56 protein-coding genes and 1 pseudogene (1 of these 57 running past the window's edge) are annotated in these 56,510 nt (G+C 67.0%); 32 read left to right on the top strand and 25 right to left on the bottom strand.

All coding sequences use genetic code 11. The features are described from left to right. Positions 1-892: the 5' portion of an acyl-CoA carboxylase subunit beta gene (locus NA11_RS28165; RefSeq protein ID WP_069165039.1), read on the bottom strand. It extends 749 nt beyond the left edge of the window; only the first 892 of its 1,641 coding nucleotides appear in the window; it begins with the start codon at positions 890-892; the stop codon falls past the left edge of the window. Between the two features lie 196 nt (positions 893-1,088). Here NA11_RS28165 and NA11_RS28160 point away from each other — a divergent pair, with 196 nt between their 5' ends. After that, complete coding sequence (locus NA11_RS28160) at positions 1,089-1,271, top strand: hypothetical protein (protein WP_069165038.1); 183 nt, start codon at positions 1,089-1,091, stop codon at positions 1,269-1,271. 29 nt (positions 1,272-1,300) lie between these two features. Beyond that, positions 1,301-2,101: a biotin--[acetyl-CoA-carboxylase] ligase gene (locus NA11_RS28155; RefSeq protein WP_167837751.1), complete on the top strand. Its 801-nt coding sequence runs from the start codon at positions 1,301-1,303 to the stop codon at positions 2,099-2,101. Positions 2,102-2,181: 80 nt separating this feature from the next. On the opposite strand, the gene NA11_RS28150 is transcribed toward NA11_RS28155, so the two are convergent. Then, the gene (locus NA11_RS28150) at positions 2,182-3,135 is read right to left on the bottom strand and encodes an acyl-ACP desaturase (RefSeq protein ID WP_069165036.1); all 954 of its coding nucleotides are present in this window, start codon (positions 3,133-3,135) and stop codon (positions 2,182-2,184) included. A gap of 185 nt (positions 3,136-3,320) precedes the next feature. Between NA11_RS28150 and NA11_RS28145 the strand changes: the two genes are divergently transcribed. The 3 genes from NA11_RS28145 to NA11_RS28135 all read left to right on the top strand — a co-directional run bounded on the left by NA11_RS28145 (position 3,321) and on the right by NA11_RS28135 (position 5,926). After that, positions 3,321-3,869, top strand: coding sequence for a PH domain-containing protein (locus NA11_RS28145; RefSeq protein ID WP_069165035.1), 549 nt, complete (start codon positions 3,321-3,323; stop codon positions 3,867-3,869). A gap of 70 nt (positions 3,870-3,939) precedes the next feature. Continuing rightward, a complete protein-coding gene (locus NA11_RS28140; protein ID WP_069165034.1) occupies positions 3,940-4,617 on the top strand; it encodes a response regulator transcription factor in 678 nt (225 codons plus the stop codon). Position 4,618: 1 nt separating this feature from the next. After that, positions 4,619-5,926 (top strand): sensor histidine kinase, encoded by a 1,308-nt coding sequence (locus NA11_RS28135; protein WP_069165033.1) that lies wholly within the window; start codon positions 4,619-4,621, stop codon positions 5,924-5,926. A 40-nt stretch (positions 5,927-5,966) separates the two neighbouring features. Here NA11_RS28135 and NA11_RS28130 read toward each other — a convergent pair. After that, positions 5,967-6,491, bottom strand: a pseudogene (locus tag NA11_RS28130) (GtrA family protein); the annotation flags it as partial. A gap of 68 nt (positions 6,492-6,559) precedes the next feature. Here NA11_RS28130 and NA11_RS28125 point away from each other — a divergent pair. Beyond that, positions 6,560-7,786: a 5-(carboxyamino)imidazole ribonucleotide synthase gene (locus NA11_RS28125; RefSeq protein ID WP_069165032.1), complete on the top strand. Its 1,227-nt coding sequence runs from the start codon at positions 6,560-6,562 to the stop codon at positions 7,784-7,786. Continuing rightward, positions 7,779-8,291 carry a 5-(carboxyamino)imidazole ribonucleotide mutase gene (gene purE, locus NA11_RS28120; RefSeq protein WP_069165031.1) on the top strand — a complete coding sequence of 171 codons (513 nt, stop codon included), beginning with the start codon at positions 7,779-7,781 and terminating at the stop codon, positions 8,289-8,291. Before NA11_RS28125 ends, purE begins: the two co-directional genes overlap by 8 nt. Here purE and NA11_RS28115 read toward each other — a convergent pair whose 3' ends face one another. Next, positions 8,292-8,858, bottom strand: coding sequence for a PIN domain-containing protein (locus NA11_RS28115; protein ID WP_069165030.1), 567 nt, complete (start codon positions 8,856-8,858; stop codon positions 8,292-8,294). A 2-nt stretch (positions 8,859-8,860) separates the two neighbouring features. After that, entirely contained in the window at positions 8,861-9,319 is a 459-nt protein-coding gene (locus NA11_RS28110; protein WP_069165064.1) for a helix-turn-helix domain-containing protein, read from the bottom strand. A 96-nt stretch (positions 9,320-9,415) separates the two neighbouring features. Here NA11_RS28110 and NA11_RS28105 point away from each other — a divergent pair, with 96 nt between their 5' ends. From NA11_RS28105 to NA11_RS28095, 3 genes are all read left to right on the top strand, one after another. Then, positions 9,416-10,102, top strand: coding sequence for a TetR family transcriptional regulator (locus NA11_RS28105; protein ID WP_439957104.1), 687 nt, complete (start codon positions 9,416-9,418; stop codon positions 10,100-10,102). A gap of 133 nt (positions 10,103-10,235) precedes the next feature. Then, positions 10,236-11,393: an acyl-CoA dehydrogenase gene (locus NA11_RS28100; protein ID WP_069165028.1), complete on the top strand. Its 1,158-nt coding sequence runs from the start codon at positions 10,236-10,238 to the stop codon at positions 11,391-11,393. Positions 11,394-11,638: 245 nt separating this feature from the next. Continuing rightward, positions 11,639-11,872 carry a hypothetical protein gene (locus NA11_RS28095; RefSeq protein ID WP_069165027.1) on the top strand — a complete coding sequence of 78 codons (234 nt, stop codon included), beginning with the start codon at positions 11,639-11,641 and terminating at the stop codon, positions 11,870-11,872. A gap of 113 nt (positions 11,873-11,985) precedes the next feature. On the opposite strand, the gene NA11_RS28090 is transcribed toward NA11_RS28095, so the two are convergent. Then, positions 11,986-12,993 carry a glycoside hydrolase family 113 protein gene (locus tag NA11_RS28090; protein WP_069165026.1) on the bottom strand — a complete coding sequence of 336 codons (1,008 nt, stop codon included), beginning with the start codon at positions 12,991-12,993 and terminating at the stop codon, positions 11,986-11,988. Between the two features lie 121 nt (positions 12,994-13,114). On the opposite strand from NA11_RS28090, the gene NA11_RS28085 reads away from it, so the two are divergent. After that, positions 13,115-13,723 (top strand): TetR/AcrR family transcriptional regulator, encoded by a 609-nt coding sequence (locus NA11_RS28085; protein WP_069165025.1) that lies wholly within the window; start codon positions 13,115-13,117, stop codon positions 13,721-13,723. Between the two features lie 73 nt (positions 13,724-13,796). Here the strand turns inward: NA11_RS28085 and NA11_RS28080 are convergent, their stop codons facing one another. The 5 genes from NA11_RS28080 to NA11_RS28060 form a co-directional block, all read right to left on the bottom strand. Further along, a complete protein-coding gene (locus tag NA11_RS28080) occupies positions 13,797-14,660 on the bottom strand; it encodes an SCO6745 family protein (RefSeq protein ID WP_069165024.1) in 864 nt (287 codons plus the stop codon). Positions 14,661-14,669: 9 nt separating this feature from the next. Further along, positions 14,670-16,247 (bottom strand): flavin-containing monooxygenase, encoded by a 1,578-nt coding sequence (locus NA11_RS28075; protein WP_069165023.1) that lies wholly within the window; start codon positions 16,245-16,247, stop codon positions 14,670-14,672. Positions 16,248-16,434: 187 nt separating this feature from the next. Beyond that, entirely contained in the window at positions 16,435-17,055 is a 621-nt protein-coding gene (locus NA11_RS28070) for a TetR/AcrR family transcriptional regulator (protein ID WP_084655137.1), read from the bottom strand. Between the two features lie 118 nt (positions 17,056-17,173). Then, positions 17,174-17,461 (bottom strand): GNAT family N-acetyltransferase, encoded by a 288-nt coding sequence (locus tag NA11_RS28065; protein WP_069165021.1) that lies wholly within the window; start codon positions 17,459-17,461, stop codon positions 17,174-17,176. A 56-nt stretch (positions 17,462-17,517) separates the two neighbouring features. After that, positions 17,518-18,876 carry an FAD-binding oxidoreductase gene (locus NA11_RS28060; protein ID WP_069165020.1) on the bottom strand — a complete coding sequence of 453 codons (1,359 nt, stop codon included), beginning with the start codon at positions 18,874-18,876 and terminating at the stop codon, positions 17,518-17,520. A 214-nt stretch (positions 18,877-19,090) separates the two neighbouring features. Here NA11_RS28060 and NA11_RS28055 point away from each other — a divergent pair, with 214 nt between their 5' ends. Together NA11_RS28055 and NA11_RS28050 are read left to right on the top strand one after the other, a co-directional pair. Beyond that, positions 19,091-19,411, top strand: a complete 321-nt coding sequence (locus NA11_RS28055; RefSeq protein ID WP_069165019.1) for a hypothetical protein — start codon at positions 19,091-19,093, stop codon at positions 19,409-19,411. A gap of 9 nt (positions 19,412-19,420) precedes the next feature. Then, a complete protein-coding gene (locus NA11_RS28050) occupies positions 19,421-19,972 on the top strand; it encodes a GtrA family protein (RefSeq protein ID WP_174567744.1) in 552 nt (183 codons plus the stop codon). Positions 19,973-20,042: 70 nt separating this feature from the next. Here NA11_RS28050 and NA11_RS28045 read toward each other — a convergent pair whose 3' ends face one another. The 3 genes from NA11_RS28045 to NA11_RS28035 are packed head-to-tail and all read right to left on the bottom strand — an operon-like array spanning position 20,043 to position 22,021. Next, positions 20,043-20,696 (bottom strand): Type 1 glutamine amidotransferase-like domain-containing protein, encoded by a 654-nt coding sequence (locus NA11_RS28045; protein ID WP_069165018.1) that lies wholly within the window; start codon positions 20,694-20,696, stop codon positions 20,043-20,045. Positions 20,697-20,702: 6 nt separating this feature from the next. Then, positions 20,703-21,542, bottom strand: coding sequence for a maleylpyruvate isomerase family mycothiol-dependent enzyme (locus NA11_RS28040; protein WP_069165017.1), 840 nt, complete (start codon positions 21,540-21,542; stop codon positions 20,703-20,705). Beyond that, positions 21,539-22,021, bottom strand: coding sequence for an HIT family protein (locus NA11_RS28035; RefSeq protein ID WP_069165016.1), 483 nt, complete (start codon positions 22,019-22,021; stop codon positions 21,539-21,541). Before NA11_RS28035 ends, NA11_RS28040 begins: the two co-directional genes overlap by 4 nt. Positions 22,022-22,472: 451 nt before the next feature. On the opposite strand from NA11_RS28035, the gene NA11_RS28030 reads away from it, so the two are divergent. The 6 genes from NA11_RS28030 to NA11_RS28005 all read left to right on the top strand — a co-directional run bounded on the left by NA11_RS28030 (position 22,473) and on the right by NA11_RS28005 (position 28,286). Continuing rightward, positions 22,473-23,591, top strand: a complete 1,119-nt coding sequence (locus tag NA11_RS28030; protein ID WP_069165015.1) for a Re/Si-specific NAD(P)(+) transhydrogenase subunit alpha — start codon at positions 22,473-22,475, stop codon at positions 23,589-23,591. Beyond that, a complete protein-coding gene (locus tag NA11_RS28025) occupies positions 23,591-23,905 on the top strand; it encodes an NAD(P) transhydrogenase subunit alpha part 2 (RefSeq protein WP_069165014.1) in 315 nt (104 codons plus the stop codon). Before NA11_RS28030 ends, NA11_RS28025 begins: the two co-directional genes overlap by 1 nt. Next, a complete protein-coding gene (locus NA11_RS28020; protein WP_218023390.1) occupies positions 23,905-25,338 on the top strand; it encodes an NAD(P)(+) transhydrogenase (Re/Si-specific) subunit beta in 1,434 nt (477 codons plus the stop codon). Before NA11_RS28025 ends, NA11_RS28020 begins: the two co-directional genes overlap by 1 nt. A gap of 142 nt (positions 25,339-25,480) precedes the next feature. Next, on the top strand, positions 25,481-26,644 hold the full coding sequence (locus NA11_RS28015; RefSeq protein ID WP_069165013.1) for a DUF5925 domain-containing protein: 1,164 nt from the start codon (positions 25,481-25,483) through the stop codon (positions 26,642-26,644). Between the two features lie 113 nt (positions 26,645-26,757). Continuing rightward, positions 26,758-27,549 (top strand): LppU/SCO3897 family protein, encoded by a 792-nt coding sequence (locus NA11_RS45880; RefSeq protein ID WP_167837750.1) that lies wholly within the window; start codon positions 26,758-26,760, stop codon positions 27,547-27,549. A gap of 143 nt (positions 27,550-27,692) precedes the next feature. Beyond that, positions 27,693-28,286 (top strand): LppU/SCO3897 family protein, encoded by a 594-nt coding sequence (locus tag NA11_RS28005; protein WP_069165011.1) that lies wholly within the window; start codon positions 27,693-27,695, stop codon positions 28,284-28,286. On the opposite strand, the gene NA11_RS28000 is transcribed toward NA11_RS28005, so the two are convergent. Together NA11_RS28000 and NA11_RS27995 are read right to left on the bottom strand one after the other, a co-directional pair. After that, positions 28,283-29,485: an MFS transporter gene (locus NA11_RS28000; RefSeq protein WP_069165010.1), complete on the bottom strand. Its 1,203-nt coding sequence runs from the start codon at positions 29,483-29,485 to the stop codon at positions 28,283-28,285. The genes NA11_RS28005 and NA11_RS28000 overlap by 4 nt on opposite strands. Positions 29,486-29,512: 27 nt before the next feature. Next, positions 29,513-30,352 carry an SDR family oxidoreductase gene (locus NA11_RS27995; protein ID WP_069165009.1) on the bottom strand — a complete coding sequence of 280 codons (840 nt, stop codon included), beginning with the start codon at positions 30,350-30,352 and terminating at the stop codon, positions 29,513-29,515. 81 nt (positions 30,353-30,433) lie between these two features. On the opposite strand from NA11_RS27995, the gene NA11_RS27990 reads away from it, so the two are divergent. From NA11_RS27990 to NA11_RS27980, 3 genes are all read left to right on the top strand, one after another. After that, entirely contained in the window at positions 30,434-31,387 is a 954-nt protein-coding gene (locus tag NA11_RS27990; protein WP_069165008.1) for an AraC family transcriptional regulator, read from the top strand. A 26-nt stretch (positions 31,388-31,413) separates the two neighbouring features. Next, a complete protein-coding gene (locus NA11_RS27985; protein ID WP_069165061.1) occupies positions 31,414-31,806 on the top strand; it encodes an acyl-CoA thioesterase in 393 nt (130 codons plus the stop codon). A gap of 97 nt (positions 31,807-31,903) precedes the next feature. Further along, positions 31,904-33,052 carry an alpha/beta hydrolase family protein gene (locus NA11_RS27980; protein ID WP_167837749.1) on the top strand — a complete coding sequence of 383 codons (1,149 nt, stop codon included), beginning with the start codon at positions 31,904-31,906 and terminating at the stop codon, positions 33,050-33,052. Positions 33,053-33,054: 2 nt separating this feature from the next. Here NA11_RS27980 and NA11_RS27975 read toward each other — a convergent pair whose 3' ends face one another. Then, positions 33,055-33,861, bottom strand: a complete 807-nt coding sequence (locus tag NA11_RS27975) for an SDR family oxidoreductase (protein WP_069165006.1) — start codon at positions 33,859-33,861, stop codon at positions 33,055-33,057. A gap of 91 nt (positions 33,862-33,952) precedes the next feature. Beyond that, positions 33,953-34,444 (bottom strand): Lrp/AsnC family transcriptional regulator, encoded by a 492-nt coding sequence (locus NA11_RS27970; protein WP_069165005.1) that lies wholly within the window; start codon positions 34,442-34,444, stop codon positions 33,953-33,955. 171 nt (positions 34,445-34,615) lie between these two features. Here NA11_RS27970 and pdhA point away from each other — a divergent pair, with 171 nt between their 5' ends. The 4 genes from pdhA (at position 34,616) to NA11_RS27950 (ending at position 39,822) form a co-directional block, all read left to right on the top strand. After that, positions 34,616-35,728, top strand: a complete 1,113-nt coding sequence (pdhA, locus tag NA11_RS27965; RefSeq protein WP_069165004.1) for a pyruvate dehydrogenase (acetyl-transferring) E1 component subunit alpha — start codon at positions 34,616-34,618, stop codon at positions 35,726-35,728. Beyond that, the gene (locus NA11_RS27960; RefSeq protein ID WP_069165003.1) at positions 35,725-36,708 is read left to right on the top strand and encodes an alpha-ketoacid dehydrogenase subunit beta; all 984 of its coding nucleotides are present in this window, start codon (positions 35,725-35,727) and stop codon (positions 36,706-36,708) included. The genes pdhA and NA11_RS27960 overlap by 4 nt, the downstream gene beginning before the upstream one ends. A gap of 30 nt (positions 36,709-36,738) precedes the next feature. Further along, positions 36,739-38,217 (top strand): dihydrolipoamide acetyltransferase family protein, encoded by a 1,479-nt coding sequence (locus tag NA11_RS27955; RefSeq protein WP_069165060.1) that lies wholly within the window; start codon positions 36,739-36,741, stop codon positions 38,215-38,217. Between the two features lie 186 nt (positions 38,218-38,403). Continuing rightward, entirely contained in the window at positions 38,404-39,822 is a 1,419-nt protein-coding gene (locus tag NA11_RS27950) for a uracil-xanthine permease family protein (protein ID WP_084655133.1), read from the top strand. Positions 39,823-39,980: 158 nt separating this feature from the next. On the opposite strand, the gene NA11_RS27945 is transcribed toward NA11_RS27950, so the two are convergent. Beyond that, entirely contained in the window at positions 39,981-41,210 is a 1,230-nt protein-coding gene (locus tag NA11_RS27945) for a benzoate/H(+) symporter BenE family transporter (RefSeq protein ID WP_069165002.1), read from the bottom strand. A gap of 338 nt (positions 41,211-41,548) precedes the next feature. Here NA11_RS27945 and NA11_RS27940 point away from each other — a divergent pair, with 338 nt between their 5' ends. Next, entirely contained in the window at positions 41,549-42,355 is an 807-nt protein-coding gene (locus NA11_RS27940; RefSeq protein ID WP_069165059.1) for a sulfurtransferase, read from the top strand. On the opposite strand, the gene NA11_RS27935 is transcribed toward NA11_RS27940, so the two are convergent. Next, entirely contained in the window at positions 42,356-43,066 is a 711-nt protein-coding gene (locus NA11_RS27935) for an HNH endonuclease family protein (protein WP_069165001.1), read from the bottom strand. A gap of 80 nt (positions 43,067-43,146) precedes the next feature. Then, a complete protein-coding gene (locus NA11_RS27930; protein WP_069165000.1) occupies positions 43,147-43,509 on the bottom strand; it encodes a hypothetical protein in 363 nt (120 codons plus the stop codon). A gap of 192 nt (positions 43,510-43,701) precedes the next feature. Here NA11_RS27930 and NA11_RS44180 point away from each other — a divergent pair, with 192 nt between their 5' ends. The 4 genes from NA11_RS44180 to NA11_RS27905 all read left to right on the top strand — a co-directional run bounded on the left by NA11_RS44180 (position 43,702) and on the right by NA11_RS27905 (position 49,079). Further along, positions 43,702-46,647: a DEAD/DEAH box helicase gene (locus tag NA11_RS44180; RefSeq protein WP_084655132.1), complete on the top strand. Its 2,946-nt coding sequence runs from the start codon at positions 43,702-43,704 to the stop codon at positions 46,645-46,647. Further along, on the top strand, positions 46,644-47,411 hold the full coding sequence (locus tag NA11_RS27915) for an SWIM zinc finger family protein (protein ID WP_069164999.1): 768 nt from the start codon (positions 46,644-46,646) through the stop codon (positions 47,409-47,411). The genes NA11_RS44180 and NA11_RS27915 overlap by 4 nt, the downstream gene beginning before the upstream one ends. 343 nt (positions 47,412-47,754) lie before the next feature. Further along, positions 47,755-48,282, top strand: coding sequence for a TetR/AcrR family transcriptional regulator (locus NA11_RS27910; RefSeq protein ID WP_069164998.1), 528 nt, complete (start codon positions 47,755-47,757; stop codon positions 48,280-48,282). Next, complete coding sequence (locus NA11_RS27905) at positions 48,279-49,079, top strand: helical backbone metal receptor (RefSeq protein WP_069164997.1); 801 nt, start codon at positions 48,279-48,281, stop codon at positions 49,077-49,079. The genes NA11_RS27910 and NA11_RS27905 overlap by 4 nt, the downstream gene beginning before the upstream one ends. Before the next feature lies 1 nt (position 49,080). On the opposite strand, the gene NA11_RS27900 is transcribed toward NA11_RS27905, so the two are convergent. From NA11_RS27900 to icmF, 4 genes are all read right to left on the bottom strand, one after another. Beyond that, complete coding sequence (locus NA11_RS27900) at positions 49,081-49,488, bottom strand: DUF3224 domain-containing protein (protein ID WP_069164996.1); 408 nt, start codon at positions 49,486-49,488, stop codon at positions 49,081-49,083. A 41-nt stretch (positions 49,489-49,529) separates the two neighbouring features. Further along, positions 49,530-51,026 carry a flavin-containing monooxygenase gene (locus tag NA11_RS27895; RefSeq protein ID WP_069164995.1) on the bottom strand — a complete coding sequence of 499 codons (1,497 nt, stop codon included), beginning with the start codon at positions 51,024-51,026 and terminating at the stop codon, positions 49,530-49,532. Positions 51,027-51,181: 155 nt separating this feature from the next. Then, the gene (locus tag NA11_RS27890) at positions 51,182-52,264 is read right to left on the bottom strand and encodes an amidohydrolase family protein (RefSeq protein WP_069164994.1); all 1,083 of its coding nucleotides are present in this window, start codon (positions 52,262-52,264) and stop codon (positions 51,182-51,184) included. A 53-nt stretch (positions 52,265-52,317) separates the two neighbouring features. Beyond that, positions 52,318-55,536: a fused isobutyryl-CoA mutase/GTPase IcmF gene (gene icmF / locus NA11_RS27885; protein WP_069164993.1), complete on the bottom strand. Its 3,219-nt coding sequence runs from the start codon at positions 55,534-55,536 to the stop codon at positions 52,318-52,320. 243 nt (positions 55,537-55,779) lie between these two features. On the opposite strand from icmF, the gene NA11_RS27880 reads away from it, so the two are divergent. Next, positions 55,780-56,510: hypothetical protein (locus tag NA11_RS27880; protein ID WP_069164992.1), on the top strand; the 731-nt coding region annotated here is incomplete at its 3' end.

The raw sequence follows: 56,510 nt of genomic DNA, 5'->3' as shown, positions 1-56,510 counted from the left end.
CCAGCTCGAGGTCTTCCTCGGTGAGCGAGTCCTCGATGGCGCCGTCGATCGGGTCGGTGGCCGGGAAGCGCGGCGCCTCGGCGCGGTTGTTGCTCGGCAGGTAGGACAGCAGATCCTTGACGTAGTCGAGCGCGTCCTGCTCGCCGGACGCAACGTAGTGCGCCACACCGGATTTCGTCATGTGGGTGTGCGCGCCACCGAGGTCCTCCATGGTGACGTCCTCGCCGGTGACCGTCTTGATGACGTCGGGTCCGGTGACGAACATCTGGCTGGTCCCGTCGACCATCACCACGAAGTCGGTGAGCGCGGGGGAGTACACGTGGCCGCCCGCGGCCGGTCCCATGATCAGCGAGATCTGCGGGATCACCCCGGAGGCCTGGATGTTGCGGTGGAAGATCTCGCCGTAGAGGCCGAGCGAGACGACACCCTCCTGGATGCGTGCGCCTGCGCCCTCGTTGATGCCGATCAGCGGACGGCCCGTCTTGAGCGCCAGGTCCATCACCTTGACGATCTTCTCGCCGTAGACCTCGCCGAGGCTGCCGCCGAACACGGTGACGTCCTGGCTGAAGATGCAGACGTCGCGGCCGTCGATGGTGCCGTAACCGGTGACGACGCCGTCGCCGAGCGGCCGGTTGGCCTCCAGTCCGAAGTTGACGCTGCGGTGCCGCGCCAGCGCGTCGAGCTCGACGAACGAGCCCTCGTCCAGCAGCGCGAGGATCCGCTCGCGGGCAGTCATCTTGCCCTTCGCGTGCACCTTGTCGACCGCGGCCTCACCCATCGGGTGCTTGGCCTCATCCAGCCGATTCCGCAGGTCAGCCAGCTTCCCGGCGGTGGTGTGGATATCGGGGGCACCCGCCGGGTCTTGCGCGGACTGCTGCTGGACACTCGTCATGGCTCCGGAGTGTAACCAGTGACAGTGCTTCGTTGTAACCCAGTGTCGCCTACCGGTCGGTAGAAAAGCGCAGCTAGATCACGCTGTTTTCGCTCGTCAAGCGAGTTTGCACCGATAGAAAATCGGTATCGTCGCGGGTGGTGGTCCAGATACCCTCGGAGAGTCTTGTTTTCGTGCTCAGGGGAGGAGCCCAATCATGTGGGAATGGAGCAAAGCCGTCGCCGAACACGCGGCCGCGGCAGCGTGGACGAGCTGGCAACCCATCGAGACCGAGCCGAAGTTCCTCGACCCGGAATCGTGGACCGAGGCCGACCAGGGGGATGACGACGCCGCCGACCGCACGTCCGTGCTGATCATGGGGTATGTCCTCGTCGGATAGTCCGATCGGCACCGAGTAGCCTGCCCGGTGTGCACAGGACCCCCTTGGCTGCAGACCAGTTGCGGCGCAGTCTCATCGAGTCACCCGAGCTGTCGTTCTTCACCCACATCGACGTGGTGGAGTCGACCGGGTCCACCAATGCGGACCTGATCACCCGTGCCGACGATCCGGACGTCGATCGGGTGGTACTCCTTGCAGAGGCGCAGGAGCAAGGGCGCGGGAGACACGCACGCACCTGGGTGAGCCCGCCTCGGGCGCAGATTTCGATGTCGGTGCTGGTGCGCCTGCACGGGATCGCGCCGGAGGCGCTCGGTTGGCTGCCGCTGCTCACTGGTGTCGCGGTGGTAGACGCACTGCGCGCGACGGCCGGTGTCGCCGCGAACCTCAAGTGGCCCAATGATGTGCTGGTCGATGGCCGCAAAGTGGCTGGCATTCTGGCAGAGGTCGCGGCAAGCAACGGGGAGACCGTCGTTGTCGTCGGGATGGGTGTCAATGTGAGCCTCACCGAGGCGGAACTGCCAGTGCCCCATGCCACTTCGCTGGTGCTTGCTGGCGCCGAGAGCGTCGACCGGACGGCGATCGTGCAGTCGATGTTGACCGAATTCGCACGCCGGTTCACCGCGTGGCGCGAGGCAGGCTGGCAGACGGCGGACCTGGCCGCCGCCTATCGCGAGCGGTGCGCGACGCTCGGTGTCCAAGTGCGGGCCGAACTTCCGGGTGGGCAGACGCTGACCGGTATCGCGACCGACGTCGACGACGCGGGTCGGCTGCTGGTCGGCAATCGGCCGTTGTCCGCGGCCGACGTCACCCACTTGCGCGCCGAATACTGAGCAGCCACCGGCGCGCCGAATACTGAAAAGCCGCCCACATCGCGAAACTCCGGACGTGGGCGGCTTTTTCGCGCTCAGGCTCAGGCAGGCTGCAGTGCGGCCTTCGCCGCCTCCCTGGCGAACATGCGGTCGCGCTGCTCCTCGAACTTCAGCACGTCCTGTTCCAGCTTCTCGATGAACACGCCGAGCTCCTCCCGCGCTTGTTCGCCGCGCGGCCCGAAGTCGTTGCGCTCGAAGATGTTCCACTGCTTGAGCACCGGCGCCACCACTTCCTCCAGGTGCTGGCGCAGGTCGTAGATGCCGTGCTTGGCCATGATGACGCCGTTGCGGCGGAAGTTGGGCATGCCTGCACCGGGCATGACGAAGTTGGTGAGGATCTTGGTGATTGCCATCATCGCCTGATCGGGCACGAGATCGATGCCTGCGCCGCACAGGGTGCGATAGAAGATCATGTGCAGGTTCTCGTCCGTGGCGATGCGCTGCAGCATGCGATCGGCGATGGGGTCGTTGCACACCCGGCCGGTGTTGCGGTGCGAAACCCGGGTGGCCAGCTCTTGGAAGGTGACGTACGCAACGTTTTCCAGGAACCCGCCCCAGTTGTCGGGGGAGTGCGCCCCGTTGGTCATGTGGATCATCCTGGCCTCTTCGAGCGCGACCGGGTCGACGCCGCGGGTGACGACCAGGTAGTCGCGGATGACGATGCCGTGCCGGTTCTCCTCGGCCGTCCAGCGCCCAACCCACGTCTTCCACGCACCGTCGGTGGAGAAGTTCTCCGCGATCTCGCGGTGGTAGGAGGGCAGGTTGTCCTCGGTGAGCAGGTTGGTGATCATGGCGATCTTCGCCACCTCGCTCAGCTTCGACTGCTCCGGCGCCCAGTCTTGGCCGCCCATCGCGGCGAAGTTGCGGCCCTCGTCCCACGGGACGTAGTCGTGCGGGTGCCAATCCTTCGCCATCGCCAGGTGCCGGTTCAGGTTCTGTTCGGCCACCGGCTCGAGTTCGGTCAGGATTTCCAGCTGAGTCAGATCCTTGGTCACACAATCCTCCACGGTCGTATTTCGGCGACTTTGTTCGAGCAGAACTGCTTGCGGACTACAGCTACGAGCCAAGATCGAACGGAGAACTCCGTGCGCGGACACGACACGCGCAGGCAGACGATTGTGCAGCACGACGCGGTCTGGTGTCAGGCATTTCGGCATCTTCAGACGGTAGTGTTCCGCCCATGGGTTATCCGGAGGATGTGCTCGCGCCGGAAGAACAGCTGATTCTTCACCGCCATCCGCATTGGAAAATGCTGTTCTGGCCGATCGTGACGTTGGTCGTCGTCACCGCACTCGCGGGTTTCGCCGGGGGGTTCGCGGCGCGCAAGGCTCCTGAGGGGACCGCACGCACGGTGCTGCTGATCGCGATACTCGCGATTTGGCTGATCATCGTCGTATGGCGTTGTGTCGCACCGATTCTCAGCTGGAAGTCGACGCACTTCATCATCACCGACCGGCGGTTGATGGTCCGCCAGGGTGTGCTCACCCATTCGGGCATCGACATTCCGATGAGCCGCATTTCCAGCGTGCAGTTCCGGCACGGGCTGTTCGATCGGATGCTCGGCACCGGAACGTTGATCATCGAGTCGTCCTCCTCGGAACCGCTCGAATACGACGACATCCCGTCCGTGCAGCAGGTGCACTCGCTGCTCTACCACCAAGTCTTCGACGTCGACCACGGCGACAACGGCTGGGACGCGCACCGGCGCGAACACGGCGACTACCGATGAGCGGAGCGTCGCGCGGCCATTCGTTGATGCGCAGCGGCCCGGTGTCGGTATGTCCGGTTAACCTGGGCAGATGACGGCCGTACTACTGGCAGAAGACGACGAGGCGATTGCCGCGCCGTTGTCGCGCGCCCTGGGGCGCGAAGGGTATTCGGTCACCGTCGAGCGTTTCGGTCCCGCCGTGCTCCAGCGGGCGCTGGAGGGGCATCACGATCTGCTCATCCTCGACCTCGGCCTGCCCGGCATGGACGGGCTAGAGGTGTGTCGCCAGGTGCGCGCCCGCGGCGCCGACCTGGCTGTGCTGATGCTCACAGCCCGCACCGACGAGGTCGACTTCGTCGTCGGGCTCGACGCGGGCGCCGACGACTATGTCGGCAAGCCGTTCCGGCTGGCCGAGCTGCTGGCCAGGGTGCGGGCGTTGCTGCGGCGCAGCGGAATCGGCGACGACACCGTCGAGGTCGGCGGCATTCGGCTCGAGCCCGCCGCGCGCCGGGTGCTGGTGAACGGCGTCGAAATCGGCTTGGCGAACAAGGAATACGAGCTGCTGAAGGTGCTCATCGACCGGGCGGGCCAGGTGGTCCCGCGCGAGACGATCCTGCGCGAGGTGTGGGGCGACGCCGAGCTGCGCGGCTCCAAGACGTTGGATATGCACATGTCCTGGTTGCGCCGCAAGATCGGGGACGAGGGCCCGATGGCCGAACGCCGCATCGTCACCGTTCGCGGTGTCGGTTTCCGGTTGAATACCGACTGACGTGCGGCGCAGAATCCTGCGGTCCATGCTCACCGTGCTGACTCTCACCACGGTGGTGCTCGGCGTGCCGCTGACCTACACGGCCTGGCTGTGGGTCGAGGACATCACCCGCGACGATCTACAGGGCAAACTGCAGCGCATCGGCGCCGCGATCCTGGTCCAGGAACAGGGCGACGGCATGGTGCTCGGCGAGCTCGACACCCGAGCGGTGGAGCCGCTGCTACCGCAGGACGGCAAGCTGACCATCGTCTATCCGGCCCCACACGACAACGCCGCCCGGGTGGATATCGGCGCAGACCTGGTGCACGACCCGCTGGTCGAGTCGTACTCCATGGGCACGAGGGGGTCGCTGCGGCTCGAGGTCCCTGCGGCGCCGATGCATGCCAGGCAGCGGCAGGCGGTCGGTGTTGTCGCACTCGCGGTGCTCGCCTCGCTCGGTGCCGCGGTCTCGGTCGCGGTGGTCACCGCCCGTCGGGTCGCCGATCCGTTACGCGATGTGGCGGCGCGGGCCGCCCGGCTGGCGATGGGCGACTTCCGGCCGGATCCGCGCAGGCACGGCATCTCCGAACTCGATCGGGTCTCCGACGTGCTCGATTCGGCCACCGTCGAGATCGCCGGGCGGTTGCAGCGCGAGCATGCGCTGGTTGCCGACGTTTCCCATCAGCTGCGCAGCCGCCTCACCGCCGTGCGGCTGCGGCTCGACGAGCTCTCCGCGCACGCCGACCCCGAGGTGGTGCACGAGGCCGAGGAGGCGATGGCGCAGGTGGATCGGCTCACCGATGCCATCGATGACCTGGTGCGCGCGTCGCGGGACGAAGACGCCGCCGATCTCGATCCGGTGCCGGTGATGGCGGAGCTGCGCGGGGTCGTGGCCGAGTGGGAGCATCCGTTCGCCGAGGCCGGCCGCGAACTTGCCCTGATCGGGGACGAGTCGCTGCTCGCGCCGATCACCGGTTCGCGGCTGCGCGAGGCGGTCGCGGTGCTCGTGGACAACGCGCTCATGCACGGCGGCGGCACCTGCACGGTGTCGGTGCGCACGGTGCGGCCGGGCGTCGATCGGGATCCGCTGGTGTGTGTCGAGGTCGCCGACGAGGGCGACGGGGTGCGTGACGAGCTCGCGCCGCACATCTTCGATCGTGGGTTCTCCGCGGGCGGCTCCACCGGTGTGGGGTTGGCCCTGGCGCGTGCCCTGGTCGAGGCCGATGGCGGCAGGCTGGAACTGCAGCGACGCAGGCCTGCGCTGTTCGCGGTCTTCCTCGGATCGTCGGCGTATCGCACGCAGAATTCGGTGGTGCCTGAGCCGAGGTGAACTCGGCGGCCACGGCGGGCCGATTTCAGCTGCGGCCGAATTCCTCTTCGACCAGATCTTCGAATTCGGCGGCGATTTCGTTCATCTCGTCGGGGAAAACCCAGCGGCGCATCGCCCAGAACCGGAACGCCATTTGCAGCAGGTTGCCGATGATGAAGGCGCTGATGAAGTCCGCGATGTTCTCGACGGTGAAGCTCACATCGGGCTGGCGCAGATCGAAGACATAACTCGAGATCCACAGCGGAATGAAGGCAAGGACAACGCCGACCCCGCTGACTCCGAAGAACAGCAGCGCCTCGTGATGCTTCTCACGGCCACCGCGGTGCCGGAATGACCATTCGCGATTCAGGATGTAGGACGCGATCACCGCGATGACACCCGAAATGATCTTCGCGGTGACCGGCTTCTCGGTCAGCACCGTCCACTTGAGCACGTAGAAGATGCCGCTATCGATCACGAAAGTGGTCGCTCCGACGATGGCGAACTTGATCAGCTCCCGATGCCGGTACGCGATCTTCGCGAGAGGCTTGGGAAGGACGCTCACCACGTCGTCGACGAATGACACGGGGCCGAGTGTACCGGTACAGGCCATTCCCGCCGGACGTGACAATATGGTCCGACGTGAGGGAGCCCATGAACACAGCGGTCACGACGGAGCCGAGCGTGCGCTCCTTCGATCCTTCGAGCATGCCGACCGTCACCATGATCGGTGGCGGCCAGCTCGCGCGCATGACGCACCAGGCGGCGATCGCGCTCGGCCAGCGGCTACGCGTGCTCGCCGAGCATCCCGACGACCCCGCCGCACAGGTCAGTCCCGACGTGGTGCTCGGCAGTCACACCGACCTGACCGCGCTGCGCAAGGCCGCCGTCGGATCGCACGCGCTGACCTTCGATCACGAGCATGTGCCGACCGAGCATCTCGCGGCCCTGGTCTCGGAGGGGGTGAACGTGCAGCCGCCGCCGCAGGCGTTGGTCTTCGCGCAGGACAAGCTGGCGATGCGGGTGAAGCTGGCCGAGCTCGCGCTGCCCGTGCCCGCGTTCGCGCCGGTGACCTCCGTCGACGACGCGCTGCGGTTCGGGGCCGAGCAGAACTGGCAGATCGTGCTCAAGGCGGTGCGCGGCGGGTACGACGGCCGCGGGGTGTGGATGCCCGAGTCGGCCGACGCGGCCGCGGCGATCGTCACCGAGCAGCTCGCGCACGGGGTGCAGTTGCTCGCCGAGGCGAAGGTGCCGTTGCGGCGCGAGTTGTCCGCGATGGTGGCGCGGTCGCCGTTCGGGCAGGCCGCGACGTGGCCGGTGGTGGAGACGGTGCAGCGCAACGGTCAGTGCGCCGTGGTGATCGCGCCCGCACCCGATCTCGACGACGATCTGGCGGCACAGGCCGAGACGCTGGCGTTGAACCTGGCCAAGGAGCTCGGTGTCGTCGGCGCGATGGCGGTGGAGCTGTTCGAGACCAACGACGGCACGCTGCTGGTGAACGAGCTGGCGATGCGCCCGCACAACTCTGGGCACTGGGGCATGGACGGCGCTCGCACCGGACAGTTCGAGCAGCACTTGCGTGCGGTCCTCGACTACCCGCTCGGCGACACCAGCCCGCTGGCCCCGGTCACCGTGATGGCCAACATTCTCGGTGCCGCCGAGGCGCCTGCCATGTCGATGGACGAGCGCCTGCACCATTTGTTCGCGCGGATGCCCGACGCCAAGGTGCACATGTACGGGAAGGGCGAACGCCCCGACCGCAAGATCGGGCACATCAATGTTCTCGGTGACGACGTTGTCGTGGTGCGGGAAAAGGCTGAGCGCGCGGCGTATTGGATGTCGCACGCTATCTGGACGGATGGATGGGATCCCCATGAGTAGCAACGCCCTCGGCCCGCAGGTCGGCCTGATCATGGGCTCCGACTCCGACTGGCCGACCATGGAAGCCGCCGCGGAAGCGTTGGCGGAGTTCGGCATTCGCTTCGAGGTCGGCGTCGTCTCGGCGCACCGCACCCCGCAGCGCATGCTCGATTACGCCCGCGACGCCGCCGACCGCGGCATCCAGGTCATCATCGCCGGCGCGGGCGGCGCCGCGCACCTGCCGGGCATGGTCGCCTCCGCCACCCCCCTCCCGGTGATCGGCGTCCCCGTCCCCCTCAAATACCTCGACGGCATGGACTCCCTCCTGTCCATCGTCCAAATGCCCGCAGGCGTCCCGGTAGCCACTGTCTCCATCGGCGGCGCCCGCAACGCAGGCCTGCTCGCGGTCCGCATCCTCGCCGCCCACAACCCCGACCTCCGCACCCGCATGCAACAGTTCCAAGCAGGCCTGGAAAAAATGGTCCTCGAAAAAGACGAGGCCCTCCGCACCAAACTCCTCGGCTGATCAGCAGTCGAGGCCGCCGGCGCGAAGGGCCGCAACGGCTTCCACGAGGCCCGCACTGTCGAGTGCGTCGAGTACGTCCTCGACGGTTTCCGGCGGATTGGTGTGTGAATCCGCGATCTGCTGGAGGCACGCCCAGACGATCCGGTCATCGAGGTCGATCTGGTCGAGCAGGAAGTCGTCGGGGCTCTTCGCTTCGATATTCCAGGGGCTCAACACATCCGAGGGGAAGTCAGCGAGGTTGGACGTCACGATGACCTGCGCGCCTACGGCAATGGCTGCCGCGAGGACATGCCGGTCGTCAGGGTCCGGCAACTTCAGCCCTTCGATCAGTGGTTCGTAGCCGTCGACCAGGCAATCCGGCACCGCCTCGTTCATCAGTCCGCGCAGCCTGACAAGTTTCTCCTTCGGGATGTCAGGCCGCTTGTCCGCGAGGCTGGAGAGTGCTTCGTCGAGGATCTTGTTGGTCCACTTCGCTTGGACCAAGCCGGCCATGGCGATTCGAATCAGCAAGTCACGTAGGGCATTTCCGTACAGGACATTGGCGTCGTACACCACGACGAAGGCCACGGTCAGATGCCGAGATCTTGACCGAGGCGGGCCAGCTCGTCCGCGGCGGTCTTACTTTTCGCCTGGTTCTGCTGCTGATATCGCTTCAGGTCCTCGTACCTGATTCGCCGGTGGCGGCCGACGAATCGGAACGGAATTTCCGCTGCCTCCAGCAGTCCGACCACATAGGGCCGGGAGACATTCAGCATGTCGGCTGCTTGCTGGGTCGTGAGTTCCGCATGCGACGGGACTACCGACACACCGCGCCCCTCGGCGGCTTGCGCCAGGATGAATGCCAGCAAGCTGACGGCTTCCCGGGGCAAGACGAGGGCGTCCTCGCCGGGGTGTTCACGCGTCACCCGGATGTTCTGCTCCGTGGGGTGCTGCATGAGGTAGTCCTTGATCCGACGCATGGCGCGAGCGGCCACATCGGCATCGATCTTTCCGGGTTCCGTCCGCTTCGCGGCTTGCAACCGTGCCACGGCAACCACCTCCTTATTCGCAGTATACGAAACAAACGAAATAATCGAAAGAGCGCTGCGTTGGCGCGGTGGGATCGGATCCCTCGCTACGGTGGGCTGGTGACTAGTGGTGAGGGGCGGTTGCGGGGTGGGGAGGACAACGCGCAGTTTCGGCTGACCGTGGTGGATCAGGCGTTGCGGTTGTTTGCCGAGCAGGGGTATGAGGCGACGACGGTGGATGAGATCGCGGAGGCGGCGGGGATATCGCGGCGGACGTTCTTTCGGCAGTTCCGGTCGAAAGAGGATGTGATCTTTGCCGATCACGAATCGCAGTTGGCGCAGGCGGCGGAATTCTTGGCTGCGGCGCAGGGGGATCCGTGGGACACGGTGTGCGATGCGGTGGTTCAGGTGTTCGAGCGGTTCACGCAGTGGCGGGCGATCGCGGAGCGGCGGTACCAGGTGGTGCGGCGGGTGCCTGCGCTGCGGGAGCGGGAGATCGTGACGGTGTTTCGGTACGAGCGGTTGTTCACCGATTTTCTGCGGGAGCGACTGCCCGAGGTGCCGGATCTGGCGCGGGTGCAGTACACGGCGGCGGTGACGGCGACGCACAACTATCTGCTGCGACGGATGGTGCGCGGCGAATCGGATGCGGGCGCGGCGGATCTGCGGGTCGAGCTGGCCGCGATACCGCGGGGCGCGGGCCACCGTCCGGCGTCGGACGAGCTGGTGGTCGCGGTGTTTCCGCGCGATACCCCGCCGCGGCAGGTTGCCGAGCTGGTCGCGCGCAAGCTGAGTAGTCTTTGATCAAGGTCGAAGTGCGACCTATCTGACACTGAGTGCCAGGAAGTATCCGCACGTTATCGCAATCGTCTTGCGTATACTTGAGCTGAATGTGGCACTGAGTGCCGACATGTACCGACGACCAGGAGTGCACCCCATGGCGGGAAACCCCGATTTCGACCTGTTCAAGCTCGAGGACTTCCACGACGAACTGCGCGCGGCCATCCGCGGCCTCGCGGAGAAGGAGATCGCGCCGCACGCCAAGGACGTCGACGGCAACTCCCGGTTCCCCGAAGAGGCGCTGACCGCGCTCAACGCCGCGGGCTTCAACGCGGTGCACGTGCCGGAGGCCTACGGCGGCCAGGGCGCCGACTCGGTCGCCACCTGCATCGTGATCGAGGAGGTCGCCCGCGTCTGCGGTTCGTCCTCGCTCATCCCCGCGGTCAACAAGCTCGGCACCATGGGCCTGATCCTCAACGGCTCCGAGGAACTCAAGCAGAAGGTGCTGCCCGACATCGTCAACGGTGAGATGGCCTCCTACGCGCTGTCCGAGCGCGAGGCCGGTTCCGACGCCGCCAGCATGCGCACCCGCGCCAAGCAGGAGGGCGACGACTGGATCCTCAACGGCTCCAAATGTTGGATCACCAACGGCGGCAAGTCTTCCTGGTACACCGTGATGGCGGTGAACGATGCGGACAAGGGCGCCAACGGTATTTCGGCCTTCCTGGTGCACAAGGACGACGAGGGTTTCGTCGTCGGCCCGCTCGAGCACAAGCTGGGTATCAAGGGATCGCCTACGGCGGAACTGTATTTCGAGAACTGCCGGATCCCCGGTGACCGCATCGTCGGCGAGCCGGGCACCGGCTTCAAGACCGCGCTGCAGACCCTCGACCACACTCGCCCGACCATCGGCGCGCAGGCTGTCGGCATCGCGCAGGGCGCCTTGGACGCGGCCATCGCCTACACCAAGGACCGCAAGCAGTTCGGCAAGACCATCGCCAGCTTCCAGAACACCGAGTTCATGCTGGCCGACATGGCGATGAAGATCGAGGCCGCGCGCCTCATGGTCTACACCTCGGCGGCCCGCGCCGAGCGTGGCGAGAAAAACCTCGGCTTCATCTCGGCGGCCGCCAAGTGCTTCGCCTCCGATGTCGCCATGGAGGTCACCACCAACGCCGTCCAGCTCTTCGGCGGCGCAGGCTACACCACCGACTTCCCGGTCGAGCGCATGATGCGCGACGCCAAGATTACCCAAATCTACGAGGGCACCAACCAGATCCAGCGCGTCGTCATGTCCCGCGCCCTGCTGCGCTGACCTCTATCGACGAGATGCCCACCGGCTCAACAGACCCGGTGGGCATTCGTCGTTCTGCGAGGGACTGGTACGCCCGGTCGATCCGCTCGTGCTGCTGTCCCCACTGGCCGAACCGAATCTGCCTTCAGAGCAGAAGGTCGGTCAAACGGACGACAACGGCGGACCCCGACTCTCGATATCGTCGGTTCAAGGCAAACGCTGATTGCCGAACTATCGAGCCGGACATGAAGAGTCGAGGTAGCGACGTGCAGAGTGACGAGTTCATGGCGATGGTTCGGGCCTATCTGAACCACGCGGCCCGCAACGGTAGTGCATCACCCGATGACGTGGTGGCCGGCGCCAAAGGGGTAATCCTTCGCGGGGGAGATCCGATCCGACTCACGTTCCAACTCGACGAATACGCAAGCAGCCTGGGGCAGATAGATACGATCAAGGACCTCCGCCGACGCATTGGCGCGGTGTGGAACGACCTGGACTGACCCGGTGGCGTTGTCCAGCGCCCTGCTGCGCTGACCTCTTGTCGACGAGATGCCCACCGGCTCAACAGATCCGGTGGGCATTCGTCGTTGGGTCGGCAGCGAAGGGCATCCTGCTAGGCGTAGTGGGCGGCGACGGCGGCGAAGGCGGGCTTGGGTTCCCATGACAGGCCGGTGTCGCGGTCTGCGAAGACTTTGACGATGCCGTAGCTGGCAAGGTCGAGGTCGTCCTCGGGGGCGGCGTCGGGGCGGTGCACGTAGTCGTAGAGCGCGAACGTGAAGACGAATGTGCTGTCGATGTTTTCGGTGTCGAAGAGCTCGAGCAGCTCGCGTAGGTAGCTGGCCTGTCCGGCTTCGTCGCGAACGTAGTTGTCGTTCAACCGCAGTGGTGCACCGGTGACCTTGTCGTACTCGACGACCTCCAGGCCACGTGCGCCGCGGTCGCCTGCGCCGAGATAGCCGGCGGCGCCGAACTCGGTGATCGCGACCGGCTTTCCCTGTGCGACGAGCGTGCGCACGCCTTCGGCGAAACGATCGGCGACCTCGGCCGATCGGTAGAGATCCATGGAAACGATGTCGAAGAGCGTCCAGTCGATCTGTTCGAAAGGTATTGCGGCGTAGGTCATTTTGCCGCCGAAGCGTTCGCGGACCACGGCTGCGGCACTGCGGAGGAATTCGTTGACCCGTGCGCTCGCCTCGCCGAGGTGCTCGCGTAGTCGCTCCGGTCGACTGAGCAACTCCATTCGTTCGTCGTGGCTGTCGCCCGGCAGGAAGCCGTTGTTCATCAGGCTCAACTCGGCCCCGGTGACGAACACGACCTCCGCGCCCTGCCGCCGAACGCGTTCCGCGCGCTCGGCGCAGTCGGCGAACAGCGACAGCATTTCGTCGGTAGACAGGCCAAGCGGATACGGCGAGAACCAGACCTCCAGGCCGAGGGCGGCCGCGCACGTGGCCGCGAGTTCCAGCCGATCCGGATCGCCGCCGATCACGCGAACGGCGGTGCAATGCAGTTCGTCGCGGATGACGCGTAGTTCGTGCTCGACCAGCTTGGGGTCGAAGTTCGTGCGTGAGAGCCTTCCGTTGTGCAGAAAGCCGGTGTCGTAGCTGATGCCTTTTGCGCGCATGGTTCCACCTTTGCTCGATTTAAGGTACTGGACGTACCTTAAATCAAGGACAAGCTTGGTAGAAGCCCCTCGGGTTAGGGTACTTTCGACCACATCAGACGTAGTGGCAAGGAGGATTTGGATGGAACAGTCCGGCGACACCCGGACACGGCGGCGCGGCACCGCCTTGGCGGAGGCCATCCTGCACGCCGCCGCCGCGGAGCTCACCGAATCCGGATACGCCGCGCTGACCATGGACAAGGTCGCTGCCCGCGCGGGCACCAACAAGAACGCCATTTACCGCCGCTGGCCGAACCGTCTCGCCCTCGGCGTTGCCGCATATCGGCAACTGGCCACGACTGTCCAACCTCCCGACACCGGCGCCCTCCGCGACGACGTCCTGGAGTTGCTGCGGCGCGCGAACCGCCACTGGAGTTCGCCGCACGGCGCGATCCTGCGTGACCTGCTCGCGGCCGCAGGTAACGCCGCCGACCTGCTCGCGCAACTGCCGGAACAATCCACCGACACCATGACGGCCCAATGGCTGACCCTGCTCGGTCGCGCCGTTGCCCGCGGTGAAGCCGCCCCCGAAGCCCTGCACCCGCGGGTCGCCACTGTCGCAATCGACTTGTTGCGCAACGAATTCGTCCTCCGCGGCGTCCCCATCGCGCCCGACGACGTCCTCATCGAGATTGTCGACGAGGTCTACTTGCCTCTGGTGCGGCAACGTGGCGCAGCAGCACGAGGGTGACGGACTTGGGGTGCCGCTAGCCCGCCGCCCGGCAATCGCGGCGCTGGATGCGTTGGTGAAGTAGCAACGCGCGTCAGCTTTTTGAGCCCGCGGTAAAGGTGTTGGCAGGGAGTGCACCTGCCGCAAGAAGTGTCGCGGAGAGGGTTTTGCCGATCTCGGTGAGCCGGTGCGTGCGTTCGTCGCCGAGGACGGCCCAAGGGGCAAGACCCATCAGGTTGGTTTCGGTTTCCAGTTCGGTGCGCAGCTTGGTGCCTGCGTCGGTGAGTGCACCGTCTTCGGTGAGCAGACCGCGCTCGCGCAGGGCGTTCTCGGTGTCGGCCCACTGCTCCGGGCTCCAGCCGCGGGTCAGCTGGGCGGCGGCTGGCGTGAAGCCGCGACCGCTCGCGGTGTGGGTGACAAGGGCTTCGGGACCGCTGAGGTCGGCGGCAAGCAGGGCCGCGATGTGGCCGTCACCGCGATACTCGCGGAGCAGGGTGATTGCGTGCCACAGCACGAGCAGCGGTTCGGTCGGCCAGTCGAGGTCGGCGTGCGCGGCGTAGAGCGGCCTGCCCTCGACGGTGCAGCCCATGGCTGCCGTGCGGGCCAGCTCGGCGGCCTCGGCGATCACCGCGGAGGTGGCCAGCTCGTCGCCGAGTAGGCGGCGCAGCGCCGCGTCTACGGACGCAAACCGGGCCTCGACTACTGCTTCGGGAGTGGCGAGGGTCCATGCCCTCGGAATGTGACGGGCGACGAGCTCGGGGTTGAAGTTGAAGAAGGTGGCGGCAACGACGCCGGGGCCCACCGCGCCCATCGGGGCAGCGCGGCCGGCGAAATAGCACATCCGGCCTGGTCGCAGACCTGCTTCGGTGAGGTGCTGCTCCGTTTCGGGGGCGAAATACGTCATCGAGTGGATGAGGTCCGTTGCTCGCGCACACCGACCGGCGCTGGTGGTATCCATGCCTCGACCCTAATGCTGTCTACGCCACAGCGGGAGGGGTAAATGGGACATTTCTAGGGAAATGTATCGACGGTGGTTCGCACTGTCCTCGTGGTAGGCGTCGGTCCGATATCGGTAGTGGTTCAGATCGAAATGCCGACTACGCCAATATGTTTCGAGATAGGTGGCGGGCCGGATCGCGGTGGCGTCGCCGTGTGCGTCGAAGAAGTAGCTGTTGGCGCTGCCGCAGGTGGCGGGAGTAAGGGGAGTGTCGGCCATGCGGGCGCGGATGTCGCGGAAGAAGGCGTCGTGCGGTTCCTGGCGGATTTCGACGTGGGTCGCGCCGCGGGTGCGTGCCTCCTGGATCACCCGAATCGCGTGCTGGGTCGAGGTTTCGATCATCGGCATCCACGAGCCCGTGGTCAGCGAGTAGGGGCCGAGGATGAGGAAAGCGTTGGGCAGCTTGGGAACCGACACGCTCTCGTAGGCCTGCTTGCGCTGTTCGGCCCAGAATACGCGCAGGTCGAGACCGTCGCGGCCGTGCACGGGGATCGGCGGTGCGTTGTCCGGCTCGGCGAACAGGAACCCGGTGGCCAGCACGAGCACATCGGCCTCGCGATGCACGCCGTCCCTGGTGCGGATGCCGGTCGCGGTGATGCGTTCGATGCCCTCGGTCACCAGCTCGGTGTTGGTGCGATTGAAGGTGGGCAGGTAGGTGTTCGAGAGGCCGGGAACCTTGCAGCCCAGTCGATATCGCGGAGTCAGTCGATCACGGGTCACCGGATCAGTGACTTGGGATCGCAGGTGTGACTTGGCCAGCGATTCACCCATGCGCACGATGAACGGCAATTGCCGATACCGGAGGACGCCGAGGAACATCACGGTGTCGAGCACCGCGCTGACCGCCAGCCGAATCGCGCGGTGCACGATCGGCCATCGGCGAAACAGTGCATGTGCCTGCCGCAGTGAGTGATTGGGGCGCGGCAGGATCCAGATTGCCCTGCGCTGATACACGTCGAGCTTGTCGACGAGCGGTGCGATCGACGGGATGATCTGAATGGCGCTGTCGCCGGTGCCGATCACCGCGACGCGTTTGCCCGCGATCTCGCACGCATGGTCCCAGCGTGCGGTATGCATTGCCGTGCCGGTGAATTCGTCAAGCCCGGGGATATCGGGCAGTTTCGGTTGGGTGAACACGCCGAATGCGGCGATGACGAATCGCGCAGTACACACCGTCGATCCGAGTTCGCACCGCCACAGATGTGCTTCCTCATCCCAGATGGGTTGGGTCACCTCGGTATTCAGCCGGAGGTGCGCCCGAAGTCGGTACTTTTCGACGAGGCCGTCGATGTACGCCTTGACCTCGGCCCCGCTCGGAAACACGCTGGTCCATTCGGGATTGAGCTCGAACGGGTACTGGTACGAGAACGAGGGCGCGTCTACCGCGACGCCGGGATAGGTGTTGTCCCGCCAGGTTCCGCCGACATCGCCGCCGCGTTCGAGGATCACGAAGTCCTTGATGCCTGCTCGCGTCAGCTTCATGGCCGCGCCGAGTCCGGACAGCCCTGCGCCGATGATAACGATCTCGTGGTCTGGCTTGTCTGCCATGGTGAATCCCCCCGGTGTTACCAGCTCCCGGCGGTAGATCGGCGCCGGAGTCGACTTTTATGAACCATCGACCAGGTAAGTATGTGCCGCTCGAGCGGGCGGTGAACAGATCTGCGCTACTTTTATGGTCCGCCGTTCATGAAGGTGCTGGCCAGCAACTTTCGACCAGATGCCGGGCAGCCGTTCCTCAGCGTGTCGGCCGCAGCGACGCGCCGAGCGTATTGATCATGAAGTCCACCAACGCCGTTCGCCGCGGCGCGCTCATCGGCTCCCGCAACTCGTGCTGCAACACCCCGAGCGGCAACCCGACCATCGCGATCGCCGCGAATTCCGGATCGATATCCCGATGCACCACGCCGGTGCGAACGGCTTCCTCGAACGTGCTCACCATCGAAAGCTCTAGCGCACTGAGCATCCCGAAAACCCGCGCGCTGATCTCCTGATCGATCAGCCCGTCCCGCGCGAAAATCGTGGTCATACCCGGATTTTCGTCGAACAACGCGAACATCCGTTCGGTGATCGCCCGCAACCGCCGCTCGGCGTCCGCCCACGACGTCATCGGCGTCGACCCCACCACGTCGACCACCGTGTCGAGCAGCCTGGCGAAGACGTCGTCGAAGACCGCGTCCAGCATCGCGCGCTTGCTCTCGAAATAGATGTAGAACGTCCCGCGGCCGAGTCCGGCCCGCTTGGTGATCTCGGTGATGCCTGCGGCGTGGTAGCCCACCTCACCGAACACCTGATAGGCGGCCGCCACCAGCGCCGCCCGCCGCCGCACGGCGAGCTCGGGATCCACCGGCCGACCCATCGGTCGCCCTGAACCACTTCGCGACCGCGTCACACTGCAAACCTAGACGAGAGGCGCGTCCCGCCGGGAGCTCGTCGGGTACCTGCCCTCAGTGCCGCTGCTGCGGGCCGGGGAGCTCCTAGGTGGCGAGCAGGTCCGCATACTCGCGGTGCTCGGCGATGTACTTCTCGACGTACCAGCAGGTCGGGATCACGGCGTAGCCTGCGTCGCGCGAATCCTGCAGCGCGTATTCGACGACCTGCGCAGCCACCCCGCGCCCACGGAACTCGGGGAACGTCATCGTGTGATGGAAGTCGCGGACCTTGGGATCGTCCCGTTCCGCGTAGTCGGCATAGCCGGCGAGGGTGTCGTCGAGATAGATCTCGAAACGAGTGTCGACGACGTTGTGCTCGAGTCTGGTGGTCATGATCTGGTGAAACTCCTTCGCGGCAGTGAATGTTCCTGGGGACGGCGGCCTGCGGGTCAGAGCACCGCACCCGGATTGAGAATGCCGTGCGGGTCGAGCGCGTCCTTGATGCGGTGGGTCAACGCCATGACGTCGGGCCCGAGCTGGTCGGGCAGCCACGCCTTCTTGAGCCGCCCGACGCCGTGCTCGCCGGTGATGGTGCCGCCGAGTGCGATGGCAAGATCCATGATCTCGCCGAACGCTTGGTGCGCCCGTTCGGTCATGGCCGCGTCGGCCGGATCGTGCACGATCAGCGGATGGGTGTTGCCGTCGCCCGCGTGCGCGATCACCGAAACGGTCACCTGATTGTGCTCGGCGATCGCCGCGACGCCGGTGACCAGGTCGCCGAGCCGGGGCAGCGGGACACCGACGTCCTCGAGCAGCAACGAGCCGAGCTTCTCCACCGCCGGAATCGCGAAACGTCGTGCGGCGGCGAAGGCTTCACCCTCCTCGGCGTCCGCGGTCTGGAAAACCTCTGTCGCACCGGCCTTCTCACAGGCCGCGACCATGATCGCGGCCTCGCGCCCGGCGAACTCGCCAGGCGCGTCCGACCGCGCGACCAGCAGCGCCGCGGCCTTGCGGTCCAGTCCCATCCGCAGCTCGTCCTCGACCGCGTTGATCGACACCGAATCCATGAATTCGAGCATGGACGGCCGCAATTCGCCGGTGATGGCGAGGATCGCGGCGGTGGCGTCGGTCAGCGACGCGAAGGTCGCGACGACGGTGTGCTGCGGCGGCTGTGCGGGCAGCAGGCGCAGGGTGAGCTCGGTGATCACGCCCAAAGTGCCTTCGCTGCCGACGAAAAGCTTGGTCAGCGACAGCCCGGCCGAATCCTTGAGTCGTGGTCCGCCGAGCCGGACCACGGTGCCGTCGGCGAGCACCACCTCCATGCCGAGCACGTAATCGGTTGTCACGCCGTACTTCACGCAGCACAGCCCGCCCGCATTGGTTGCGGCGTTGCCGCCGATCGAGCAGATCTCGAACGACGAGGGGTCCGGCGGATACCACAGGCCGTGTTCCGCGACCGCCTTCTTGACCTCCGCGTTCAGCAAGCCGGGCTGCGCGACCGCGGTCCGGGTGACCGGGTCGACAGTGATCGCGCGCATCCGCTCGGTGCACAGCACCAGCCCGCCGTCGACGGCGGTGGCGCCGCCGGACAGCCCGGACCCTGCACCGCGCGGCACCACGGGAATCCGCCTGTCGTGCGCCCACTTCAGCGTGCGTGCGACGTCATCGGTGCTGGTGGCGCGCACGACAGCGAGCGGAGTGCCTGCGTCGGGATCCCGCGCCCAGTCCTGCCGGTAGCTCGCGAGCAGGTCGGGGTCGGTCACCACCGCCCCGTCGGATAGTCCGTCGATCAGGTCATGGAAGTCCACAGCTCGCCCACCTCTCCGAGTTTCAGGCCAGACCAGGCACTGGGACAGTGGTGCTGGCCGAAATCAGTCGTCAGAGTCTAACTTTCCCTGGTGATCACGATGTGAGGTCGCCTGCCACAGTGGTGCTCATGGCCGTTCGAGGCAAGAATGCCGGGAGGGGCGTGCGCATCGCGCACAGGGTGGCAACGCAACACAACTCGGAGGGATTGATCGGATGCAGGACGAACCGCGAGGTCGCCGGGAGCTCGTTTCCGCGATGTTCTCCAGCGAATTCGTCGAGGGTGGCATCGATCTCGAAGCGCTGCGTCGCGTGCACCGCGGCGAGCACGACGAATGGCGCACCGCGCTGGACCGGTCCGGAGTCTTCGGCAAGGAAGTACTCGCCGAACTCACCGACCAGTGGCGTCGTGACCCGAGTCAGCTGCTCGACGCCCTGCTCGCGGACGCCGACGACGTGACAAGGCGGCGCTGTCTGACCGCGTGGGCCGAACTCGACAACGGCGCCGCAGGAAGCTCTGCGGCTCAGATCAGCTGAACTGCTGGTTTGCCGACTGATCATCTGACGGACACCTACCGCTGGCAGGCTGGCGGCGTGCACGAGCTGGCGAGGACCACCGACACCATCGCGGACCGGTTCACCCGATGGTGCGAGGCCGTGATCGCCCGCCTGCCGTGGGGATTGAGTCGTCTTGTTCCGCCGACCTTCCTCGGCTTCGCGCTGATCAACAGCTTCACGTTCGGCGTCGACCTGCTGCTGCTCACCATGTTCCACGGGCTGTTCGGGCTGCCGGTGTGGCTCTCGGTCACCATCGCCTACGTGTGCGCGTTCGGCTTGAGTTTCGTGCTCAACCGCACCTTCAACTTCCACTCGCACGCGCCGGTCGGTAAGCAGGCCGTCATCTACGCGGTGGTCGTCGCGATCAACTACGTCGCGTTCATTCTCGGTGTCGGCAGCGGCCTCGCCGCGCTCGGTCTCCAGTACCACGTGTCCCGGCTGCTGGCGGGTGCGTGCGAAGCTGTCTACATGTACAGCGCGATGCGCTGGGTCGTGTTCCGCGGCGCCGTGACGAAGGAACTTGCACCTCACACGACATGAGCTCCTTGCGTCACCGGTGTGGCGGACACCAACGGCAACGTCAAGGACCTAGAGCAGCGGCTGTGGTCGTTCATGACCCCGCTGGACTGATCAGCAGCTCGGTGCGGTCACCGTCGACGACCACCACGTCATCGTCGGTGAGCGCCCAGTGCGCGACGCCATCGGCCCGAAAGCGTGCGGCGATCTTGACGCAGTCGCCATCGGGATCGGTCGGCGAGTCGATGTGCGGCACGATCCGATGATCGACCAATCCCAGTCCGTCCCACTGCGGTTCGATACCGCAGGCGGGGCGCACCTCGCCGGGATCGTCCGCGACTTCCAGTCCGTGCAGATCCGGCGTCAGCAGGCAGGCTCCCGCGCTGTATCCGGCGTATACCAGCGCATCGTCGGCCAGCAGCCTCGGCAGCACGAGATCGGCGCCGCTGCGGGCGAATTGGGCGCGCAGCACGAAGGTGTTGCCGCCGCGCACCCAGATCAGTGGGAAGGCGGCCAGCGTCTTCGCCAATTCCGCTGGCTGATCGACGAAGTCGCGCAGGTCGATCGTCTCCGGCGTGTAGCCGAGCCTGCGCAGCGGCACGACGTCGCTGGTGACCGCGGCCGCCCACATGTCGGGCCATGCGTCACAGGCGTTGGGGATCAGCGCAACCCGGCCCGGCGCGCCGACGAGCGCGGCGAGCCGGTCGTAGTGCGCACCGAACCGGTAGCTGGACAGGAACAGTCGCATCGCGGGTCAGAGCGTGAAGGCCAGGTTGCGCACCAGCTGCAGCCCGAGCTGCTCGTCTCCGGTGATCGCGATCTGGTCAAGGTGCTCGTCGGCGGTGGTCCGCCCACCACCGAGCCGGACGAAAAGCTCGGACGGCAGCTGGATTTCGACGGTGGCGGGCTCGTCGAACCCGTCGACGAAGCTCGCCCGCCCCGCGACCTGGATGTGCAACGGCCGCGCCAACGCGCCGGTCACCGCGAACGTGATTCGCGAACCATCCGGTGCCCCACCCTTTTTCACCACCACCCGCGGCACGCTGCCGAGGAACTCGGCGAACGCCAGCTCACCGCGGCGTCCGCCCTCGTCGACCCGCACACCGAGCGCGTCGGCGATATCGAGCTCGTGCATCCAGCAGTCGAACAGCCGCACCCGCATGAACCGGCCGTAGCTGACCTGACCGATCGGCGAGGGAGTTTCGGCCTGCCATTCCTGCTCGCCCATGGCGGACAGGGCCTTTCGTCTGCGGCCGACGACATCGTGGAACAGCTCGAGCAGCTGGGTGCCTGGCAGCGGCCGCAGCCGGTCGACCCAGATCTCGTTCAGCACCCCGGTCTGGTTGCGCACGTGCGGCAGCGTGCTGACGTCGACCTTCTCCGTGGCCGGGTCGTGCGCGGGCGGGCGCTCGCCGAGCAGCCACGATTCGACGCCTGCGACGTGGGCGAGCGTGTCGAAGACGCTCCAGCCCGGCAGCGCTGTCGATGTGCGCCAGCGGTTTTCGTCGATGTCGGTGACCAGCGCGGCGAGCGCGTCCCATTCCTCGAACAGTGCCGTGGTCAGCGCGGTGCGGTCCAGGGTCGGATCGGTCATTCTTGCGCTCCTTCGTCGGTGCCCGGCCGCTTGTGGTTGTTCAGTTCTTCCTCGCGTTCCAGCGCCGCGATCCCGTCCTGGATCGCGGACGCGGTGGATTGCGGATCGTAGGGCCGCCGCAGCATGAATCCGGCCGCGAAGCGCATCTTGTCGCCGTGCTTGCGCGGGATCACATGCAGGTGGATGTGCGGGACGGTTTGAAATGCCGCCTTACCGTCGTTGAGCACCAGGTTGGCGCCGTCCGCGGCCAGCGTGCTTCGCCGGATGGCCAGCGCGAGCCGGTGGCCTGCCCGGAAGATGTACGACCCGGTGTCGGCGTCGAGATCTTCCAACTCGGCGGCGTGCCGTTTGGGGATCACCAGCATGTGTCCGCGGGCAATGGGCCGGATATCGAGGAAGGCGCAGAGGGTGTCGTCTTCGTACACCTTCGTTGCCGGGGCCTCGCCTGCCACGATGCGGCAGAAGACGCAGTCGTTCACAGGCTGGACCTTACGGCGTACGAGTGGTCGGCAACAGCCCTGTATTCACCAAGCCCGCCGACTGCTCTACTTGGCATCCCCCTCGGCATGGGAATGGTCATGATGCACGTCACGGTTGCAGTGGTGGACCATGGTGCTGAGCAGGAGCCCAACCTGCGGGTAAGTAATGGACCTGCATGTTCGCTCTTGTCGGGGCCCGCGAAGGCGACCACGATCATTCTCGGCGCCACACCCGAACGCCTGACGAATATAGGAGGCAACGATGATGGCCGCGACGACCCGAGGAATCCGGCAATCCGGCAAAATCCGGCATGATCTTGTGACGGGCGTCTCAGCAGCTCGCACTCCTCGCCGGGTACAGTTGCGAGGATTTGGGCGAACTTACTCTCAAGTAACAACGTCCGGCCAGCCCTCTGTTGCCTGAAGCTCAGCTCGAGAAGGAATAGACAAAGTGGAGACAACGCAGAGCGTAGGCGACCAGTCGCCACGCGGCGCGCGTGTCGGAGTCGTTCGCGAGTCCAACACGGGCGAACGACGTGTCGCATTGGTGCCGAAGATCATTCCGACCTTACTGAAGCAAGGCGCGCAGGTGGTGGTCGAGTCCGGAGCCGGACTCGGCGCACTCATCCCCGACAGCGCGTACGAAGAAGCGGGCGCGACGATCGGCGACCCCTGGTCGGCCGAGGTAGTCGTCAAGGTCGCGCCGCCGAGCGACGCCGAGGTGGCGAAGCTGTCCGACGGTCAGACGCTGATCGGATTCCTGGCCCCGCGCAACGCGGACAACCAGATCGGCAAGCTGAAAGCCGCTGGGGTGCAAGCGTTTGCGGTCGAAGCGATCCCGCGTATCTCGCGTGCACAGGTGATGGACGCGCTGTCGTCGCAGGCCAACGTCGCAGGCTACAAGGCAGTGCTGCTCGCGGCCTCGGAGTCGACCCGGTTCTTCCCGATGCTCACCACCGCGGCGGGCACCGTGAAGCCGGCGACCGTGCTCGTGCTCGGCGTCGGCGTTGCTGGACTGCAGGCCCTGGCCACCGCCAAGCGCCTCGGCGGCCGCACCACCGGCTACGACGTGCGGCCCGAGGTCGCCGATCAGGTGCGCTCGGTCGGTGCCCAGTGGCTCGACCTCGGCATCGACGCCGCCGGTGAGGGCGGGTACGCCCGCGAGCTCACCGACGACGAAAAGGCCAAGCAGCAGCAGGCTTTGGAGGACGCGATCAAGGGCTTCGACGTGGTGATCACCACCGCGTTGGTGCCCGGCCGTCCCGCGCCGCGCCTGGTGACCGCCGCCGCCGTCGAGGGCATGAAGCCGGGCAGCGTGATCATCGACCTGGCCGGCGAGACCGGCGGCAACTGCGAGCTCACCGAGCCGGGTGAGACCGTGGTCAAGCACCAGGTCACCATCGCATCGCCGCTGAACCTGCCTGCGACCATGCCCGAGCACGCCAGCGAGCTGTACTCGAAAAACATTGCGGCCCTGCTGGAACTGATGCTGGTCGACGGAAAGCTCGCGCCGGACTTCAGCGATCAGGTGCTCGCGGATTCCTGCGTGACCCGTGAGGGAGAAGCCTGATGTATACCGAACTTCTCGCGAACATCGCGATCCTGGTGCTCTCCGGGTTCGTCGGGTTCGCCGTGATCTCCAAGGTGCCCAACACCTTGCACACCCCGCTCATGTCCGGCACCAACGCCATCCACGGCATCGTCGTGCTCGGCGCGCTCGTCACGCTCGGCAACGTGCAGGACCCGTCGATCCTGACGCAGATCATCCTGTTCGTCGCCGTCGTGTTCGGAACCCTGAACGTCATCGGTGGTTTCGTGGTGACCGACCGGATGCTCGGGATGTTCAAGGGCAAGAAGGCCGCACCGGTGAAGGCGGATAAGTGATGCATACCTTCGATAACCTGACTTACCTGGTCAACGGCCTCTACATCATCGCGTTCGGCATGTTCATCTACGGTCTGATGGGCCTGACCGGTCCGAAGACCGCGGTGCGCGGCAACCTGATCGCCGCCGTCGGCATGGTCATCGCCGTGGTCGCGACCCTGATCTCGGTGCGCCACACCAGCAATTGGATCCTGATCATCGCCGGTCTCGTGGTCGGTATCGCCCTCGGCGTTCCGCCTGCCAAGTTCACCAAGATGACCGCCATGCCGCAGCTGGTTGCCGCGTTCAACGGCGTCGGCGGTGGCACGGTCGCCCTCATCGCCTGGTCGGAATTCATCAACAGCCAAGGCTTTTCGCACTTCGACGAAGAGCCGACGGTGCACATCGTCGTCGGCTCGCTGTTCGCCGCGATCATCGGCTCGGTGTCCTTCTGGGGTTCGCTGATCGCCTTCGGCAAGCTGCAGGAGATCCTGCCCGGTCGCCCGATCGGTCTCGGCAAGCTGCAGCAGCCGCTGAACCTGCTGCTGCTCGTCGGTGCGATCGCCGCGGCCGTGGTGATCGGCGTCGGCGCCACCAATGACGGTGTCTCCCAACTGTGGATGATCGCGGTGCTCGTCCTCGCCGGTGTGCTCGGCCTCGCGGTCGTGCTGCCGATCGGCGGCGCCGACATGCCCGTCGTCATCTCGTTGCTCAACGCGTTGACCGGATTGTCGGCCGCCGCAGCCGGTTTGGCGCTGAACAACACCGCGATGATCGTGGCGGGCATGATCGTCGGCGCGTCCGGCACCATCCTCACCAACCTGATGGCCAAGGCGATGAACCGGTCGATTCCGGCCATCGTGGCAGGCGGATTCGGCGGTGGCGGAACGGCTCCCGGCGCCGGTGGCGACGGCGAAGCCAAGCAGGCCAAGGCCACCTCGGCGGCGGACGCCGCGATCCAGATGGCCTACGCCAACCAGGTGATCGTGGTGCCCGGTTACGGCATGGCCGTCGCGCAGGCGCAGCACGCGGTCAAGGAGATGGCGGCGCTGCTCGAGGCCAAGGGCGTCGAGGTCAAATACGCCATCCACCCGGTGGCGGGTCGCATGCCGGGCCACATGAACGTGCTGCTTGCCGAGGCCGAGGTCTCCTACGACGCGCTCAAGGAGATGGACGACATCAACGGCGAATTCGGCCGCACCGATGTCGCCCTGGTGATCGGCGCCAACGATGTCACCAACCCGGCCGCCCGCGAGGACAAGAGCAGCCCGATCTACGGCATGCCGGTGCTCAACGTCGACCAGGCCAAGAGCGTCATCGTGCTCAAGCGGTCGATGAACTCCGGCTTCGCGGGCATCGACAACCCGCTGTTCTACGCCGACCACACCTCGATGCTGTTCGGTGACGCGAAGAAGTCCGTCGGTGCGGTCACCGAGGAACTGAAGGCGCTGTAACACTGCGGTTTCACCCGAAAGCACTGCGGGTTTTCACCCGCAACGACCCCTCGCCGGATGCGGCGAGGGGTCGTTTGCTGTCGGCGCTGCCCCGTACAGCAACCGTTAATTCGCTGGACACGGCCGGTCCGCAGGCCTGATCATGCTCGGAGTGTCCGCACGTAATGAGTCTCTTCGGTTGATCGACCCGAGGGAGCCCTCGGCCGATGTCGCCGAGCGGCTGCCGTGGGGTGTCACGGTCGATTCCAACTACTCCACGCGCGATGTGGTCGATGTGCTCGCGCTCACGCCGTTCCTGCGCGGCGATCAACCCTGTGCGCGCTCAGCCCATCTGGAGCGAATCAAGCCCGATGCGCCGCTGCGCCCCGCGCACGGCAGGGTGGTGCGCTCGACGCAGGACGAGGACAGCGGGATCGCGCTGGTGGCAGGCGTCGGCTGGTCCTCGCGAGTCGTCCGGTGGTCGGGTGGGTCGGCGACCGTCGAGGTCACCGCCGCGACCGACGAACTCGCCGCGAGCGTGCTCGCCGAGTCCATCCGGGATGCGGCCGCGCAGCCGGAGATCGGCGAGACCATCGAGATGGGGTTCTGGCACATGCACAGCCACGGACCGCAGCGGCGTGGTCGGGCCATCTCGGCGCCGGAATGGCCTGCCATTCGCGGCAACTACGCCGCAGAGGTCTCCGGTGCGATGGATCGCCTGATGGCCTTGACCGCCGCGGAGGTCCGCGGACGGTTGGTGCTGCTGCACGGGCCGCCGGGGACCGGAAAGACCACGGCGCTGCGCGCGCTCGCCAGGGCTTGGGCGCCGTGGTGCCAGTTCGACTGTGTGCTCGACCCCGAGGTGATGTTCGGCAAGCCCGGCTATCTGATGGACGTGGCTGCGGGCATCGACGGCGACGAAGACACCAAACGCTGGCGCATGCTCGTACTGGAGGACTGCGACGAGCTGATCCGCGGTGAGGCGAAAGAAACAGCGGGACAGGGCCTTTCCCGCTTGCTCAATCTGACCGACGGCATGCTCGGGCAGGGTCGGGACGTGCTGGTCGCGATCACCACCAACGAGGATCTGTCTCGGCTGCACCCCGCGGTCACCCGACCGGGACGTTGCCTGGCGCAGCTCGAAGTGGGCCGGTTGTCGCCCGCCGAGTCCGCGGCCTGGCTGGCCAGGGAACGCAAGGCGGACACCCCGTCCGATGCCGCGTGCCCGGACGGCGCGACTCGCGCCGAGTTGGTTGCACTGCGCGATGGCGACATCAAGATCCAGTCGATCAGCGAGGATCCGGTCAATCCCGGCCTCTACCTGTGACGCGTTCCTCGTCTTGCCCACCACACGGATAACGGGTCGATCGGCTAGATTCTGTGAGTTCGTCGGCCGCCCATGTGGCCGTATATCGCGTAAACCCTGGGGAGGGGAACCTTGTGACAACACCCACGAACTATCCGCCGCCGACGCAATCAGACGGCCACGGCTACGGTCCGGGGTACCCACAGCAGCCGGGGGGCGTGCCAGGGTATCCGCAGCCCGGCTACGGTCCTGGGTTTCCGCCGCCGCAGGGCTTCGCACCGCCGCAAGGTTTTCCACCTCCCCAGGGTTTTCCACCGCAGCAAGGCTTTCCGCAGCAAGGTTTCCCGCCGCCAGGTTTCCCGCCGCAAGGCGGCCAGCCCGGGTTCCCGCCGGGGGCCTTCCCGCCGCCGCCACGTCGCAGTGGCGGCCGTGGCAAGGCGATCGCCATCATCGTTGCCATCATCGTTGTGCTCGGCCTTGTCGTCTTCGGCGTCGTCTACGCCATGCGCTCCGACGGTGAAAAGGTCAGCATCGGCCAGTGCGCGAAGCTGTCCGGCACCACCTTCAAAGCCGAGTTCGCCACCAAGGAATGCTCCGACCCGGAAGCCAATTACGTAGTGGCCGAACGGCTCGACGGCGCCGCCAAGGACTGCCCGACCAAGGATTACGCCAGCTACTACCAGGCCGGCGGCAAGGAATACACGCTCTGCCTTCGCCTCAACGTGAAGGAAGGCGACTGCATCGACGGCAACGCCCTCGGCGCAAGCACCAAGGTCGCCTGCACCGCGGCTGCCGACTACAAGATCGGCCGAATCATCCGAGGCGCCGCCGACAAATCCGCCTGCGGCTCCAAATTCACCGACTCCACCATCGTCTACCCCAAACCAGACCCCGTAACCCTCTGCCTGGTCCCCCCGACCAAGTAGGGATTTATCCCGAGGTCTGGCACGACGCCGGTTCAGCCAGTTATGCACCCGTGCAGCGGATTTCGATGCGATCGGCTAGATTCGGTGAGTTCATTCGGCTGCCGAGTGCTGCCGACATTGCGTCGACCCTGGGGGAGGGTTCTATGACCACACCGCCGCACGGCCATCCGTCCGAGTTCCAACCGGGAGATCATCCCGGTGACTACCCGGCCGGTCATAACGAGTTGGCCGAGGGCAAAACCGTAAACATTCGCAAATGGCTTGTCATCGTCGGCTTGCTCGGCCTGGTGGTGTTCGCCGTCATCCTCAGTCTGCCCGATAGCCAAAGGGTCGATATCGGTGGGTGCGGAAAGGTATCCGGGCCTGATTCCCGCGCTGAGTTCGAGGTCAAGGAATGTTCCGACCGGGAGGCCAACTACGTTGTGGCGGACCGGATCAGTGGCGCCGACCAAGACTGTGCGAGCAAGGCTTACGCCATCTACTTCGAGAACGGCGACAACACCGCAGGCAGCAGGCTGTGCCTGCGTCCCAACGTGAAGAAGGGTGACTGCGTGCGCGGGGACTCGTCCGGCATCGTCGCCGACAGGTTCTGCCGCGCCGCCGACCATCGGATCAGCCAGGTCCTCGACGGCACCGCGGATGAATCCGCGTGCCGATCCCGCAATGTCGGCGAACTCGGCATCGTCTACCCGAAGCGCCAGCCTGTCACGCTGTGCCTGGTGCGGTGGACCGGCTAGCCAGCTCTCGCCGGGGCGACGGCGCCGGCGTAGCGGCAGCAGATCAGGACGGCGATGAGGGGGACGATCAGGGCGGTGGTCAGGGGGATCAGGGCGGTTAGCCAGCCGATGATTGCGGGGCCTGCGAGTAGGCCGAGGTAGCCGATGCTGAAGACGTGGGACATGTCGGTTGCGGCCTTGGTGGAGCCGAGATTGCCTGCGGCGGTGAATATTTGCGGGATGGTGCCGGACAAGCCGAGGCCTGCCATGGCCCAACCGATCAGGGTCAACGGGATCCAGGGGGACAGGATGATCACGGTGAGGCCGATGCCGCAGAGCAGGGTGCCGTAGCGGACGACGGCCACCCGGCCGAAGGCGCCGCTGACCCGGTCGGCGGTGAGACGACCCGCGGTCATGGTGACGGAGAAGGCGCCGAAAGCCAGTGCGGCGGTGGCTTCGTCGGCGCCGAGGTGTTCGCGCATCTGCAGGGTGCTCCAGTCGCCCGCGACACCTTCGGCGAGTAGTACGGCGAAGGCGATTGCGGCCAGGGCGAATACCTTTCGGCGGTGCTCGGCGCTGTCCCGGAGCTGCTCCGGGGGAGGTGGATCATGCTGCACCGCAGCCGAATCAGCGGGTGATCCGTGCTCGGTATCGCGAAGCAACCGTGGGACGAGTGCGACGGTCAGTGCGACGCAGGCAATGGCCGCCAGCGTCAATGTCATTCGGGTGTCCCATTCGGCCCGCAGGGTTGCCGCTCCGAGCAGCGATCCCAGCAGTCCGCCGCCGGAGAACAATGCGTGGAACGTCCCCATGATCGGGCGCCCGTAGGCCCGTTCCACGTGCACCGCTTGGGTATTCATCGAGACGTCCAGTGCGCCGTTGCCGAAACCGAAGCACGCCAACGCAAGCGCCAGGGTGATCGGGCCGGTCGCCAGTCCAGGCCCGATCAGCGCAACAGACATGAGGATCGCGGCCGCGGCGACCAGGTTCCGGCTGCCGAACCGATCCGCGAGCGGGCCGGTGAGGCGCATTCCTGCCACGCCAGCACCCGCCATCAGCAGGATGAGCATGCCGAGCGTCGATTTCGCGACGCCGGTCCGATCGGTGATCACCGGAATATGCACCACCCACATGGCGAGCAGGAACCCGTTGAGCCCGAACACCGCGAACACGGCGGCGCGGGCAACGCGGGTGGGGCGATCGACCGTCGGAGTCACCAATCCGACGGTACCGATGTGCCGCAGGCGCTATCCGTTCCACACCCCGGTGGCGGCGGTCTCCTGCACATACTCGGTGAAATCCTTGGGCGCCCGCCCGAGTGCCCGCTGCACACCGTCGGCGGTCTTGCTGTTCCTGCCGTCCAGAATGGTGCCGAACAGGTAGTCGAGCAGGCTGACCGCGTCGGCGGGCAGCTGGAAATCGGTCAGTGCCGCAACGAATTCCGTGCGGCTCACCGGAATGAACGCGATCTCGCGGCCGGTCACCTCGGCGATCTCGCCGACCGCCTCGGCGAAGGTGAGCGCGCGCGGCCCGGTCAGCTCGTACAGCTCGCCGTGGTGTCCGTCCTCGGTGAGTGCCAGGACCGCGACATCGGCGATGTCGTCGGCGTGGACGAACGGCTCGGGAACATTGCCGTTGGGCAGCGCGACTTCGCCGGCGATGACGAGGTCGGTGAACGCGCCCTCGCTGAAGTTCTGGGCGAAGAAGCTGCATCGCACGATGGTCCAGTCGAGTCCGGATTCCCGCACGATCTCCTCGCATTCCACCGCCTCCGGCTCGCCGCGACCGGACAGCAGCACCAGCGTGCGCACACCGGCGAGCTTGGCCGCGACCGTGAATGCCTGCAGGGTCTCCGGAGCGCCCGGCACCGCGAGATCGGGCTGGTACGCGACGTAAACGACGTGCACGTCGGCCAGCGCCGCAGCCCAGGTGCCGCGGTCCTCCCAGCTGAACGGGATCGGCGCGGTGCGCGAGCCGACGCGGACCGAGTGGCCCGCCTGCGCGAGCCGGGTGGCGACTCGGCTGCCGGTCTTGCCGGTGCCGCCGGTGACGAGGATGAGGAGCTGGTGTGCGGTGTTGTTTGTCATGACATGAGTACACCGGCCTGCGCCGAGACGGAACATAGTTCAGCAGCTCATGATCATGTGCGATCGTCTACGCTTGGTCACGTGGATGCGCTCGCCAGTCTGCTCGAAGGTCCACGTGCCCGAGGCGCGTTTCTCATGTGTTCGCTGCTCGAACCGCCCTGGTCACTGCACATTCAGGACGAGGCCCCGCTCACCGTGGTTTCGATGGTGCGCGGCGACGGCTGGATCATGCTGGGCAAGAACGCGCCGAGGCAGGTCTGCGAGGGTGATGTCGCGATTTTCCGCGGACCCGACCACTACACCGTCGCCGACGAGCCGACCACCGCGCCACAGATCTACATCCATCCTGGCAACGTGACCAAGACCGCCGATGGTGAAGTCCTGTGCGAGACACTGAGTCTCGGCGTCCGGCAGTGGGGCACCGCCGCCGACGGGGCCACCATGATGGTGACCGGAACCTACGAGTCGGCCGGCGCGGCAAGCCAGCGGCTGCTGCGCGCCCTGCCGCCGGTCATCGTGCTGCAGCGCGGCGATTTCGACACCCGCATTCTCGACATCCTGGTCGACGAGGCCGTCAAGGACGAGCCTGCGCAGGGCGTCCTGCTCGACCGGCTGCTCGACATGGTGCTGATCGCCGCTCTGCGCGCCTGGTTCGCCCGCAACGACGCGCCCGCCTGGTACCACGCTTACAGCGACCCGTTGGTCGGCAAGGCGCTGCGGCTGCTGCAACACAATCCGGCGCACGGCTGGACGGTGGCCGGGCTTGCCGAGGCGGTCGGGGTGTCTCGTGCCGCGCTCGCCCGTCGCTTCACCGATCTGGTCGGGGAGCCGCCGATGGCGTTCCTCACCGAATGGCGCCTCGCACTGGCCGCCGACCTGCTCGCCGAGTCCGACGCCACCATCGAATCCATCGCCCGCCAAGTCGGTTACGGCAGCGCCTTCGCGCTGAGCACGGCCTTCAAACGCCATTTCGGCGTAAGCCCCCGCGACCACCGCCAGGGCGCCACTTCGGCTGAGCTATCGTCGGCCGGGTGACACAGCAGTATCCGGTCCTCTGGCCGATGCCGACCCGGTGGTCGGACAACGACCACTACGGGCACGTGAACAACGTGACCTACTACTCGTACTTCGACACCGCGGTCAACGCGTGGTTGATGCATGCCACCGGCGCCGACATCCGCGAGTTGCCCGCGCTCGGCGTGGTCGCGCAGACCTCGTGCCAATACGTCGGCTCGCTCAGCTTCCCCGACCAGCTGCAGGTCGGCTTGCGCATCTCGCGGCTCGGCCGGTCGAGCATCACCTATGACCTGGCGATCTTCCGCGAGGCCGACGGCGACCTCGAACTGGCCGCCACCGGCACCTTCGTGCACGTCTACGTCGACTCGGCGACCCGCAAACCCGTCGAGATTCCCGAGGTGATCCGGACCGCCGCAGGCGCCCTCGTCACCGGCTAGACCTGCCGCGCAACGCTTTACCTGTTAGCGTCGACTGAGCGGTCCGGGAGTGCCGCGCTCGAATCGCTAGTGGTGTGGGGGAATGTTGTTCAGACGCATGGCAATTGTGGTGCTGTCCGCGTGCGCACTGGTAGCGGGCAATCCCGCAGGGTCGGGCGGTGCACCGTTGGGGCCGACGGTATTGCCGCGGCCGAGCGGCCAATTGCCGGTCGGCTCAACGTCGCTGCATCTGGTCGATGCCGGTCGGCCCGATCTGTTCGTTCCCGAGCGGCCGCGTGAGCTGATGGTGACGGTGTTCTACCCGGCCACCGACGTCGACAAGCATCCGCGTGCGCATTACCTGTCCAAGGAGCTGGTCCCCGGGCTGGAGCAGCGTCTGGGGGCCCCGCTGCCCGGCCTGTTCACGAACTCGCATACCGGCGCGCCCGCGCTGGCTGGGTCGGCGTATCCGGTGGTGCTCTACGCGCCGGGGGCCGGGTCTTGGCGGGTGCTCGGTACCGGCGTTGCCGAGGAGCTGGCCAGCCGGGGCTATGTGGTGGTGACGGTCGACTACACCTACGAGGTCCCGGTGGAGTTCCCCGAGGGCAGGATCGTTCCGGCCGCGCCTACGCCTGCCTTCGACAAGGAGCTTCGACAGAAGTACATGGCGGCGCGTCTCGCCGACACTCCGTTCGTGCTGGACGCGCTGACTCAGCTGGCGGGTGGCGGCAACCCGGATGCCAAGCGCCGCAACCTGCCTCGGGGTCTCGCGGGAGCTTTGAACCTGGATCGGATCGGCTTCGTCGGTCACTCGTCCGGGGGATACACCGCGGTCGAGTCGATTTACAACGACCGCCGCATCGACGCCGCGATCGATCTCGACGGTCAGCTCGGCGTCGACGAGCTGTTCGGCCGCGCGGCCACCGAGGGCGTCGATCGGCCTGTGCTGGTGCTGACGAGCAAGCAGGCCACCGACGTCGGCGATGCGCGGCCCTCGCTCGATGCCTTCTGGCAGCACGCGACCGGCTGGAAACGTGAACTGCTGCTGCGGGATTCGGCGCACTACGACTTCACCGACTTCCCGCAGCTGGTCCCTGCGGTGGCCAGGGAGGCCGCCAAGACCTACATCGGACCCGTCCCCGCCGATCGGGCGTCGATCGTGGTGCGCGGCTACGTCGCGGCCATGTTCGACAAGTTCCTCCGCGATCGGACCGGCACGCTCCTCGATCAGCCGCCGACCGAGACGGAGATCAGCGAGGTCCGTTGACCTCAGCCGAGCAGCGCGGCCTGGAAGCGACGCATGCCGTCGATCCAGCGGTCGTAGTCGGAACCCTTGTAGCGGTACATCTTCAGGACCTCGGGGTGGGGGAGGATCAGAAAGTGCTCGGCGTCGACACCTGCTAGGACGACCTCGGCGGCCTCGTCGGGGGAAAGCACCTTGCCTGCGGTGGTCACCGCTTTGATGGCCAGTTCCGCCTCGGCGGAGTGCTCCGATGCGCCGAGACCCGAGTGCAGGAGCTGGGTGTCGACGCCCATCGGGCAGACACAGCTCACCCGAATGCCTTTGTCGCCGTAGGTGACCGACAACCACTCGGCGAATCCGACCGCGGCATGTTTGGAGACCGCGTATGGCGCGGAGCCGAGCTGGGTGAGCAAGCCCGCCGCCGAGGCGGTGGACACGAAGTAGCCGCTGCCGCGAGACAGCCACTCGGGCACCAACAGTCGCGCCGCGCGCACATGGGCGAGCACGTTGACCTCGAGCGCTGCCGCCCACTGCGCGTCGGTGCTGTCGAGGCCGGCGCCGCCGCCGATCCCCGCGTTCGCGAAATACAGGTCCACCGGGCCGAATTCGGCGGCCGCGCGCTCGATCAGCTCGCGAATCACCTGCTCGTCGGCGACATCACCGCCCACCGCGACCGCGGCCGCGCCGAGCGATTCGGCAACCTGCGCCGCTGCGCCCGCGTCGAGATCGGCGAGCACCACGCGCGCGCCCGCCGCGACCAGCCCGCGCGCCAGCGCCGCACCGATACCAGCCCCGGCCCCCGTCACGATCGCAACCTTGCCCGAAATCTCCATCCCCGCACCTTAGCGAGGCGGTACCGGTGCCTGACCGAGAATCTCGGCCACCATGGGCCGTACGCTCGCGACCTACGCGAATGTCGCCTGCTCAGTTGGTTCCGGCGAGCCGATCCAACAGCGGCGCGGTGCGCGGGCCGACCAGTTCGCGCATCACCAGCGCCATGTTGGTCCGCTCGACGCCGGGAATCTTCAATATCTGTCCGGCGATTCGGTACAAATCGTCGGCGTCCCTGGCGACCACCCTGACCGTCAGATCGGTGAGACCGGTCATGCCGCAGACCTCGGTCACCTCGGGCACCTCGGCGAGTTCGTCTACCACCGAATCCAATTGGTGTTGATCGACGACCACCGCGACGAAGGCCGACAGCGGATAGCCGAGGGCGCGCGGCCGCACCCTGCGCTCGAAACTGCCGAGCACGCCGCCCGCCTCCCAGCGGGCGAGCCTGGCCTGCACGGTATTGCGGGACAGCCCGAGCCGTGCGGCCAGCTCGACGCCCGTTGCTCTCGGATTGGCGACCAGTTCCAGCAGCAGTCGGGCATCAGTGGCGTCCAAGGTCACATCGACCGTTTCTCTGGTCATGCGACGCAGTATGACACCAACCGACCGTCCAGAATTGAGCATTCTGCGCATTCGCGTGTCGTTCGCTTGCGCACATCGCATTATCGTGGATGCTGTGAGGTAGAGCACATGCGCGGCGGAACCGGGCAGCAGCCAGGCCCGCCGGCAGCCAGGGTGAGGAGGCGGTCACCGATGCCAGAGAAGGTCGAATACCCGGTGCAATTGGTCCAGCCCGACGGTCGCCGCGTCCTCGATCGGGAGAACGCCGCCCTGGTCGCCGACGTCGGCCCGGACGAGCTACGCGCGCTGTACGAGGACATGGTGGTCACCCGGCGCATCGACACCGAGGCGACCGCATTGCAGCGCCAAGGCCAACTGGGACTGTGGGCCCCGCTGCTCGGCCAGGAGGCCACCCAGGTCGGTTCGGCGCACGCCCTGCACCCCGACGACTATGTGTTCTGCAGCTACCGCGAGGCGGCCGTCGCCTACTGCCGCGGCGTGCATCCCACCGAGATCACCCGCATGTGGCGCGGTGTCGCGCACTCCTGCTGGGATCCGGACGCGGTCAACATGACCAACCCGAACATCATCGTCGGCTCGCAGGGTCTGCACGCGACCGGCTACGCCTACGCCGCGCACCTGGACGGCGCCGAGATCGCGACCATCGCCTACTTCGGCGACGGCGCGAGCAGTCAGGGCGATATCGCCGAGGCGCTCGGCTTCGCGGCGAGCTGGAGCGCGCCGGTGGTGTTCCTGTGCCAGAACAATCACTGGGCGATCAGCGAGCCGGTCCGGGTGCAGAGCCAGACGCCGATCGTGCGGCGCGCCTACGGATACGGGATGCCCGGCGTCCAGGTCGACGGCAACGATGTGCTCGCGGTGCTCGCGGTCACCAGGCAGGCGGTGGCGCGCGCCCGCGCCGGCGGTGGGCCCTCGTTCATCGAGGCGATCACCTATCGGATGGGCCCGCACACCACGGCCGACGACCCGACGCGCTACCGCTCGTCCGCGGAGAACGAGCAGTGGGCCCGGCGCGATCCGATCGATCGGCTGCGCAGGCTGCTGGAACGCGAGTCGCAGTTCGACGATGCGTTCCAGCGTCGGGTCGCCGACCATGCCGACGAGGTCGCGCGCCAAGTGCGCACCGCGACCATCGAAATGCCCGATCCCGCACCGATGGACATGTTCGACAACGTGTATGCCACCCCGCACGCGCTCATCACCGAAGAGCGGCGGGAGTACGCGGAGTACTTGGCTGGCGATCCCAGCGAGGCTGCCGCGCGACCGGAAGGAGTCCCTTCATGATCACTACTTTCGCCAGCGCCCTCAATACCGGGCTGCGCCGCGCACTGGAGGACGACCCGAAGGTTGTGCTGATGGGCGAGGACATCGGCAGGCTCGGCGGCGTGTTCCGGGTGACCGACAGCTTGCAGAAGGACTTCGGCGACAACCGGGTCATCGACACGCCGCTTGCCGAATCGGGCATCGTGGGAACGGCTTTCGGTATGGCGCTGCGTGGCTACCGGCCGGTGTGTGAGATCCAGTTCGACGGGTTCGTCTATCCCGCGTTCGATCAGATCGTCTCGCACGTGGCCAAGATCCACTATCGGACGCAGGGAAAGGTGAAGGCGCCCATCACGATTCGCATCCCGTTCGGCGGCGGGATCGGCGCGGTGGAGCATCATTCGGAGTCACCGGAGGCGTATTTCGCGCACACCGCCGGCCTGCGGGTGCTCGCGCCGAGCAACCCCGCCGACGCGTATCTGATGATCCGCCAGGCGATTGCCATGGACGATCCGGTGATCTTCTTCGAGCCCAAGCGGCGCTACTGGGACAAGGCCGACGTCGACTTCCTCGCCCTCGACCGGGACGGCGGGCTGCCCGCGGACCGGGCCGTGGTGTGCCGCGCCGGAACTGACGCCACCGTCGTCGCGTACGGCGGAACGGTCGAGACCGCCATGTCCGCGGCGAAAATCGCTGCCGAGGAAGGGCATTCGCTCGAGGTGATCGATCTGCGCAGTCTGTCGCCGATCGACTTCGACACCATCGAGGCATCGGTCGCCAAGACCGGCAGGCTGATCGTCACGCACGAAGCGCCGGTATTCGCTGGTCTCGGTGCGGAAATCGCTGCGCGGATCACCGAACGGTGCTTCTATCATCTCGAGGCGCCGGTCCTGCGCGTCGGTGGCTTCGACATCCCGTTCCCCCCGGCTAAGCTCGAAAAGTTCCACCTGCCCGACCCCGACCGCATTCTCGCCGCGGTCGATCGAACGCTCGCCGCCTGACGCCGGTCCGCCGTAGTGAGAGGTGCCAACGTGGAAGATCGCGCCCAGCCAGGGGCGGGCAAGGTGCTGGAATTCCGGCTCCCCGACCTCGGAGAAGGGCTGGCCGACGCCGAACTGGTGTCCTGGTCGGTCAGCGTCGGCGACGCGGTCGCACTGAATCAGACGATCGCCGAGGTGGAAACGGCGAAGGCGGTGGTGGCGCTGCCGTCACCGTTCGCCGGGCAGGTGGTCGAGCTGCTCGCGCAGCCGGGGGACACCATCCTCGTCGGCGCGCCGCTGATCCGGGTGCGCGACGATCAGGCGCCTGCCGAAAGCGGGCCGCCCGCAGCAGATAACGCAGGCAGCGCCGAGGCCGCGGTGGATCATGCCGAATCGAACGGCACCGGGCGCACTTCGGTGCTCGTCGGCTACGGGCCGGAGGGCGAGACCGTGTCGCGGCGACGTCGCCCCGCCGTCGCGAAACCCGATAGTGCAGACGTGATTTCGGCACCTGCCGAATACGATGGGCAGCCCGAACCGACTCCGACGGAAGGCATGCCGCGCACGGTCCGGCCCCAGCTCGGCGTCACCAGGCCCGCCGCAACCCCCGCTGCCCGCAGGCTCGCGCGCGAAATCGGCATCGACCTGTGGTTCGTCGCGGGCTCCGGACCGGACGGCGCGGTCACCGTCGAGGACGTGCGCGGTGCCGTACCGGTTTCCCAGCCGCGCAAGGTAGGCGCGACCGGCAAGGCGGGCGCGACCATACAGCCCGAAACCCGCACGGCCCCTGCGGTCACCGATCCGGCGGCCGGTGTCATCCGCGAACCCGCGCGCGAGGTGCGTACCCCGATCAGCGGCATTCGCAAGCGCACCGCGGCCGCCATGACCGCCAGCGCCCGCACCATCCCGCAGGCGAGCACCTTCGTCACCCTGGATTTCACCGCGTCGATGGAGCTGCTCGACCACCTGCGCACCACCAAATCCTTTGCCGGACTGACCCTCACGCCGCTCGCGCTGGTGGCGAAGTCGGTGCTCGCCGCGCTGGCGGAGTTCCCGGACATCAATACCTTCTGGGACGAGGCAAATCAGGAGATCGTCACCAAGCACTACGTGAACTTGGGCGTCGCGGTGGCCACCGACCGCGGGCTGTTGGTGCCGAACATCAAAGAGGCACAGGCGTTGAGTTTGCGTGATCTCACCCGCGAGATCAGCTGGGTCGCCGAGACCGCGCGATCGGGCGGCGCAAGCCCGACCGATCTGCGTGGCGGCACGTTCACCATCACCAACGTCGGGGTGTTCGGCGTCGACACCGGTGTGCCGCTGGTGAATCCGGGTGAGGCGGCGATTCTCTGTCTCGGCTCGATCCGTAAACGCCCGTGGGTCTTCCGCGACGAACTCGCGGTCCGCTGGGTCACCACTCTCGGCATCAGCTTCGACCACCGGATGATCGACGGCGAGCTCGCCTCCCGCTTCCTCGCCACCACCGCAGGCCTCCTAGAGGATCCCCTCACCCTCCTCAGCCGAATCTGAGCCAGGACTTCCTGCCGAGTGGGAACTGGTGGCGGCAGTTCGCGAGTAGCGTCCGCCGTCAGTTCCCACTCGGCGTGAATGTCCGTTTCGGGTTGCTCGACGGTTGCCGAGAGAAGTCTTCGTGATGTCACCTGGGCGAAACATTTGCTGGGGGTTCATGTAAAGAACGGCGACTAGACCATTTCTATGGCAGTCGAAGCGCATCCAGTCGATAGCAGGTTGCCGTTCGGACGGCAGCTCACGTTCGGTATTCAGCACGTGCTGATCATGTACACCGGGTGCATTACGGTGCCGCTGGTTTTCGGGGCGGCGGTGGGGCTCGATCGAGCCACGATTGCACTGCTGATCAGCGCGGATCTCCTGGTCGCCGGGATCATCACGATGGTGCAGAGCCTCGGCGTCGGCAAGCTGGCCGGTGCGCGACTGCCGATCATCTGCGGCGCGACGTTCATCGGGTTGGACCCGATGATCATGATCGCCAGGGAGTACGGGCTCGAGGCGGTCTACGGTTCGATGCTGATCGGCGGTGTCGTCGGCATCGTGCTTGCCTGGCCGTTTGCCCGGATGGTCCGATTCTTTCCGCCGCTGGTCTCCGGGACCGTGCTCACCGTGGTCGGCGTCTCGCTGATCGGCACGGCCGGTCGGCTGATCGTCGGCACCGACCGGACGGACCCGTCGTTCGCCGCGCCCTCGCATATCGGGGTGGCCGCCGTGGTCGTCGTGCTCGCCGTCGGGTTCATGTGCCTCGCCCGCGGGATGTGGTCGCAGATCGGGGTTTTGATCGCGCTTGCCGTCGGTGTCGTTCTCTCGATCCCGATGGGGCTTGTCGACACCGGCGGCATCACGAGCAGCGCATGGGTCGGCCTGCCCGAGCCGTTCCATTTCGGCGCGCCCGAGTTCCCGATCACGGCGGTGGTCGCCATGAGCATCGTGATGGCGGTGGTGTTCGCCGAATCCACCGCGAGCATGCTGGCGATCAGCGAGATCACCGGCAAACCGGTCGGCAGGGCCGAGCTGGCTCGCGGCCTGGTCGGCGACGGGCTGTCCGGCGTGCTCGGCGGCGTCTTCACCGCGTTCGTCGACTCGATGTTCAATCAGAATGTCGGCGCGGTGGCGGCCACCCGCGTGTTCAGCCGCTACGTGACCGCGACCAGCGGCGCCATCCTGATCGTGCTCGGCCTGGTGCCGCGGTTCGGCGCGCTGGTCGCGGCGGTGCCCAAACCGGTGGTCGGCGGCGTCGGGCTCGTTCTGTTCGCCACCATCGCGATCGTCGGCATCGAAACCCTTCGCCGAGCCGACCTCGGGGACCGCGTCAACGCCATCATCGTCGCCACTGCGCTCGGCCTGGGCCTGCTTCCGGTGCTGACCAAGGACTTCTTCATCAAGTTCCCCTCCGCCGTCCAGATCCTGCTGGACAGCGGCATAACCATGGGTGCAGGCTCGGTGTTCGCGCTCAACCTGCTCTTCAATCACACCCGCCTCGGCGCCTTTGCCCGTGGCGAATCCAAGCCTGACTCGCTGGAACTGTCCGTGCCCGATGTGTCAGTACCGCCGCAGCGCACGCAACAGGAACCGGTGGCCGATCCGGCTCCGGCACCGAGCTGATCAGTTCCGACCGCACCCGACGCGCCGCAACTCGACCGTGACGCATTGCCGCACAACGCTTTCCGCCACGGCCACAACGACTTCCGTGACGGGTCGTAATACCGTCCGGCTTGCACTGCATCGACGGTCCGGCCACGCCGACATCAGTGCAGACCGTGTCAGTCGCGGTGGGACAGCACCTTTCGCACCACCAATCCGGCAACCAGGGCCCAGAACGCGGCACCGACGCCCGCGAATCCGATACCCGAGGCCGCGATCAGGAAGGTGACGATGCCTGCTTCCCGATGTTTCTCGGAGCTGAGGGCGCCGACGAGGGCGGCGCCGAGCGTGGCCAGGAGCGCAAGGCCCGCAACAGTTTCCAGCGTGCCCGCGGGAGCGGTGGCGATCAGGGTGACCAGGGCGGCGGAGCCGAGTGCCACGACCAGATAGCTGACGCCCGAGGTGAAGGTGGCGATCCAGCGTTTCTTCGGATCCGGATGTGCCGCAGGGGCCGCAGACAGGGCGGCGCTGATCGCGGCGAGGTTGATGGCGTGCCCGCCCGCAGGTGCGCCGAGCACGGTGCCGATCCCGGTCACGGACATCGCTGCCCGCCAGGGGATTTGGTAGCCGAAGGACTTCATCACCGCGGTTCCCGGAATGTTCTGCGAGGCCATGGTCACGATGTACAGCGGCAGCGCGATGCCGATCATCGCCTGCCAACTCCAGTGCGGCAGTGTGAGTTCCACCGTGGGAGTCATTGCGGCGAGATCGAGGTGCTTGTGCTGCACCGCGATACTGATGCCTGCTCCGACGGCCGCTGTCACGAAGGCCGCGATCACCGCCCACCGCTTGGCGAAGCGGTGCAACACCAGCCAGACCACGATCACCGGCACCACCACCGCCGGACTGGACTGGACCGCTTTGACCGGCGCGAGGCACAGCGGCAGCAACACCCCGGCCAGCATGGCCTGGGCGATCTCCACCGGAATCGCGGCGACCAGGTTGCCGAGCCGCTGCCACAGGCCGGTGATCACGATCAACACCCCGGTGATCGCGAACGCACCGACCGCGGCAGGCCAGCCACCGGCCACCGCGCCCGTACTGACGAGCAATGCGGCGCCCGGTGTCGACCAGGCCAGCGTGATCGGCATGCGATAGCGGTAGCTGAGCAGCATCATGCCGAACGCCTGGGTCACGCAGACCGCGAGCAGGCCGGACGCCGCCTGCGCGGTGCTCGCGCCGACCGCGGTCAGCCCGCTGAGCACCACGGCGAACGCGCTGGTGAAACCGACCAGCCCGGTGACGATCCCGGCGCTGATCGGCTGCCCGAGTCCGGCCGATGGGGTGGCGTCGGACTCGGGCCCCTGCTGTTCGGTGGGTGCCTGCGGCGCCGCGGAAACGTTCGACATTGTGCCGATCCTGCCTGCAACTGGACTGGCGGTCACGGGCCAGTGGGTCGAAACTGGACTGAGTTTCCCTGGTCGACCAGGGCATGTGACCGGCACGGCTACTGGTGTTCGTTAAGCGACCTGGACAAAGCTCGGGAAGCCCACCGGTCCAGTCGTGTCGAGTTGGTCGGCCGCCGGTGCAGCCCTGTCGCACCACGTCACCAAAGGCGGCGAACCGGCTCGACTACCGGCGAGTAGCGCTGGGGTGCAGCCACATTGCCCTGATCAGATGCGTAGGGTGGGGGTATTCGGGTGCGCGAAGATGCGATTCTGGACGAGGAGCTGGGTTGAGCGCGGTACTGATCTCACCGGTAGAGCTTCGAGGAGCGTTGTCGGACAGGCAGGTTCGTCTGCTGGACGTCCGATGGGCGCTGGGTGACCCGGATGGGCCGCAGCACTATCTGAACGGCCACATCCCCGGCGCCGTGTTCGTCGACATGGAAACCGAACTGGCCGCTCCGCCGTCGCCCGCGCGGGGCAGGCACCCGCTGCCGGATATCGCGCAGCTGGAGAAGTGCGCGCGCAGCTGGGGTGTGCGGCGCGGCGATCCGGTGGTCGTCTACGACGCGACCGGCGGCATGGCGGCCGCCCGCGCCTGGTGGCTGCTGCGCTGGGCCGGGATCGCCGATGTGCGGATCCTCGACGGCGGACTGCCCGGCTGGACGAGCGCAGGCGGCGACATCGCGACCGGCACCGAGCCGGACCCCGAGCCCGGTGATGTGGAGCTGTCGCCGGGCCACCTGCCGGTCATCGACGCGGACGCCGCCGCCCGCTGGCGTGGCGTGCTGCTCGATGCGCGCGCAGGGGAGCGCTACCGTGGCGAGGTCGAGCCGATCGATCCGCGCGCGGGTCATATCCCCGGCGCCATCAGCGCGCCCACCGCCGAAAACCTCGACGCCAACGGACGTTTCCGGGCACCGGCCGAACTCCGCGACCGCTTCGCCGGATACCGCGCCGAACCGGTCGCGGTCTACTGCGGCTCCGGCGTCACCGCCGCACACCAGGTCGCTGCCCTCGCCGTCGCAGGCATCGAAGCCGCCCTGTACCCGGGCTCATGGTCCCAGTGGTCGCACGATCCGAAGCGTCCGGTCGCCACCGGAAGCTGATCAGGGACAGTTGCGGGCGACAGCCTGGAGTGCCATGTTGTCGGCCACCGTCAACGCCAGGTCGTAGTGGATGGCGGCGGTGAGGTATTTGCCCGCGTAGAAGCAGTGGTTTGCGCGTGCGGGCGGGAGCCATTCGGCCGGTGTCTTGTCGCCCTTGGCCTGGTTGGTGCGTCCGTCGGTGGCGAGCAGGTTGGTGTCGAGGTCGTTGGCGAAGCGGATCCGTCGGTCGATCGGCCAGAAGGCCGCTCCCATGTCCCATGCTGCGGCCAGCGGATACACGTGGTCGATCTGTACCTTGTCGGCCTCGGCCTTCTCGAACGGGATTCGTTTGCCGGTGTAGGGGTCGGTCAAGATCCCGCCGATGACGACACAATCGTTGGTCCCCTGCCGCAACCGCACCTCGGTGAGCTGCGCGGCGAGCACGTTGTTGCGGGTGTCGCAGCCGTCGTGCCCGCCGGGAGCGTCGTTGTCGTCGGTCCAGGCAGGCCCGAATACGCAGCCCTGCCCCGCCTTGCAGCCACGCTCGTAACCACCGGGATGCGGTCGATTCGGCACCACCCGCACCCCCGCGAGCAGCCGTTCCACGTCGACCCTGGTCGGACTGCCTGGCGCAGGCGGCACCGGACCCGTGTCGATCGCGAGCCCGCCGCATCCCGCCACGAACAGCACGACGACCGCACCGGCCAGCCAATGCCGAACGTCCGCACCCATGGCGTCACATCTACACGTGCGGACCGACATCCGTGCACCCCGAGCAAAGCGCGATTCTCACCAGGAAGGCCGGGCAATCCTCACAACCACGCGCGCGCGAGAAGGTCGTCGTCGGCGACCTCGCTTGCCCGCGGTGGGAACCGGGTGGCCGAAATCGACTCGGCGCGCACGCCGTCGTGCCCGATCAGCCACGAACCGCCGTTCTCCTCGCATTCAGCGAGCTTGGCGAAGGTGGCGAGCAGGAAACTGATGGCTTCGTGCGGGTCGAGAGTTCGGGCCAGGCGCTGTGATTCACCGGGGCGGGACAGGTCCAGCCACACGCCGGACTGGCCGTCCAACCTCATCCCGACGATCTTCTCGGCGTTGATGAAGGTGAATTTGCGCCGTTCCCACGGCGTCGTCGGCGTGAAGCTCTGCTCGAGAACCTGGAGCAGAATCGTCATGATTGCCTCCGCTTCCGTTGACACCTGACTGCGCTTACCCACCCCGCTGGCTTCGCCCAGCTGCCATCCCCGGGGGTTCTGCTGCGATGACCAGCGGATATTCAATTATGGGCCGGTCAGGCCGAGAAATCCAGAAAAGCGCGAGGTCGCGGTCGATGGATCGCTGTCGGACCGGCCTGCTTGGATGGGTTGATGCTGCACGGTCTGTGGTCGCCGGGCTCCGGGTTGCTGCTCTGGCACGATTCGCCCCTCGTCGCGCTGCCCGACCCGTTGGGCAGCGCATTGCGCGCGTCGAAATTCCGGCACCGGGTCGAGGTGCTGGTCGACGGCACGGAGACCGCGCAGGTCCGGGCGCACGCGATGGCGCCGATCGCGGCGGCGGACGCGCTGCGGCAACGACTGCCGAGCGAGGCGGTGTCCGGCGATCTGCGGTTTCTCGCGCACGTCGCGCGTGGCATCGAGCGCTGGGTGCGGGCCGGTCGGATCGTGCCCGAGCTGCGCAGGGCCGATGGTCAATGGTGGGTGCGCTGGCGGTTGGTCGGGGGCGAGCGGCAGCGTGCCTGGCTTGCCGAGCTGGCCGTGGCGATGCCCGCCGCGCTGCGGGTCGCCGGTCGGCCGAACGCGGTGCTCGACGATCTGGTCACCGAGCTCACCGATCCGATCGCGCGGACGCTGATCGACGCCTCGACGGCATCGCATCCGCTGGTGGACGCGCTGGTTCGCGATATCGCCCTGGACGGCGGCAGCTATCGGGTCGCCGAGGTGCTCGAGCAGTGGCGGGCGACGCTGACCGGTGATGAGCCGGAATTGGTGCTTCGCCTGCTCGAACCGGACGGCGAGCTCGGCACCGCCGACGAATCGGTCGCGCTGTGGCGGCTGGAGGTGTGTCTGCGGCTCGACGGTGCGGCGCCGAATCCGGTACTGCTGCATACGGATCCGAATCTGCTGCGGATCGCGGTGGACAAGCTCGGCGCGGCGCAGCGCGCCTATCCTCGGCTGCGCGACCTCCCGAGCGATCCGCGGTCGATGGACCTGCTGCTGCCGACCGAGGTCGTCGTCGACCTGGTCGAGCACGGCGCGCATGCGCTGCAGGCCGCCGGCGTCAAACTGCTGTTGCCGCGGGCCTGGAATGTCAGTGCGCCGACCATGCGACTGCGGGTGGACAGCGCGGTGCCCGCCGCGGAGAGCACCGTCGGCATGCCGGGACTCGTCTCGTACCGTTGGGAACTCGCGCTCGGCGACACCGTGCTCACCAAGGCGGAGATGGCTCGGCTGATCACCAGCAAGTCCGACCTGGTCAAGCTGCGCGGCGACTGGGTGCAGGCCGATCACAAAATGCTGGCCGCCGCCGCGCGCTACGTTGCCGCGCACACCGACACGTCCGAGATCACCTTCGCCGACCTGATCGGCGAACTCGCGGGCGGCCGCGTCGAACAGGTGCCGATCACCGAGGTCACCGCCACCGGATGGGCCGCGGACATCCTGGACCGAAGCCGCGAGCTCGCACCGATCGCCCCGCCGATCGGCCTGAAGGCACAGCTGCGGCCCTACCAGGAACGTGGCCTCGCCTGGCTGGCGACCATGAGCCGCATGGGTTTCGGCGGAATCCTGGCCGACGACATGGGCCTCGGCAAGACCGTGCAGGTGCTGGCGCTGCTGGTGCACGAGCGCGAGTCGGTCAGCGGCGCGATGCCGCAATCCACCGCGCAGGCGCCCGTCAGGGAATCGGCGGGTGATGCGGTGCCGCAGTCGACGTCGTCGGGACCCGTGGGGGAGTCGGCGGGTGATGCGGTGCCGCAGTCGACGTCACCGGAAGCTATGAGGGAGTCGGCGAGTGGTGGAGCCCCGCATCCCACCTTGCTGGTATGTCCGATGTCGGTGGTCGGCAACTGGCAGCGCGAGACCGAGCGTTTCGCGCCGGACCTGCGCGTGCTTGTGCACCACGGCGCGGGCAGGCGCCTGGGGGACGAGCTGGATGCGGCGGTAGCCGACGCGGATCTGGTGATCACGACATATGCGTTGCTTGCGCGGGATCTCGACGAGTTGAAACGGCAGTCGTGGGATCGGATGGTGCTGGACGAGGCGCAGCACATCAAGAACGCGGGGACAAGGCAGGCGCGCGCGGCCAGGTCGTTGCCCGCGCGACATCGGTTGGCGCTCACCGGAACTCCGGTGGAGAACCGGCTGGAGGAGCTGCGGTCGATCATGGATTTCGCGATGCCGAAGATGCTGGGCAGCGCGCAGACGTTCCGGGCCCGCTTCGCGGTGCCGATCGAGCGGGAGCGCGACGAGAACGCGATCAGCAGGCTGCGGATGATCACCCAGCCGTTCGTGCTGCGCCGGGTGAAGACCGACCCCGCGGTGATCACCGATCTGCCGGAGAAACTGGAAATGACGGTGCGCGCCAACCTGACCGTCGAGCAGGCCGCGCTGTACCAGGCGGTGGTCGACGACATGCTGGAGAAGATCAAGGACGCGAAAGGCATGGCGCGCAAGGGCGCCGTGCTCAGCGCGCTGACCAGGCTCAAGCAGGTGTGCAACCATCCGGCGCATTTCCTCGGCGACGGCTCCGCGATGCTGCATCGCGGCAATCATCGATCCGGCAAGCTCGCGCTGGTCGAGGACGTGCTGGACGCGGTGCTCGCCGACGGTGAGAAGGCGTTGCTGTTCACCCAGTTCCGCGAGTTCGGCGAGCTCATCGCGCCGTATCTGGTCGAGCGGTTCGGCACCGAGATCCCGTTCCTGCACGGCGGGGTGCCCAAGCAGCGGCGCGACACCATGGTCACCCGCTTCCAGGAACCGGACGGGCCGCCGCTGATGTTGTTGTCGCTGAAGGCCGGTGGCACCGGGTTGACCCTCACCGCGGCCAATCATGTGGTGCACCTGGATCGTTGGTGGAATCCGGCGGTGGAGAACCAGGCCACCGACCGCGCGTACCGGATCGGTCAGCAGCGCAATGTCCAGGTGCGCAAGCTGGTCTGCGTCGACACCATCGAGGAGCGCATCGACGAAATGATCAGCGGTAAAAGGCAACTCGCCGATCTGGCGATCGGGGCAGGGGAGAACTGGATCACCGAGCTGAGCACCGACGAACTGCAGCACCTGTTCGCCCTCGGCGCGGAGGCGGTCGGCGAATGAGTCCCTACATCGACTACAGCGAATTCGGCAAGCGTCGGCCGGTGCGCGGCGGGGTCGAGGCCCGCAGTCGCCGTGGCGGTTTCGGGCGCACCTGGTGGGGCAAGGCGCTGATCGACGCCGTGGAGCGGATGGCAGAGCCGGGCCGCATGTCGCGCGGGCGCACCTATGCCAGGGCCGGACAGGTGGTGAGCTACCGGATCGAGCTGGGCGCGGTCACCGCGGAGGTCCAGGGCAGCCAACCACGCCCGTTCACCTCGATCTTCACCGTCCGCCCGCTGCGGGAGGAGGAGATCGAGCTGCTCATCGAGACGATCAGGGACGCGCCTGGCATGCTCGCCGAGATCGCTTCCGGCGCACTGCCGACCGACCTCGGTCCGCTGCTGCTGCCGACCACCGCCGCCGACCTGGATTTCAGCTGCAGCTGCCCGGACCCTGGCTGGCCGTGCAAGCATGTGGCTGCGGTCTGCTACCTGCTCGCCGAACGTCTCGACGAGCGCCCCCGCGAGATTCTCACCCTGCGCGGCCTCGACCTGGACACCCTCATCGGCGGCATCGAACGCGACCTGCGCGCCACCGACGCCACCGATCCCTACGGTGACGACGCCCAACTGCCGGACCTGCCGAAGCTCGAATTCCGCCCTGCCCTCGATGATCTGGACCAGATGCTGCTGCGGAAAGCGATGCGGATGACGGCCGACGAGGAGTCCGTCGCCGCGGCAGGGCTGCGTGAACTCACTGCGCTGTACGGAAGTTTCGACGGCTGAGTGCTGTTTGGGCGCTGTGCGGCGTTTCGGGCGGCTTAGTGCGGTTGCGACGGCTGTGCGCGGATCCGTCCCCGGGGCACTCGCATCGGGTGGCCTGCTGAGGTTGGTAAGCATCCGGCGTCGGGGCTTGCGGTTGCCACCGGACTCTTCGGGGCGGGATCAGGTCCGGTTGCACAGGGACCGGGACATCCCGACACCGGATGCTCACCTAGTGTGCGCGCGCCGACTCCGCCCCGGAACTGCCCGAGAGTTGCCCGGCCACTGCCCTTGCACCGAACTTCGGACCACGCCGGGGCGCGCGGTTTTGCAAACCAGAACCTGAACTCTGTTTAGGCTGGCGGATGTGGCGGGCAAGGGCTTATGGCTGGCATCCGGCCTGGCGATCCTCGGTGCGACGGGCCCGGCCGGGCTCACCCTCGACCGGCTGGTCGCGGCGACCGGGCTGACCACCGGCTCCTTCTATCACCACTTCGCGGGAATCTCCGGGTACAAGGCGGACTTGCTCGAGCACTTCGAGGAGGTGCACACCATGCGCCACGTTCGCGAGGTGACCGCCGCCGAAGGCCTCGATGCCCGCGGCCGACTCGAATTGCTGCTCGATCTCGTGCTGCAGGACGACGAGCCTGCCAGGCTGGAGACGGCGATCCGGTCGTGGGCGATCGACGACCCGGCCGCCGCAGAGGTCAAGCAGCGGATCGACGCCGTCCGGCTCGGTTTCCTGCGAAAGTTGTTGCGGGAGAGCGGGTACGGCGAGACCGACGCCATCCAGACGGCGCGGATTCTCTATCTGCTCATGCTCGGTGCGAGCAACATGCTGCCCGTTGTCCCGCCGGAGGAGCTGCGCATCCTCGCCGAGCGAGTGCTGTCATGAACCGATCCGCCGAGCAGCGCGCCGGCGCGGCTGCACCGCGTGACGATCTCGGCGCGGTGGTGCCGATCGACGCACCGCCGCGTCGCGTGGTCTCGCTGGTGCCCTCGCTCACCGAGGCGGTGGCCGCCACCTGCCCGGATGTGCTGCTCGCCGCAACGGAATGGTGCACGCATCCACCCGATTTGGTGGTCGAGCGGGTGCGCGGCACCAAGAACCCGGACACCCGCCGCATCATCGAGCTCGCTCCCGACCTGGTGCTGTGCAACATGGAGGAGAACCGGCGCATCGACGTCGACCGGCTGCGCACCGCGGGAGTTCCGGTGTGGGTGACCAGGATCGAAACGGTCGACGAGGCGCTCACCGCCTTGGCTCGACTCTGCACCGATGCGCTCGGAACCGCCGTCCCCGACTGGCTGACCGAGGCCGAAAAGGCCTGGGCGGCGCCACCACCCACACCACCGCGCAACGCGGTCATCCCGATCTGGCGCCATCCGTGGATGGTGGTCGGCCGCAACACCTTCACCGGCGACCTCGCCGCCCGCCTCGGCCTGCATCTCGTGCACGCCGATCGCCCCGATCGCTACCCCCACCTCACCGACGACGAGCTGACCGCAGGCATCGATCTCGCCGTGCTCCCCGACGAGCCTTACGTTTTCACCAGCACCGATGGCCCCGACGCATTCCCTGGCATCCCGGTCGCCTTGGTCGAGGGCCGCAGCCTCACCTGGTACGGGCCTTCCCTGGCCACCGCGCGCGCCACCCTCACCCGCCAACTGGCCGAGGCGTACTGCCCCTGAGTCAGCCGAGCTCGTAGTCGAACCAGATGTGGTGTCCGCCGTCGGCATCCACGCTGAGACCACCGGTTCCGGTGATCCCGGCCAGGGCTCCGGTGCCGCTGCCCGGGACGATGAGAAAGAACTCGTTCGAGCGATCGGTGCCCCCCGTGGTCGCCGAATGCGCGAAGTTGAAGGTGCCTTCGCTGCCGTTCAGCGCACCCTCGAACGACTCCATCGCGACATACGTCCCCACACCGGTAGCCAGGTCGAACGCCGAGGTGAACAGGGTCGCCGAGCGCCCGGTGACCTCGCCGTCGAAGTGTTTTTCGATGGTGGCGAGGCCGACCGGGAGCGCGGTGGTGACGGGCGGGTCCTGCGCCACCTCGGTCGGGACGAACGAGGCGACGGAGAAGGTGCCGATTGCTTTCATGCGCCAGAGCGTAGCGGCGCCGACCGACACCCTCCGCCCGGTTACGCCGAGGTGGCGAACCGGTAGTCGGACAGGTCGAAATGCCCACTGCGCCAGGCTGCCTCGACCGTGGTCGACGGCCGCAGCGGGACGTCGCCGTGCTTGTCGAAGTAGTAGCTGTTGGACAACGCGCAGCTGTCCTGCCAGAACACCTGGCCGCCGCGGCGGGCGAGCACCTCTTGGAAGTACCGCTCGTTCGCCTCGTGGGTCACCTCGACGACCGTCGACTTGCCCGCGCGCGCATGGCGCAGGCAGCGCAGGATGTGCCTGGTCTGGTTCTCGATCAGGGTGAAGTAGGACGCGCCGTTGTAGCCGTACGGGCCGACGACGGCGAAGAAGTTCGGGAAGCCGGGCACGCTCACACCTTGGTATGCCTGCAGTCGGTTCTCGTCCCACCACTTCTCCAGATCGAGGCCGCCGAGGCCGCGCAGCTGGAAGGTCGGCATGTTGCCGGACTCCATCACCTTGAAGCCGGTCGCCAGGATCAGGACGTCGACCGGGTATTCCGTGCCGGTGGCGGTGCGCACGCCGGTCGGTGTGACGGCCTCGATCGGGTCGGTCTCCAGCACCACGTTGTCGCGGTTGTAGGTGGCCAGGTAGTCGTTCGAGAACCCGGGCCGTTTGCAGCCCAACGCATAACGGGGCGTGAGCTTTTCGCGGATCGCCGGATCGTGCACCTGGTTACGCAGGTGGGCGCGGCCGAGCCGCTCGCCGAGCGCCGAAGCCATGGGCAATTGCCGGTGGTAGTGCGCGGCGATAGGAAAGGTGATCTCGACGTAGGTCTGGCTGATCAACCGGGTCACCGACTTCACGCCGGGCACCCGCAGCGCCCACTGCAATGCCTTGGGCAGCGGCATATCCCAGCGTGGCAGGCACCAGATCGGGGTGCGCTGGAAGACGACGAGCTGCTCGACCTGCGGCGCGGTCTCCGGAATCACCTGCACCGCAGAGGCTCCGGTGCCGATGATCGCGACCCGCTTGCCGCGCAGGTCCTGGGTGTGATCCCAGCGCGAGGTGTGCATGGTGCGGCCGGCGAACTCGTCGACGCCGGGGATCTCGGGCAGTTTGGGGCGGGTGAGCACGCCGGTGGCGCCGATGACGAATCGGGCCGTCAGTTCGTCGCCGTCCTGGGTGCGCAGCAGCCAGCGGCAGCCGTCCGCATCGAACTCGGCGTCGACGATGGTGGTGCGGAACCGGATTCGCGGTCGCAGACCGTATTTGTCCACGCACGATTCGGCGTAAGCCTTCAATTCGCTACCCCGCGCGTAGGTACGGGACCAGCCTGCGCGTTGCTCGAAGGAGTACTGATAGCTGAACGACGGAATGTCAACGGCGATACCGGGATAGGTATTCCAATGCCACGTCCCGCCGACTCCGTCGGCGTCGTCGATGAGGAGGAAATCGTCGAATCCCGCCTCCTGCAATTTGATCGCGGCACCGATTCCGGAGAACCCCGCCCCGATGATGACCACCTCGTGATCAATCCCGTTACCGTTCATGCGCCACCTCCTGTGTTTCCCACCCCACGGGCGATGTGCGCGCGCCACTGCCCGTGCTGTCCGGGCCGCGTCCTCGACGAGGGCGATTCTCGTCGGCCCTGCCCTCCACGGTACGGATACCGGGCGGTACACAGCGAGCATTCGGTGGTGCGAGATCAGGCGTTCTCGTCGTCGATTCGATACACCCGCCGGGCGTTGTCCCGGAAGATCCGTGCCAACTCCGCAGGCCCGCCACCGTGGCCGGTGACCGCAGCGGCAACGGCCTCGACGCTGTTGGCGATGCTCGTAATCGGCCGGTCCACCGGATAATTCGAACCCCACAGCAGCCGGTCGGCGCCGAAGACGTCCATCGCGTGCTCGAGCATCGGCCCGATGCGGTCGAGCAGCACCGGCACCGGAGTCGGCGCGCCGCGCGGCGGCACCGGGTGACCGAGAATCGGCATCGTCAGACCACTGACCTTCGCGACCACCGAGGGGTGCGTGGCGAGTGCCGCGAGATCGTCGCGCCAGCGCACGAACAACTCGCGGCGCAGACTCGGGTTCGTGCCGGTGTGCTTGCCGACCGCGCCGAAAATCCCTGCGGGCGTGCCGAGATGGTTGAGCACGATGGGCACCTGCGGGTAGCGCTTCGCGAGCTCGGCGACCGCGGGCAGCTGGTGCGAGTACACCCACGCCTCGAAGCTCAGCTCGTGCTCGGCGAGCTGCGCGAACCCGTCTAGGAATGCCGGGCTGCCGAGGTGGTTTTCGGCCTTGGCGAAGGAACGGACGCCGGGGTCGGGATGGTGCGCGGCCATGGTCCGGATCCCGCGCACCAGCGGCGAAGCCGAGCGATGGGCGTCGAGCAGGTCGGGGAAACCGGCGGCCGCCGGATCGCCGCCGCCGATGATCGCGGCAAGTCTTGGCGTGTCGACGCCGAACGGCAGGCTCGCCACCCACCTGGTCTCGCCCGCTTTGTCGTTCGGGCCCTTGCCTGCCCAGCCGACTTCGATGTGCACGATCCCATCGACCGGCAGGTCGCCCGCGTCGGACCGATAGTCGGCAGGCAGATACGGCGAAAGGAAGACCCCTGGATCGCCGCTGAATTCCCGGTCGCACCGTGGCGCGAGCCAGGCCGCGGCGCCGACCGGAACGGGCAGCAACCGGAACAGTTTGGCCGTCCCGCTGAAAATCCGCGGCGTGGCGAAGGGATCCCACTGGTGGATGTGCGCATCGATGATCCGGGTGCCCGCGAGATCCATGGCTTCGCCAACCTACGTCGAGGGATTAGATCCGGCGATTGTCACACGGGGGGTCAGACGTTGCGGCGATATTGACCCCCGACAGTGAAGAAGGTGTCGGTGACCTGCTGCAGGGTGCAGACACGTGCGGCATCCATCAGCACCTCGAAGATGTTGTCGTCGGTGCGGGACACCGCTTCGAGCCTGGCGAGGGCGGCGTGCGCCTCGTCGCGGTGCCTGTGCTGGAATTCGCGGACCCGCCGCAGTTGGGACTGTTTCTCGTCCTCGGTGCCGCGGGCCAATTCGATCTCGTGGTGCGGCTCGCCGTGCGGATTGCGGAACGTGTTGACGCCGATGATCGGCAGCGAGCCGTCGTGCTTGCGGTGCTCGTAGCGCATCGACTCGTCCTGGATCTTGCCGCGCTGATATCCGGTCTCCATCGCGCCGAGGACACCGCCGCGTTCGCTGATCCGGTCGAACTCGGCCAGCACCGCCTGCTCGACCAGATCGGTGAGTTCGTCGATGAGAAAGCTGCCCTGCAGCGGATTCTCGTTCATCGCCACGCCCCACTCGCGGTTGATGATGAGCTGGATGGCGAGTGCGCGGCGCACCGATTCCTCGGTAGGTGTGGTCACCGCCTCGTCGTAGGCGTTGGTGTGCAGGCTGTTGCAGTTGTCGTAGATCGCGATGAGCGCCTGCAGGGTGGTGCGAATGTCGTTGAAGCTCATCTCCTGTGCGTGCAACGAGCGGCCCGAGGTCTGGATGTGGTACTTCAGCTTCTGCGAACGGTCGTTGGCGCCGTAGCGATCTCGCATGGCGACCGCCCAGATGCGCCGGGCGACCCGGCCGATCACCGAGTACTCGGGATCCATGCCGTTGGAGAAGAAGAACGACAGGTTCGGGGCGAAGTCGTCGATCCGCATGCCACGCGCGAGATACGCCTCCACGTAGGTGAATCCGTTGGCCAGGGTGAAGGCCAGCTGGCTGATCGGGTTCGCACCGGCCTCCGCGATGTGATAGCCGGAGATCGAGACCGAGTAGAAGTTGCGAACGCCGTTGCGCACGAACCATTCCTGGATGTCGGCCATCATGCGCAGGCTGAACTCGGTGGAGAAGATGCAGGTGTTCTGGCCCTGATCCTCCTTGAGGATGTCGGCTTGCACGGTGCCGCGGACGTTGGCCAGGGTCTTCGCCCTGATGTCCGCGGCCTCGTCTTCGGTCGGCGCGCGTCCTGCCGACTCCGAGAAGCGGTGCAGCGCTTGATCGATCGCGGTATTGAGGAAGTACGCCAGGATGGTGGGGGCCGGCCCGTTGATGGTCATCGACACCGAGGTCGTCGGCGCGGTGAGGTCGAAGCCGTCGTAGAGCGCCCGCATATCGTCCACCGACGCGATCGAGACGCCGGATGTGCCGACCTTGCCGTAGATATCGGGGCGTTCGGCGGGATCGTGGCCGTAGAGCGTCACCGAATCGAACGCGGTGGAAAGCCTTTTCGCGTCCGCATACTCGCTGAGCACCTTGAAGCGGCGGTTGGTGCGGAACGGGTCGCCCTCGCCCGCGAACATCCGAGCCGGGTCTTCGTTGTCCCGTTTGAACGGGAACACACCCGCGGTGAATGGAAAGCGGCCAGGCAGATTTTCCGAGCGCAGGAAGCGAAGCAGCTCACCGTGGTCGGTGAAGCGGGGCAGCGCCACCCGGGAAATCGAATTGCCGGACAGCGTTTCTCGCCGCAGCGGTGTCCGTATCTCGCGATCACGCACCCGCACCACCTGCTCCGCACCGCGATAGGACTCGGCGAGCACGGGCCACTCGGCGAGCAGCGCGGCACTGTCGGCGGTCAGGTCGGCGCGTGCGGCCGCCGCCAGCTCGGCGACGGCGCAGTCGTCCGGCAGTTCGGCCGCGACCTGGTCGAGGCGCTGGACCCGTTGTGCGGCAACGACCTGAGCGGCCGTGCCCGCGTGATAGTCGCGCACGGTTTCAGCGATCTCGGAGAGATAGCGCACCCGGGCGGGCGGGATGATCTGCGCGAATCGCGTGGACGCGCGGGTATCGACCCGTGGCAGCGCGCCCTGCTCCAGTCGCAGGCCGTTGTCCGCGAGCAGTCCGGCCAGGTGCTGGTACAGCGCGGTGACGCCGTCATCGTTGAAGGTGGCTGCGCTGGTGCCGAATACCGGCATGTCCTCGGGCGCGGCACCGAAGGCCTCACGATTGCGGATCAGCTGGCGCGACACATCCCGCAATGCGTCGGCGGCGCCGCGGCGCTCGAACTTGTTGATCGCCACCACATCCGCGTAATCCAGCATGTCGATCTTCTCCAGCTGGGAGGCCGCGCCGAACTCGGGCGTCATCACATACATGGCGACATCGACGTGCTCGGTCACCGCGGCGTCGCCCTGGCCGATGCCCGGCGTCTCCAGGATCACCAGGTCGTAACCGGCGGCCTTGCATGCGGTCACGATCAACTCGATATTGTTCGGCAGCTCGCGTCCGCCGCGGGTGGCCAGCGAACGGAAGAAGATGTGGTCGCCGTCGAGGGCGTTCATCCGGATGCGGTCGCCGAGCAGCGCGCCGCCGCCACGCCGCCGGGTCGGATCGACCGCGAGGATCGCGACCCGCAGCTTGTCCTGCTGGTCGGACCGCAGCCTGCGCACCAATTCGTCGGTGAGCGAGGACTTTCCGGAGCCACCGGTGCCGGTGATGCCGAGCACCGGAACGGTGCGCGCGGCCGCGGCCTGTGCCAGCGACTGCCGATCGCTCTCGGACATGGCGTCTTGCTGCAGGCAGGTGATCGCGCGGGCCAGCGCGGCACGTTCACCGGCGAGCACCGCGTCCAGCGCTGGTGGCTCGGCGGCCAGGTTCACGTCGCAGGCGCGAATCAGCTGATTGATCATGCCCGGCAAGCCGAGTCGCTGTCCGTCCTCGGGCGAGAAGATGGTCACCCCGGCGGCGGCGAGCCGCGCGATCTCCTCGGCGACGATGACGCCGCCGCCACCGCCGAATATCCGAACATGGTCGGCCCCAGCCTTTTTCAGCGCGTCGGCGAGATATTCGAAATATTCGACATGCCCACCCTGGTAGGAACTCACCGCGACGCCTTGCGCGTCCTCGGTGAGCACCGCGTCGACCACCTCGCTCACCGCGCGATTGTGGCCGAGATGGATCACCTCGGCGCCCTGCGCCTGCAGGATGCGTCGCATGATGTTGATCGCCGCGTCGTGTCCGTCGAATAGGGCGGCGGAGGTGACGAAGCGAACGGGATTGGTCGGCGTGTGCAGTGCGCTGCTCTCGGCCACGGGATTCCTCCGGCGATTCCTCGACGCCAGATAGTAGGACGTCAAACTAATCGTACGGTGATACCCGTCACAGCGCCAGGTCGAAACGCCCGGTCAATTCCGAAAAATTTGCGGCGCGAGTTCTGCTCGAGGTGACCGCAAATAGCGACAGTGGGTCCCGGCTCGAGTTCCGATGGGACGCGATGCCCTGCTTTCCGCTCGTAGGCGCGAAATCCACTGCCGAATTCACCTAAGGACGAATCAATGGGACGGAATTCTTATCGGCTCACCGCCGCGGTCGCCGCCCTCGGCCTTTCGATGCTCGCTGCCCCGTTCGCGCACGCGGAACCCGCGCCGCTGAACGGGCTGTTCGCCCTCGCGCCCGGCGTCTGCTCCGGCGGCGCGGTGACCGGCAGCTTCTTCCGGATGATTCTGCCGACCGGTGATGCGGGCGGTCCCTACCTGGCCAACAGCGATTCGCAGTGCAGCGACCAGACGGTCACCCCGCTGTCCGCAGGCAGCGACGGCGGTCTGGTCAGCGGCGGTTATCAGCCGCAGCCCGCCGCGGCGTTCGACGGCGCGGGCAACGCCCAGTCGGGTCGGGTCACCACCCCGGTGCGCTTCTACGGCGTCGACTTCGCCACCGCGACCAACCCCACTGACCCGCAGACTGGTAGCGGCACCGGCGTGCCGCAGCTGTTCTCCGACGGCGGGCAGGTCTCCGGCGACCTCAGCAGCCTCGGCGTCACCTGGAACAACCAGGTGTTCAATCAGGGCTCGCCGAAGCCGGGCGGCGGACTGCCTGGCAAGACCAGCCCGCTGCACGGAACCATCGACGGCGCAGGCAATTTCGTGATCGAGTGGACAAGCCAGATCGTCGGCGGACCGTTCAACAACTTCACCGGACTGTGGCACCTGGCGGGTCAGTACCGCGGCAGCGTCCCGCAGGCGGCTCCGGCCGCCGCCCCGATCGCCGCCCCGCCTGCAGCACCTGC

Source organism: Nocardia altamirensis NBRC 108246 (assembly GCF_001612685.1).
In the GTDB taxonomy this organism is placed as follows: domain Bacteria; phylum Actinomycetota; class Actinomycetes; order Mycobacteriales; family Mycobacteriaceae; genus Nocardia; species Nocardia altamirensis.
The sequence above is the reverse complement of the archived record's forward strand: the minus strand, read 5'-3'. Positions and strand labels throughout refer to the sequence as shown.

Coding starts and splice junctions, on each gene's coding strand:
- NA11_RS28025 (WP_069165014.1), top strand. CDS start 23,591: ATGTATACCGAACTTCTCGCGAACATCGCGATCCTGGTGCTCTCCGGG.
- NA11_RS27895 (WP_069164995.1), bottom strand. CDS start 51,026: ATGAACGGTAACGGGATTGATCACGAGGTGGTCATCATCGGGGCGGGG.
- NA11_RS27905 (WP_069164997.1), top strand. CDS start 48,279: ATGAACCGATCCGCCGAGCAGCGCGCCGGCGCGGCTGCACCGCGTGAC.
- NA11_RS28055 (WP_069165019.1), top strand. CDS start 19,091: ATGCAGGACGAACCGCGAGGTCGCCGGGAGCTCGTTTCCGCGATGTTC.
- NA11_RS28015 (WP_069165013.1), top strand. CDS start 25,481: ATGCTCGGAGTGTCCGCACGTAATGAGTCTCTTCGGTTGATCGACCCG.
- NA11_RS28100 (WP_069165028.1), top strand. CDS start 10,236: ATGGCGGGAAACCCCGATTTCGACCTGTTCAAGCTCGAGGACTTCCAC.
- NA11_RS27995 (WP_069165009.1), bottom strand. CDS start 30,352: ATGACAAACAACACCGCACACCAGCTCCTCATCCTCGTCACCGGCGGC.
- NA11_RS28040 (WP_069165017.1), bottom strand. CDS start 21,542: ATGACCGATCCGACCCTGGACCGCACCGCGCTGACCACGGCACTGTTC.
- NA11_RS28070 (WP_084655137.1), bottom strand. CDS start 17,055: ATGGGTCGGCCGGTGGATCCCGAGCTCGCCGTGCGGCGGCGGGCGGCG.
- NA11_RS27890 (WP_069164994.1), bottom strand. CDS start 52,264: ATGGATCTCGCGGGCACCCGGATCATCGATGCGCACATCCACCAGTGG.
- NA11_RS28085 (WP_069165025.1), top strand. CDS start 13,115: ATGGAACAGTCCGGCGACACCCGGACACGGCGGCGCGGCACCGCCTTG.
- pdhA (WP_069165004.1), top strand. CDS start 34,616: ATGCCAGAGAAGGTCGAATACCCGGTGCAATTGGTCCAGCCCGACGGT.
- NA11_RS27970 (WP_069165005.1), bottom strand. CDS start 34,444: ATGACCAGAGAAACGGTCGATGTGACCTTGGACGCCACTGATGCCCGA.
- NA11_RS27980 (WP_167837749.1), top strand. CDS start 31,904: ATGGCAATTGTGGTGCTGTCCGCGTGCGCACTGGTAGCGGGCAATCCC.
- NA11_RS28080 (WP_069165024.1), bottom strand. CDS start 14,660: ATGGATACCACCAGCGCCGGTCGGTGTGCGCGAGCAACGGACCTCATC.
- NA11_RS27950 (WP_084655133.1), top strand. CDS start 38,404: ATGGCAGTCGAAGCGCATCCAGTCGATAGCAGGTTGCCGTTCGGACGG.
- NA11_RS27900 (WP_069164996.1), bottom strand. CDS start 49,488: ATGAAAGCAATCGGCACCTTCTCCGTCGCCTCGTTCGTCCCGACCGAG.
- NA11_RS28145 (WP_069165035.1), top strand. CDS start 3,321: ATGGGTTATCCGGAGGATGTGCTCGCGCCGGAAGAACAGCTGATTCTT.
- NA11_RS28045 (WP_069165018.1), bottom strand. CDS start 20,696: ATGCGACTGTTCCTGTCCAGCTACCGGTTCGGTGCGCACTACGACCGG.
- NA11_RS27915 (WP_069164999.1), top strand. CDS start 46,644: ATGAGTCCCTACATCGACTACAGCGAATTCGGCAAGCGTCGGCCGGTG.
- NA11_RS27930 (WP_069165000.1), bottom strand. CDS start 43,509: ATGACGATTCTGCTCCAGGTTCTCGAGCAGAGCTTCACGCCGACGACG.
- NA11_RS28065 (WP_069165021.1), bottom strand. CDS start 17,461: ATGACCACCAGACTCGAGCACAACGTCGTCGACACTCGTTTCGAGATC.
- NA11_RS28140 (WP_069165034.1), top strand. CDS start 3,940: ATGACGGCCGTACTACTGGCAGAAGACGACGAGGCGATTGCCGCGCCG.
- purE (WP_069165031.1), top strand. CDS start 7,779: ATGAGTAGCAACGCCCTCGGCCCGCAGGTCGGCCTGATCATGGGCTCC.
- NA11_RS27975 (WP_069165006.1), bottom strand. CDS start 33,861: ATGGAGATTTCGGGCAAGGTTGCGATCGTGACGGGGGCCGGGGCTGGT.
- NA11_RS28005 (WP_069165011.1), top strand. CDS start 27,693: ATGACCACACCGCCGCACGGCCATCCGTCCGAGTTCCAACCGGGAGAT.
- NA11_RS28090 (WP_069165026.1), bottom strand. CDS start 12,993: ATGCGCGCAAAAGGCATCAGCTACGACACCGGCTTTCTGCACAACGGA.
- NA11_RS27960 (WP_069165003.1), top strand. CDS start 35,725: ATGATCACTACTTTCGCCAGCGCCCTCAATACCGGGCTGCGCCGCGCA.
- NA11_RS27945 (WP_069165002.1), bottom strand. CDS start 41,210: ATGTCGAACGTTTCCGCGGCGCCGCAGGCACCCACCGAACAGCAGGGG.
- NA11_RS28020 (WP_218023390.1), top strand. CDS start 23,905: ATGCATACCTTCGATAACCTGACTTACCTGGTCAACGGCCTCTACATC.
- NA11_RS27935 (WP_069165001.1), bottom strand. CDS start 43,066: ATGGGTGCGGACGTTCGGCATTGGCTGGCCGGTGCGGTCGTCGTGCTG.
- NA11_RS28075 (WP_069165023.1), bottom strand. CDS start 16,247: ATGGCAGACAAGCCAGACCACGAGATCGTTATCATCGGCGCAGGGCTG.
- NA11_RS44180 (WP_084655132.1), top strand. CDS start 43,702: ATGCTGCACGGTCTGTGGTCGCCGGGCTCCGGGTTGCTGCTCTGGCAC.
- NA11_RS27985 (WP_069165061.1), top strand. CDS start 31,414: ATGCCGACCCGGTGGTCGGACAACGACCACTACGGGCACGTGAACAAC.
- NA11_RS28160 (WP_069165038.1), top strand. CDS start 1,089: ATGTGGGAATGGAGCAAAGCCGTCGCCGAACACGCGGCCGCGGCAGCG.
- NA11_RS28125 (WP_069165032.1), top strand. CDS start 6,560: ATGAACACAGCGGTCACGACGGAGCCGAGCGTGCGCTCCTTCGATCCT.